59 protein-coding genes (1 of these 59 only partly in view) are annotated in these 54381 nt (G+C 63.3%); 23 read left to right on the top strand and 36 right to left on the bottom strand.

The window, feature by feature from the left end; genetic code table 11:
• Positions 1-656 carry the 5' portion of a sulfite exporter TauE/SafE family protein gene (locus J5M73_RS04950; RefSeq protein ID WP_102860676.1) on the bottom strand. The gene continues 163 nt to the left of window position 1, outside the view, so only the first 656 of its 819 coding nucleotides appear in the window; it begins with the start codon at positions 654-656; the stop codon falls past the left edge of the window.
• 113 nt (positions 657-769) lie between these two features.
• On the opposite strand from J5M73_RS04950, the gene J5M73_RS04955 reads away from it, so the two are divergent.
• Positions 770-1561 carry a helix-turn-helix transcriptional regulator gene (locus J5M73_RS04955; RefSeq protein WP_102860675.1) on the top strand — a complete coding sequence of 264 codons (792 nt, stop codon included), beginning with the start codon at positions 770-772 and terminating at the stop codon, positions 1559-1561.
• A gap of 106 nt (positions 1562-1667) precedes the next feature.
• The gene (locus J5M73_RS04960) at positions 1668-1985 is read left to right on the top strand and encodes a transcriptional regulator (protein WP_102860674.1); all 318 of its coding nucleotides are present in this window, start codon (positions 1668-1670) and stop codon (positions 1983-1985) included.
• Here J5M73_RS04960 and J5M73_RS04965 read toward each other — a convergent pair.
• Entirely contained in the window at positions 1967-2524 is a 558-nt protein-coding gene (locus tag J5M73_RS04965; protein WP_102860673.1) for an AAA family ATPase, read from the bottom strand. The genes J5M73_RS04960 and J5M73_RS04965 overlap by 19 nt on opposite strands.
• A gap of 87 nt (positions 2525-2611) precedes the next feature.
• Positions 2612-3670 (bottom strand): MBL fold metallo-hydrolase, encoded by a 1059-nt coding sequence (locus J5M73_RS04970; protein WP_207166402.1) that lies wholly within the window; start codon positions 3668-3670, stop codon positions 2612-2614.
• Between the two features lie 203 nt (positions 3671-3873).
• On the opposite strand from J5M73_RS04970, the gene J5M73_RS04975 reads away from it, so the two are divergent.
• The 4 genes from J5M73_RS04975 to J5M73_RS04990 all read left to right on the top strand — a co-directional run bounded on the left by J5M73_RS04975 (position 3874) and on the right by J5M73_RS04990 (position 8030).
• Positions 3874-4482: a TetR/AcrR family transcriptional regulator gene (locus tag J5M73_RS04975; RefSeq protein WP_102860671.1), complete on the top strand. Its 609-nt coding sequence runs from the start codon at positions 3874-3876 to the stop codon at positions 4480-4482.
• 172 nt (positions 4483-4654) lie between these two features.
• Positions 4655-5725, top strand: a complete 1071-nt coding sequence (locus J5M73_RS04980; RefSeq protein WP_102860670.1) for a diguanylate cyclase — start codon at positions 4655-4657, stop codon at positions 5723-5725.
• 357 nt (positions 5726-6082) lie between these two features.
• Positions 6083-7402: a PAS domain-containing methyl-accepting chemotaxis protein gene (locus J5M73_RS04985; protein ID WP_102860669.1), complete on the top strand. Its 1320-nt coding sequence runs from the start codon at positions 6083-6085 to the stop codon at positions 7400-7402.
• Between the two features lie 88 nt (positions 7403-7490).
• A complete protein-coding gene (locus J5M73_RS04990) occupies positions 7491-8030 on the top strand; it encodes a DUF1003 domain-containing protein (protein ID WP_102860668.1) in 540 nt (179 codons plus the stop codon).
• 7 nt (positions 8031-8037) lie between these two features.
• Here J5M73_RS04990 and J5M73_RS04995 read toward each other — a convergent pair whose 3' ends face one another.
• Positions 8038-8952, bottom strand: coding sequence for a LysR family transcriptional regulator (locus tag J5M73_RS04995; RefSeq protein ID WP_180988510.1), 915 nt, complete (start codon positions 8950-8952; stop codon positions 8038-8040).
• Positions 8953-8993: 41 nt separating this feature from the next.
• Between J5M73_RS04995 and J5M73_RS05000 the strand changes: the two genes are divergently transcribed.
• Together J5M73_RS05000 and J5M73_RS05005 are read left to right on the top strand one after the other, a co-directional pair.
• Complete coding sequence (locus J5M73_RS05000; protein ID WP_102860667.1) at positions 8994-9713, top strand: CTP synthase; 720 nt, start codon at positions 8994-8996, stop codon at positions 9711-9713.
• Positions 9710-10033: an antibiotic biosynthesis monooxygenase gene (locus tag J5M73_RS05005; RefSeq protein ID WP_102860666.1), complete on the top strand. Its 324-nt coding sequence runs from the start codon at positions 9710-9712 to the stop codon at positions 10031-10033. Before J5M73_RS05000 ends, J5M73_RS05005 begins: the two co-directional genes overlap by 4 nt.
• Positions 10034-10079: 46 nt before the next feature.
• Here the strand turns inward: J5M73_RS05005 and J5M73_RS05010 are convergent, their stop codons facing one another.
• Positions 10080-10415: a DUF2025 family protein gene (locus tag J5M73_RS05010; RefSeq protein WP_102860665.1), complete on the bottom strand. Its 336-nt coding sequence runs from the start codon at positions 10413-10415 to the stop codon at positions 10080-10082.
• Positions 10416-10660: 245 nt separating this feature from the next.
• Between J5M73_RS05010 and J5M73_RS05015 the strand changes: the two genes are divergently transcribed.
• Together J5M73_RS05015 and J5M73_RS05020 are read left to right on the top strand one after the other, a co-directional pair.
• Entirely contained in the window at positions 10661-11788 is a 1128-nt protein-coding gene (locus J5M73_RS05015; protein ID WP_102860664.1) for a glycerophosphodiester phosphodiesterase, read from the top strand.
• A complete protein-coding gene (locus J5M73_RS05020) occupies positions 11789-12469 on the top strand; it encodes a helix-turn-helix domain-containing protein (RefSeq protein WP_102860663.1) in 681 nt (226 codons plus the stop codon).
• Here the strand turns inward: J5M73_RS05020 and J5M73_RS05025 are convergent.
• Positions 12447-13358 carry a sterol desaturase family protein gene (locus tag J5M73_RS05025; RefSeq protein ID WP_102860662.1) on the bottom strand — a complete coding sequence of 304 codons (912 nt, stop codon included), beginning with the start codon at positions 13356-13358 and terminating at the stop codon, positions 12447-12449. The genes J5M73_RS05020 and J5M73_RS05025 overlap by 23 nt on opposite strands.
• Before the next feature lie 155 nt (positions 13359-13513).
• Here J5M73_RS05025 and J5M73_RS05030 point away from each other — a divergent pair, with 155 nt between their 5' ends.
• The gene (locus tag J5M73_RS05030; RefSeq protein WP_011062798.1) at positions 13514-13831 is read left to right on the top strand and encodes a PepSY domain-containing protein; all 318 of its coding nucleotides are present in this window, start codon (positions 13514-13516) and stop codon (positions 13829-13831) included.
• 81 nt (positions 13832-13912) lie between these two features.
• Here the strand turns inward: J5M73_RS05030 and J5M73_RS05035 are convergent, their stop codons facing one another.
• Positions 13913-15538 carry a HAMP domain-containing methyl-accepting chemotaxis protein gene (locus J5M73_RS05035; protein ID WP_207815066.1) on the bottom strand — a complete coding sequence of 542 codons (1626 nt, stop codon included), beginning with the start codon at positions 15536-15538 and terminating at the stop codon, positions 13913-13915.
• A gap of 272 nt (positions 15539-15810) precedes the next feature.
• Here J5M73_RS05035 and J5M73_RS05040 point away from each other — a divergent pair, with 272 nt between their 5' ends.
• Positions 15811-16833, top strand: coding sequence for a transporter (locus J5M73_RS05040; RefSeq protein ID WP_102860660.1), 1023 nt, complete (start codon positions 15811-15813; stop codon positions 16831-16833).
• Positions 16834-17074: 241 nt separating this feature from the next.
• A complete protein-coding gene (locus J5M73_RS05045) occupies positions 17075-18682 on the top strand; it encodes an inorganic phosphate transporter (RefSeq protein WP_102860659.1) in 1608 nt (535 codons plus the stop codon).
• 21 nt (positions 18683-18703) lie between these two features.
• Here J5M73_RS05045 and J5M73_RS05050 read toward each other — a convergent pair whose 3' ends face one another.
• From J5M73_RS05050 to J5M73_RS05075, 6 genes are all read right to left on the bottom strand, one after another.
• Positions 18704-20026 carry an allantoin permease gene (locus tag J5M73_RS05050; protein WP_102860658.1) on the bottom strand — a complete coding sequence of 441 codons (1323 nt, stop codon included), beginning with the start codon at positions 20024-20026 and terminating at the stop codon, positions 18704-18706.
• A 111-nt stretch (positions 20027-20137) separates the two neighbouring features.
• Positions 20138-21112: a biotin-dependent carboxyltransferase family protein gene (locus tag J5M73_RS05055; RefSeq protein ID WP_102860657.1), complete on the bottom strand. Its 975-nt coding sequence runs from the start codon at positions 21110-21112 to the stop codon at positions 20138-20140.
• Positions 21109-21981 (bottom strand): allophanate hydrolase subunit 1, encoded by an 873-nt coding sequence (locus J5M73_RS05060; RefSeq protein WP_102860656.1) that lies wholly within the window; start codon positions 21979-21981, stop codon positions 21109-21111. Before J5M73_RS05060 ends, J5M73_RS05055 begins: the two co-directional genes overlap by 4 nt.
• Positions 21978-23351, bottom strand: a complete 1374-nt coding sequence (locus J5M73_RS05065; protein WP_102860655.1) for an acetyl-CoA carboxylase biotin carboxylase subunit — start codon at positions 23349-23351, stop codon at positions 21978-21980. Before J5M73_RS05065 ends, J5M73_RS05060 begins: the two co-directional genes overlap by 4 nt.
• 10 nt (positions 23352-23361) lie before the next feature.
• Positions 23362-23604, bottom strand: a complete 243-nt coding sequence (locus J5M73_RS05070) for an acetyl-CoA carboxylase (protein WP_102860654.1) — start codon at positions 23602-23604, stop codon at positions 23362-23364.
• A gap of 94 nt (positions 23605-23698) precedes the next feature.
• Positions 23699-24457: a 5-oxoprolinase subunit PxpA gene (locus J5M73_RS05075; RefSeq protein WP_102860653.1), complete on the bottom strand. Its 759-nt coding sequence runs from the start codon at positions 24455-24457 to the stop codon at positions 23699-23701.
• 211 nt (positions 24458-24668) lie between these two features.
• Between J5M73_RS05075 and J5M73_RS05080 the strand changes: the two genes are divergently transcribed.
• On the top strand, positions 24669-25586 hold the full coding sequence (locus J5M73_RS05080) for a LysR family transcriptional regulator (protein WP_102860652.1): 918 nt from the start codon (positions 24669-24671) through the stop codon (positions 25584-25586).
• Positions 25587-25833: 247 nt separating this feature from the next.
• Here the strand turns inward: J5M73_RS05080 and J5M73_RS05085 are convergent, their stop codons facing one another.
• The 5 genes from J5M73_RS05085 to J5M73_RS05105 all read right to left on the bottom strand — a co-directional run bounded on the left by J5M73_RS05085 (position 25834) and on the right by J5M73_RS05105 (position 29939).
• A complete protein-coding gene (locus J5M73_RS05085) occupies positions 25834-26418 on the bottom strand; it encodes a PqiC family protein (protein ID WP_102860651.1) in 585 nt (194 codons plus the stop codon).
• Positions 26415-28106 (bottom strand): MlaD family protein, encoded by a 1692-nt coding sequence (locus J5M73_RS05090; RefSeq protein WP_102860650.1) that lies wholly within the window; start codon positions 28104-28106, stop codon positions 26415-26417. The genes J5M73_RS05085 and J5M73_RS05090 overlap by 4 nt, the downstream gene beginning before the upstream one ends.
• Positions 28099-28713 (bottom strand): paraquat-inducible protein A, encoded by a 615-nt coding sequence (locus J5M73_RS05095; RefSeq protein ID WP_102860649.1) that lies wholly within the window; start codon positions 28711-28713, stop codon positions 28099-28101. The genes J5M73_RS05090 and J5M73_RS05095 overlap by 8 nt, the downstream gene beginning before the upstream one ends.
• Positions 28713-29321 carry a paraquat-inducible protein A gene (locus J5M73_RS05100; RefSeq protein WP_102860648.1) on the bottom strand — a complete coding sequence of 203 codons (609 nt, stop codon included), beginning with the start codon at positions 29319-29321 and terminating at the stop codon, positions 28713-28715. The genes J5M73_RS05095 and J5M73_RS05100 overlap by 1 nt, the downstream gene beginning before the upstream one ends.
• A 183-nt stretch (positions 29322-29504) precedes the next feature.
• On the bottom strand, positions 29505-29939 hold the full coding sequence (locus J5M73_RS05105) for a multidrug/biocide efflux PACE transporter (RefSeq protein WP_102860647.1): 435 nt from the start codon (positions 29937-29939) through the stop codon (positions 29505-29507).
• An 89-nt stretch (positions 29940-30028) separates the two neighbouring features.
• On the opposite strand from J5M73_RS05105, the gene J5M73_RS05110 reads away from it, so the two are divergent.
• A complete protein-coding gene (locus tag J5M73_RS05110; RefSeq protein WP_102860646.1) occupies positions 30029-30883 on the top strand; it encodes a LysR family transcriptional regulator in 855 nt (284 codons plus the stop codon).
• 42 nt (positions 30884-30925) lie between these two features.
• Here the strand turns inward: J5M73_RS05110 and J5M73_RS05115 are convergent, their stop codons facing one another.
• The 4 genes from J5M73_RS05115 to J5M73_RS05130 all read right to left on the bottom strand — a co-directional run bounded on the left by J5M73_RS05115 (position 30926) and on the right by J5M73_RS05130 (position 33546).
• Positions 30926-32182 (bottom strand): RNA polymerase sigma factor, encoded by a 1257-nt coding sequence (locus tag J5M73_RS05115; RefSeq protein WP_102860645.1) that lies wholly within the window; start codon positions 32180-32182, stop codon positions 30926-30928.
• A complete protein-coding gene (locus J5M73_RS05120; RefSeq protein ID WP_102860644.1) occupies positions 32182-32673 on the bottom strand; it encodes an SRPBCC family protein in 492 nt (163 codons plus the stop codon). Before J5M73_RS05120 ends, J5M73_RS05115 begins: the two co-directional genes overlap by 1 nt.
• A 26-nt stretch (positions 32674-32699) precedes the next feature.
• On the bottom strand, positions 32700-33044 hold the full coding sequence (locus J5M73_RS05125) for a YciI family protein (protein ID WP_102860643.1): 345 nt from the start codon (positions 33042-33044) through the stop codon (positions 32700-32702).
• A 67-nt stretch (positions 33045-33111) separates the two neighbouring features.
• Positions 33112-33546, bottom strand: coding sequence for an SgcJ/EcaC family oxidoreductase (locus J5M73_RS05130; RefSeq protein WP_102860642.1), 435 nt, complete (start codon positions 33544-33546; stop codon positions 33112-33114).
• Positions 33547-33729: 183 nt separating this feature from the next.
• On the opposite strand from J5M73_RS05130, the gene J5M73_RS05135 reads away from it, so the two are divergent.
• Positions 33730-34215 carry a GNAT family N-acetyltransferase gene (locus tag J5M73_RS05135; protein WP_102860641.1) on the top strand — a complete coding sequence of 162 codons (486 nt, stop codon included), beginning with the start codon at positions 33730-33732 and terminating at the stop codon, positions 34213-34215.
• A 94-nt stretch (positions 34216-34309) separates the two neighbouring features.
• Here J5M73_RS05135 and J5M73_RS05140 read toward each other — a convergent pair whose 3' ends face one another.
• On the bottom strand, positions 34310-34807 hold the full coding sequence (locus tag J5M73_RS05140) for an N-acetyltransferase (protein WP_102860640.1): 498 nt from the start codon (positions 34805-34807) through the stop codon (positions 34310-34312).
• A 221-nt stretch (positions 34808-35028) separates the two neighbouring features.
• On the opposite strand from J5M73_RS05140, the gene J5M73_RS05145 reads away from it, so the two are divergent.
• Positions 35029-35181, top strand: coding sequence for a hypothetical protein (locus tag J5M73_RS05145; protein WP_162884081.1), 153 nt, complete (start codon positions 35029-35031; stop codon positions 35179-35181).
• Here J5M73_RS05145 and J5M73_RS05150 read toward each other — a convergent pair.
• From J5M73_RS05150 to J5M73_RS05190, 9 genes are all read right to left on the bottom strand, one after another.
• Positions 35160-35852 (bottom strand): response regulator, encoded by a 693-nt coding sequence (locus J5M73_RS05150; protein WP_102860639.1) that lies wholly within the window; start codon positions 35850-35852, stop codon positions 35160-35162. The two genes, J5M73_RS05145 and J5M73_RS05150, sit on opposite strands and share 22 nt — an antisense overlap.
• Positions 35849-38542, bottom strand: a complete 2694-nt coding sequence (locus tag J5M73_RS05155) for a sensor histidine kinase KdpD (protein ID WP_102860638.1) — start codon at positions 38540-38542, stop codon at positions 35849-35851. Before J5M73_RS05155 ends, J5M73_RS05150 begins: the two co-directional genes overlap by 4 nt.
• A gap of 60 nt (positions 38543-38602) precedes the next feature.
• Positions 38603-40675: a potassium-transporting ATPase subunit KdpB gene (gene kdpB / locus J5M73_RS05160; protein ID WP_102860637.1), complete on the bottom strand. Its 2073-nt coding sequence runs from the start codon at positions 40673-40675 to the stop codon at positions 38603-38605.
• A 12-nt stretch (positions 40676-40687) separates the two neighbouring features.
• Positions 40688-41371, bottom strand: a complete 684-nt coding sequence (kdpC, locus tag J5M73_RS05165) for a K(+)-transporting ATPase subunit C (RefSeq protein ID WP_102860636.1) — start codon at positions 41369-41371, stop codon at positions 40688-40690.
• Positions 41372-41380: 9 nt separating this feature from the next.
• On the bottom strand, positions 41381-43087 hold the full coding sequence (gene kdpA, locus J5M73_RS05170; protein WP_102860635.1) for a potassium-transporting ATPase subunit KdpA: 1707 nt from the start codon (positions 43085-43087) through the stop codon (positions 41381-41383).
• Positions 43088-43100: 13 nt separating this feature from the next.
• On the bottom strand, positions 43101-43271 hold the full coding sequence (locus J5M73_RS05175) for a hypothetical protein (protein WP_162884082.1): 171 nt from the start codon (positions 43269-43271) through the stop codon (positions 43101-43103).
• Entirely contained in the window at positions 43255-43353 is a 99-nt protein-coding gene (gene kdpF / locus J5M73_RS05180) for a K(+)-transporting ATPase subunit F (protein ID WP_016968152.1), read from the bottom strand. The genes J5M73_RS05175 and kdpF overlap by 17 nt, the downstream gene beginning before the upstream one ends.
• 253 nt (positions 43354-43606) lie before the next feature.
• Positions 43607-44095 (bottom strand): GyrI-like domain-containing protein, encoded by a 489-nt coding sequence (locus J5M73_RS05185; RefSeq protein ID WP_102860634.1) that lies wholly within the window; start codon positions 44093-44095, stop codon positions 43607-43609.
• Positions 44096-44164: 69 nt separating this feature from the next.
• A complete protein-coding gene (locus tag J5M73_RS05190; RefSeq protein WP_110594805.1) occupies positions 44165-44827 on the bottom strand; it encodes a LysE family translocator in 663 nt (220 codons plus the stop codon).
• Between the two features lie 279 nt (positions 44828-45106).
• Between J5M73_RS05190 and alaC the strand changes: the two genes are divergently transcribed.
• The gene (gene alaC / locus J5M73_RS05195; RefSeq protein WP_047305701.1) at positions 45107-46318 is read left to right on the top strand and encodes an alanine transaminase; all 1212 of its coding nucleotides are present in this window, start codon (positions 45107-45109) and stop codon (positions 46316-46318) included.
• A gap of 209 nt (positions 46319-46527) precedes the next feature.
• Here the strand turns inward: alaC and J5M73_RS05200 are convergent, their stop codons facing one another.
• On the bottom strand, positions 46528-47880 hold the full coding sequence (locus tag J5M73_RS05200) for a GntP family permease (protein ID WP_047305702.1): 1353 nt from the start codon (positions 47878-47880) through the stop codon (positions 46528-46530).
• 84 nt (positions 47881-47964) lie between these two features.
• Positions 47965-48498, bottom strand: coding sequence for a gluconokinase (locus tag J5M73_RS05205; protein WP_102860632.1), 534 nt, complete (start codon positions 48496-48498; stop codon positions 47965-47967).
• A gap of 215 nt (positions 48499-48713) precedes the next feature.
• Between J5M73_RS05205 and J5M73_RS05210 the strand changes: the two genes are divergently transcribed.
• A complete protein-coding gene (locus tag J5M73_RS05210) occupies positions 48714-49745 on the top strand; it encodes a LacI family DNA-binding transcriptional regulator (RefSeq protein ID WP_207815068.1) in 1032 nt (343 codons plus the stop codon).
• A gap of 6 nt (positions 49746-49751) precedes the next feature.
• Here the strand turns inward: J5M73_RS05210 and J5M73_RS05215 are convergent, their stop codons facing one another.
• Entirely contained in the window at positions 49752-50372 is a 621-nt protein-coding gene (locus J5M73_RS05215; protein ID WP_102860630.1) for a LysE family transporter, read from the bottom strand.
• 66 nt (positions 50373-50438) lie between these two features.
• On the opposite strand from J5M73_RS05215, the gene J5M73_RS05220 reads away from it, so the two are divergent.
• Positions 50439-51368: a LysR family transcriptional regulator gene (locus tag J5M73_RS05220; RefSeq protein WP_102860629.1), complete on the top strand. Its 930-nt coding sequence runs from the start codon at positions 50439-50441 to the stop codon at positions 51366-51368.
• Here J5M73_RS05220 and J5M73_RS05225 read toward each other — a convergent pair.
• The gene (locus J5M73_RS05225; RefSeq protein WP_102860628.1) at positions 51365-52282 is read right to left on the bottom strand and encodes a LysR family transcriptional regulator; all 918 of its coding nucleotides are present in this window, start codon (positions 52280-52282) and stop codon (positions 51365-51367) included. The genes J5M73_RS05220 and J5M73_RS05225 overlap by 4 nt on opposite strands.
• Positions 52283-52405: 123 nt before the next feature.
• On the opposite strand from J5M73_RS05225, the gene J5M73_RS05230 reads away from it, so the two are divergent.
• From J5M73_RS05230 to J5M73_RS05240, 3 genes are all read left to right on the top strand, one after another.
• Positions 52406-52837: a PACE efflux transporter gene (locus J5M73_RS05230; RefSeq protein WP_102860627.1), complete on the top strand. Its 432-nt coding sequence runs from the start codon at positions 52406-52408 to the stop codon at positions 52835-52837.
• A 100-nt stretch (positions 52838-52937) separates the two neighbouring features.
• A complete protein-coding gene (locus J5M73_RS05235; protein ID WP_102860626.1) occupies positions 52938-53570 on the top strand; it encodes a glutathione S-transferase in 633 nt (210 codons plus the stop codon).
• A gap of 32 nt (positions 53571-53602) precedes the next feature.
• Positions 53603-54346 carry an NAD(P)-dependent oxidoreductase gene (locus J5M73_RS05240; RefSeq protein WP_102860625.1) on the top strand — a complete coding sequence of 248 codons (744 nt, stop codon included), beginning with the start codon at positions 53603-53605 and terminating at the stop codon, positions 54344-54346.
• Positions 54347-54381: the final 35 nt, after the last annotated feature.

Below are 54381 nucleotides of genomic sequence, written 5' to 3' on the forward strand. Positions count from 1 at the left end.
ACAAACCAGGGGCCGAGATCGAACGAGCTGAAACGGGCCAGGGCCATGTAGGTGACCGTTCCCGCCAACGCCACAGGCACGCTCAGAGGATTGGCCATTGCGGTGGCCTGGGTCATGGACAAACCGCAACGGCGCAATAGGGGCACCGTCATGACACTGCCGCCTACGCCGAGAAAGGTGGCGACTACACCTATTCCTACACCGCCAAAGAGCGTTTCGCGGACTCCAAGAAGACGCGCCTCCTGCCCTTGAGACGGTTCAAGAAAACCACGTCGCAGCAGGCAGTCAGCAACGGTGATTCCCAGGTAGGCGATAAAGGCATAGCGAAGCACTTCGCCACTGACCCACATGGCCGCTGCCGCACCCAAGATAGCCCCCAGCCCTATATAGCCCCCCAGCGGCCACAGGTAGTGGCGAACAAGATTGCCCGCCTGATGGTGTCGACGGCTAGCGACCAGGGCATTGACGATCATCACGCAAGTCGAGGTAGCCACCGCGACATGCATCGCCGACTGCCCTGCTGCCGAGTCCGCCCCCTGGCTGCCCAGCAGCATCCAGTACAGCAGCGGCACCACTACAAATCCGCCGCCAAAGCCGAACAGCACGGCGCTGATACCCGTCATGCAACCAAAAAGTGCCAGCAGTAGATAGAACATCGGACCACGCTCGTCTTTGCACAAGAGCTGGACGATAGAGCTTCACCGCTTGGCCGACTTCAGCAAGTCAGCCAATAATATTTGCGTTTACGCCAAACACGGAACGACTCGGCATGCGCAATATCTCCATCGATCAACTGGATCAGACACCGCGTCCGGTACTGGCCATCGGCACCGACTATGCCGACGGCCAACGCCTGCCTCGTCACCGTCATCGGCGGGCACAACTGCTGTATGGCGCTACCGGAGTCATGCAGGTGGGCACCGATCAGGGCAACTGGGTAGTGCCACCGCAACATGCGGTGTGGATTCCACCCGAGGTGGAACATGAGGTGCTGATGCTCGGGGTCAGTACCCGCAGCCTGTATATCGAACCTGCCGCGGCGCCCCTGGATAACAGCGGCTGTCGAGTCGTCAGCGTCTCACCGCTGTTACGCCAACTGCTCCTGGAGGCCGTAGAGATTCCCCTGCAATACGATCAGGGCGGGCGTGACGGATTGCTGGTCGACCTGCTGCTGCATGAACTGCGACGCAGCACGGCGCTACCGCTGCATATCCCTCTGCCGGCTGATGGCCCGCTACTGGAGTTGTGCCAGGCCTTTCTCGGGCAACCCGATATTCACCAATCCCCGGAGCACTGGGCGGATCGGTTGCACGTCAGCCTGCGCACGTTTAATCGCGTCTTCCGCCAGCAAACGGGTATGAGCTTCATTCAATGGCGACAACGAGCCTGCGTGATCCTGGCCCTGGCGCGGTTGGCAGCCGCGGAGTCAGTGACACGCATCGCCCTGGATTTCGGCTATGACAGCCCCGGGGCATTCTCCACCATGTTCCGCCGGGTGCTGGGACAGTCCCCCAGTACCTACCTGAACAGGACGGACCCGATCCCGGGAAAAACCTTGTGACCAAAGGCGCGGGCAGAGAGCAAAAATCAGTTTGATCCGGGAATCAAACAACTGTACAAATAACCAGTACCAAGCCAACTTCCAGCCTAACCTCCCGGAGAAAACCATGGCCTCTCTAGCGATGAAAATCACCCTGGAACGTATCGCCCTTTATCAATTCACTCCGCAGCACTGTGCCCAGGCCCGGGACATGCTGGATTGGGACATGGATCAACTGTCCCGTGAATCCGCGGTCTCGGTGCAAGCTATCCAGCGCTTCGAAGCCGGCTACGAGGTGCGTGACGTGACCCGCCTGGCACTGGCGTTCTGCCTTGAAGCTCAAGGGTTGGTGTTCTTTCCCGGCTTCGCTCCGGGCCGCGGCATGAATATCAAGGGCGCGACTCCCAACCCCATGGAACGCCCTGACTACGCAATGATCGAGTGATCCAGTGCCTTGAGCAGTTGCCCGCACAAATCCGCTACTGAAAGCTGGGTCGAATCCAGGCGAACGAGCGGACAGTCGAGGTTTTTGATCCAGCTTTCATGGCGCCGCAGACTGCGGGTTCCGTGGCCACCCTCATCGTAGCCGGCGGCCCAGGCGAGAAAAGTCTGGGTCGCGACGTAGCGTTCGCCCCCCTCGAAAATCTGCTCGCCGTAGCGCTGGAATTCCCGGGCACGCAAGCGCTGCAAGCGAACCTCAGGGTCCAATTGCACGAAGACCGCCAGAGTGAAACTGGGGATCAGCACATCTCCCCAACCACAAAGGGAGCCGGACAGGACCCAGTCCGGCTCCGTCAACACCTGGGTTTGCAGCATATGGATACGTGCGTCACGGGGACGCCGACAACTAAAAGGCTTGGCGCCGGGTTGCCAGAAAAAATCATCGGAGTCGAAGTGTTTGCAGCACAAGCGCTCGGCCAGGGCCCGACCCAAAGTTGTAGTCCCGGAACCGGATGCGCCGAAGATATGAATTCTGTAAGCCATGACACTGCTCCCTCAGAGCGGACATCCAACAGGTTTCACAGCCTCGGCCTGTCTTTGCCGACCTGACACACATGGATCAAGGCAGGATTACGCAGACTCGACAGCCGCCTGTTCCGAGGCGCCTTCCACCTCCAGCCACCAGGCTCCGCCGCGCTGAGGTTGTGCGAGGTTGAAGGCCTCACCCATCTGCGGCGTAGTGATAGTGATGCTGCGCTCCCAAGCCAGGGCCAGGATACGGTCGAAGGGCTCATGCCAGGCATGCATGGCCAGGTCAAAGGTGCCGTTATGGATCGGCAGCAACCAGCGACCTTGCAGGTCGATGTGAGCTTGCAGGGTTTGCTCCGGCTGCATGTGTACATGGGGCCATTCGACGTTGTAGGCACCGGTTTCCATCAGCGTCAGGTCAAAGGGCCCGTATTGCTGGCCAATGCGCTTGAAGCCGTCGAAGTAGCCGGTATCGCCGCTGAAGAAGATCCGCGTCGCTGCGTCGATCATCACCCAGGACGCCCACAAGGTGTGATTGCCATCGAACAACCCGCGACCGGAAAAGTGCTGCGACGGCGTAGCGATAAAGCGGATGCCCTCGACTTCGCAGCCCTGCCACCAATCCAGCTGCCGGACCTTGGCCGCTGGTACCCCCCATTTGATCAGGGTGTCTCCCACTCCCAGCGGGGTGAGAAAGTGCCGGGTCTTGCCTGCCAGGGCCAGTACTGTCTGGTGGTCCAGGTGATCGTAATGGTCATGGGAGAGGATCACCGCCTCGATCTCGGGCAGCGCCTCCAGACTGATGGGGGGCTGGTGAAAACGCTTCGGACCAGCCCATTGCACCGGGGATGCACGTTCGGCAAACACCGGGTCAGTGATCCAGAACTTGTCGCGCATCTTCAACAGCACCGTGGAGTGCCCAAGACGAAACACACTGTGATTGGGAGCCGCCTGCAGTTGCTCACGGGTCAGCGGCTGGACGGGTATGGCACCGGCCGGACGGGTATTGCGCGGTTTGTGGAACAGCATGTTCCAGAAAATCTGCAGGGTTTTACCGAAACCGGCGCGACGTACCGGAGCATGGTTACGAAAGGCGCCCTGCTCCTGGCGGGAGGTTTCCTGGCGGGGAGCGCGGGTGACGCTGGACGAAACAGTGGCCATGATTGAAATGACTCCATTGGAACGCGGCAGGTTCCGACGTTGTTCTGCGGGACGATCTACTGGCCAAGGCACGCAAGCATCAGCCGCCAATCATCGTTTTCAAGAAAAGCTACACTACACAGTGTAGTTTCTGCATTGCAACAGAATTAAGACGAAGTAGACTGCCGACTGATTTCTACGCCGACCCTGACCGAACCCGACTTATGACAGCTCCGAAGCGCCTCACCGACCTTAAACGCGACGCCATCATCCAGGCAGCGATCAGCGAATTCCGCGCCAGCGGTTTCGAGATCACCAGCATGGACAAGATTGCCGCGACAGCCGGGGTTTCCAAGCGCACGGTGTACAACCACTTCCCCAGCAAGGAAGAGTTATTCGCCGAAATTCTGCATAAGCTCTGGAACAGCACCAGCGCCCAATCGGAAGTCAGCTACCGCAGCGACCAGCCATTGCGCGAGCAGTTGCAAAACGTTCTGCGCGCCAAGCTGCAACTGCTAGCCGACAACAACTTCCTCGACCTGGCCCGAGTCGCCATCGCCGCAACCATTCACTCCCCCGAGCGGGCACAGAACATGGTGGAACGACTCGGCGAACGGGAAGAAGGCCTGACCCTGTGGATCCGCGGGGCCCTGGCGGATGGCCGTCTCAAGCCCCTGGACCCGGAGTTCGCCGCGCAACAGATGCACGGGCTGATCAAGAGCTTTGCCTTCTGGCCGCAGATCACCATGGGCCAGCCGCCCCTGACAGCAGACATGCAGACCCGGGTCATCGAATCGGCACTGGACATGTTCCTGGCCCACTACCAAGCCTGAGCCAGCTTGCGCTCCCGTCGTGCAACGTTCCCGGCCACTGTTAAATGGCTTCGAAGGACACTGATTATTCCCACTGGAATAAATGACAATATTCACCAGACTGATCCGATAAACGGCCAAGCCGCAAAAAACACCACAAAGTGTTTCAGTACAGAATCCGGTGCACGAATTTATGGAAAACCAACGCGGCAAGGGGCTGTCATTTGCCCGGCGCATCTATTGGCCAAGGATCATCGGCCTGAGTATCGGCGGCATCAGTGTCCTGGCTGCAATTTACCCCCTGGCCCCGCCTGACTGGGTATGGGCCCTACTGCTGTTCAATGGCCTGATCTGGCCCCATCTGGCGTATCAGCTCTCGACCCGTTCTGGTTTTCCCTACCGGGCAGAACGCCGCAACCTGTTATATGACTCGCTGCTGGGGGGATTCTGGGCGGCAACCATGCAATTCAATCCCCTGCCGGCAGTCACCATCCTCTCGATGATGTGCATGAACAATGTCGCCGCAGGTGGCTTGCGCCTGTTCATTCGTGGCGGCCTGGCCCAATGTGCAGGGATACTGCTGTCCTGGGCGCTGTTCGGGGCCGCCTTCAGTACCCAGATCAGCCCGCTGCAAATCTATGCCTGCCTGCCCATGCTGACCCTCTACCCCCTCGCAGTGGGCATGGTCTGCTATCGACTGGCGATCAAACTGTCCGAACACAAGCGTGCCCTCAGCGCCCTGAGCCGCACCGACAGCCTCACTGGCCTGCTCAACCACGGCTCGTGGAAAGACCTGTTGCACATCAAGTTCCACAAGTGCCAGCAACAGCAGATGGAAGCCAGCATCGCCCTGATCGACATCGACCACTTCAAAGCGATCAACGACACCTACGGGCATATTGTCGGCGATACGGTGCTGCGCCATTTGAGCAATGAACTGCGGCGCAACCTGCGCCATGACGATCTCGCCGGCCGCTACGGTGGCGACGAGTTCTGCGTGATCCTGCCACGCATGAGCCGGCAACAGGCCCTGGATGTAATGGAGCGCCTGCGCCAGGTGTTCAACCAGTACCAGCATCCAGAGGTACAGGAGCTGAAAGTCAGCCTGAGTATCGGTCTGGCGGCTTTCAACTCAAGTTTCCCCGACCCTGCCAGCTGGCTCGATGCGGCGGACAAGGCCCTGTATCTGGCCAAGAACAACGGGCGCAACCGCACCGCCAGCAATGACAGCGAAGCCCATTTCTCGCACGCGCAAATGGCATAAAAACCGTTAAAACTTATACAAAAAGAAAGTAAAAAATACTTTTGTATAAGTTTATTTGGATTTTTCTTCGTGGTTGACATCATAATGCCGCCACTTTGCAGCAGCGGATAACGCCTTCGGCACCGCTGCCAGCAAAGTCATCCAACCCAACTAAATCGATTCGCAGCCGTTACGTCTCCTCTTGATGCGGCCAGCGACGTTCGCCCGAAATGTCGCCCGCTTCACCGCTGCGAAATTATCTGTCAGTCATGGAACGCTGACATTGAGCAGATAATGCCGATCGCCGGGGAGCTTTCGGCATACCGGCGCACTCCATAGGGATCGACGCGACGTTTCTCCCACAGAGCACCTGCCAACATGCTATTCAACCGTCACAACAAGACCATCGATTCCCTGAACCAGACCATCGTCGAACAATCCCGTCTGCTGGAGGCCATCGACCGCTCCATGGCGGTGATCGAGTTTGACCTGCAGGGCACGGTGCTCCGAGCCAACGACAACTTCCTGAAGACCCTGGGCTATCGGCAAGACCAGGTGATCGGCCAGTCTCACCGACTGTTCTGCCTCCCGGAATACGCTCGCAGCGCCGATTACCAGCAATTGTGGACCCGCCTGAACAACGGCCAGTTCGAGTCCGGCACCTTTGAGCGGGTCGGCGCCACCGGCCAGAGCCTGTGGCTGGAGGCCAGCTACAACCCGATCCGCGATGCCTCCGGTACGGTGTACAAAGTGGTCAAATATGCCCTTGACGTCACCGCCAGGGTGCAAGAGGAAGTCGAGGCCCGGAACAAACTGGAGGCCATCGACCGGGCCATGGCGGTCATCGGGTTCAACCTGGACGGCAGCATCATCGGTGCCAATGCCAACTTCCTCAGCCGCATGGGCTACAGCCTGGCCCAGATCCAGGGCAAGCATCACCGGATGTTCTGCAAACCCGAGCTGGTCAACAGCAGCGCCTACCAGGACTTCTGGAATCGCCTGAACAGGGGGGAGTTCTTCAACGGCCGCTTCGAGCGGATCGACAAGCACGGGCGCACGCTGTGGCTGGAAGCCAACTACAACCCGGTCTATGACGCCAGCGGACGCCTGTGCAAGGTGGTCAAGTACGCCGCCGACGTGACTCTGCAGGTGGAGAAGCACGAGCAGGATGCCCAGAGTGCGAGCCAGGCTTATCACATCTCGGTGCAGACCCGGAAAGTCGCCGAACAAGGAACAGAAGTGATCCAGCAGGCGGCCAGCGAAATGCGCCAGATCGCCCATAACATCGAGGACTCCTCCTCGCTGATTGCCCACCTCGGCGAACGTTCCGAGCAGATCACCGCCATCGTCAATACCATTCGCGCGATTGCCGATCAGACCAACCTGCTAGCCCTCAACGCGGCCATCGAAGCCGCCCGTGCCGGGGAGCAGGGACGAGGTTTTGCCGTGGTGGCCGACGAGGTCCGGCAACTGGCGGCGCGCACCAGCGGCTCGACGGCGGAAATCTCCAGCATGATCGACATGATCCAGAACGAAACGCAGCAAGCGATCAAGAGCATGGACGGCACTCGTGAACGAGCTGCCAAGGGCGTGCAACTGGCGGATCAGGCCGGGACGGTGATCCTGCAGATTCGCGATGGCGCCAGTGACGCGGTACAAGCCGTCAGCATGTTTGCCAACGAGCGCAACGTGCTCTGAGGGTGGTTTTCCCGGCGTCGATAACGACGTCGGGCCCGGCCAGGGTGGCTATAGTGGCCTGACGTTCCAGCGCTTGGCGGAGGCCATCATGAGTTCCAGCGACACCCCGGAAAAAACCACCCCAATCGTCGACCACCTGCGCTTTCACCGCGCCCACGCCCACCTGGCACCAACCTTTGGCAACGACGCCTTTGCCCTGAAGGCCGAAGCCTTTGCCCGGTTCTTTGGTACCCCGACCTTTCTCGGTGCACAGACCCTGATCGTAGTGATCTGGATTGCCCTCAACCTCACTGGCGTGACCCAGTTCGACGTCTACCCCTTCATCCTTCTGAACCTGGCTTTCAGCCTGCAGGCAGCCTACGCCGCACCGCTGATCCTCCTGGCCCAGACCCGCCAGGCCGCGCGGGACAAGGCCCAATCGGACGCCGACGCCCAACACCGCGAAGCCCTGGCCATCGCCAACAGCGAACGCCAGGCCCAGGCCGCGCAGACCGCCCGCCAACTGCTGGAGTTGCTGGAGCAGAACACCCGTCTCACGGAGATGACCAAGCAACTGACCGAACGCATCGAGAACCTCACCAGCGAGATGCACGCACACTTTGTGCGCAAGGATCAGCCCCACCCTTGAGCCTTGCTCATGGCCAGCGCAGATGGCGCGCCAGTTCATCGAACAGGGTCACCACCGAACGCAGGGCCCGGCAATCCGGACGGGTCAGCAGCCACAGCGCCGTGTCATGCCCCAGAGGTTCACTCAACGCCTCCAGACCACCAGCGCCCATGAGAAAATCCGGCAAGGCTGCAACGCCGAGGCCGGCCCTTACCAGTTCGCTCACCGCGAGCATGCTGTTGCAGCGGTAGCTGGGCTGCACGCCAGGCCAGCGCTGACGGCGCCAGACTACGGTGGGATGGTCGGGGAGAAAATCATCCGGGGCGATCCAGGCCACCTTCGACAGGTCGCTGCAATCCACCCGTAGCTTGTACTCCGGGCTTGCGCACAGCCGATACGACACCGCCCCCAGGCAGCGCCCCACCAGATGTTCCGGCGGTGTCGCGGTCAGACGCAGGGCAATGTCCGCATCACGCCGGTTGAGGTTGGCGAAATCATTGGACGTACAGAGTTCGATCACCAGCGCCGGGTAGTTCGGCATGAATTGCGCCAGGGCCGGCAGCAGCAGGCCCTGCAACACCGAATCGGTGCAGGTCAGGCGCACTGTGCCGCTGATCACCTCTCCTCCCTGGGCCACGCCGATCCGCGCGGCCTCCAGGGCCTGCTCCGCCTGTTCGGCCTGCTGTGCCAGAGCCTGGGCCAGGCTGGTGGGCAGATAGCCGGCGCGGCTCTTGTCGAACAGTTGCTGCCCGAGCCCGGCCTCCAGCCGGCGCACGGCACGAAACACCGTGGAAACATCCACCTTGAGCAGAGCCGCGGCGCGAGCCAGGGAGCCGCCACGGACCAGGGCGAGAATCAGTGACAGGTCGGGATAGTCCAGCTGATAGTGCGCGGCTGCATTGATCACTTGGGCAAACGCCAATATTGATTGCGTGATCGCCAATCTATAGTGGCTCCAGGCAGTCGACAAGTCAGAGAGGCCACATGCACACAGCCCGATCTACCGTCACCATCCGCATCGCCCTGGTGGGGGATCACGACCCACAGATCACCGCACACCAGGCCATTCCCCTGGCCCTGGAACGCGCCGCGACCGATAGCGGGGTCAGGGTGGACTACCAGTGGCTGGCCACGCCGGGACTGATCCACGAGCAACAGCTCAAAGGCTTCGACGGAATCTGGTGCGTGCCTGGCAGTCCCTACCGCCACATCGACGGTGCCCTCTTGGCGATACGCGTCGCCCGGGAACAGCAACGGCCCTTCCTCGGCACCTGCGGCGGCTTTCAGCACGCGGTGCTGGAATATGCCCGCAACGTACTGGGCTGGAACGACGCCGAGCACGGCGAGATCAACCCCCATGCCCAGCGCGCGGTGCTCACTCCCTTGAATTGCGCCCTGGTGGAAGCCCGCGACCGAATCCAGCTGCACAGCGGCAGCCGGATCGCCCAGGCCTACGGCACCCAGAGCATCGAGGAAGGTTATCGCTGCCGCTATGGGGTCAATCCGGACTTTGCCGGCCCCTTGCTCAGCGGCGCCTTGCGCCCTGCTGGCCACGACAGTGACGGCGACTTGCGCGCCGTGGAACTGGACGGCCATCCATTCTTCGTCGCCACACTGTTCCAGCCCGAGCGCGCGGCCCTCCAAGGCCGCACACCGCCCCTGGTCACAGCCCTGCTCAACGCCTGCCTGGAGGCACAAGGATGATCGACCAGACGCCCGCCCTACCCTATTACGCAGTGATCTTCAGTTCCCAGCGCCGCCAAACCGATCCCGCCTACGACCGGGCGGCCGAACGCATGGTCGAGCTGGCTCGCCAACAACCGGGATTCCTTGGGGTCGAATCAGCCCGGGGCGAGGATGGCTTCGGTATCACCGTGTCCTACTGGAGCTGCGAGGCGGCGATCCTGGCCTGGAAACAACAGGCCGAACACCGCGCCATCCGCGAGCGTGGTCGCAACGACTGGTACCGCTACTTTCATACCCGGGTGAGCAAGGTGGAGCGGGCCTACAGCTTCGGCATTTGAAGCAAGGCCCTGAACCGCTCCGGATGCGGTTCAGGGCAAGCGCGGATCATCCCTGGGCGGTCGACAGCAGGCTGCGCACCGCCTGGATTTCCGGTAGATCGCTGCGACGCATGTAGACCCGCAGCGGTTCGCTGATGTTGATCCGGTCGTCGATGTTCTGATCCAGCAGCAACTGGATCTGCTCGCGCTTGAGGCTCATGGCCTGATCGGAAACCGGTGCCCAGACAAATTCATTGGCCGGCACTATGGCGTCATCCGCCACATCCATGCCGAAGGAGTCTTCGCTGAAACGCACGATGTAGCGACCGGTCTTGCGATTGAAGCCGACAAAGCCCTTGAGCTGATCGGCAGCCTGACAGATGAGTTCGGAGGTGATGCTCATGGTAAACCTCACTGTAAGTCCCATGGGACGGGTGATCGATGGTCTACACGCGAGGCAAGGAAGGAGCTGTTTTCAGGCTTCCCTCTGATGGGGAAACTGCAGCGCCCAAGAGTACTGCAAAGCACCGGAAAAAACCGCGAAAGATGCGCATGAGAAGGATTTATGTCGCTCTGGAGATAGCACAAGCGTCATTGTGTTGCTAAAAGATAGGTCCTTGCCCCCGCCTCCACGAAAGGATTTCGAGCATGCCAGCGACCTTCCCCCCTTGTGCCCTGATGTTGGCCCTGATGCTCGGTTGCGGCCTGGCCCAGGCCGCTGAACAGCCTGATCCGAATGCACTTGCCGCTCGCCAGGGCATTCCGCACCCGGCAGTAATCGCCCACCGTGGAGCCTCTTTCGATGCCCCCGAGTCCACCGCGGCGTCCTACAGGTTGGCCCGGGACCTGGGGGCCGACTACCTGGAGATGGACCTGCAGCGCAGCAAGGATGGTGTGCTCTTCGCCCTGCACGACAACAACCTGCAACGTACCACCGACGTGGCGCAGAAATTCCCCGAACGCAAGGACAGTCCGGCCAACGCCTTCACCATGGCCGAACTGAAAACCCTCGACGCCGGCAGCTGGTTCAACCAGGCCCATCCGGACCGCGCCCGTCCGGGTTTCGTCGGCCTGAAGATCCTTACCCTGGACGAGATCATCGACATCGCCCAGGGCAATCCACAGCACAAACCCGGGCTCTACATCGAGACCAAGGAGCCCCAGCTGTTTCCCGGGATCGAGCACGATCTCAAGGAAAAACTCCAGGACCGCGGCTGGCTGAGCCCGGCGGGCTCCAAGCTGGCGAAAAGCGAACTGGCCGTGGGCCAGGGCAAAGGCAAGGTCGTGCTGCAGACCTTCGACAAACACAGCCTGGAGCTGCTGCACAAGGCAATGCCCAAGGTGCCGAAAGTCCTGTTGCTGTGGGTGGCTCCCGGCAGCATCGAGCCAGCCTCCGGGCAGACGTTCGCCAGCAGCGGCGAGACCGACAAAGCCGCTTTTTATGCCAAGCAGCAACCCAAGGACCAGGCCGAGTTCAAGCGCTGGGTCGACTTCGCCAAGACCCAGGGAGCCATCGGTACCGGTCCCTCGGCAGCACTGACGGCTGGCGGCGATCAGAGCTATGCGGATCTGGTGCAACCCTGGATGAATCAGTACACCCACGACCAGGGCCTGCTGGTGCACGTCTACACCGTCGATGAACCGGTGGACTTCAAGAAGGTCATGGCGGCCGGGGTCGATGGCATCTTCACCAACCGCAGCGCCGATCTGCTCAAGTATTTCAAGCGGCCGGCCAGCGCCAGCGTGGCCCAACTGCTGGAGGCCAGCGGTTACTGAATGTCCGCCTCACACTGGAGCGGCGAACTCTGGCTGGGTCATGACTTTGGTCTGATCCACGGGGCGATGGGGCGCACCACGCCCCATGCCCACTACGCCCATCAACTGATCATTGCCCCCGAACAGCCGGTCACCGTGGAACTGGACGGAGTCCGACTCAGTGGCCGCTTCCTGCTGATCCAGGCGCTGCGTCGCCACGCCATTATCCAGGCCCCCGACCGGGCCTTCACGGTCTTCGCCGAGCCACTGCGAATCACGGCTCAGGACCTGCAGCTCAGCGTCAGCCGTGTCGAGCCCTCACTGCCCGGCCTGGAAGCGGCGCTGCGCAGTTGTCCGCGCCAGCCCATTGCCGACCGTCGCGTGGCACGGGCGCTGCTGGCTCTGGACGCTGCCCTGGAGGGCAAGGTGGCAGCGACGCAACTGGCAGCCCAGGCCCATCTGTCCCTGAGCCAGCTGGAACGGCTGTTCGCCCGTGATGTCGGCCTGCCCGTCCGGCGCCTGGTGCTGTGGCGACGGCTGCGCCTGGCCATGGCCCTGTTGCTGGAGGGGCAGGCCATGGCCCTGGCGGCCCATGGCGCCGGGTTCGCCGACACCGCGCACTTCTCCCGGACCTTGAAGGCGCTGTTCGGCGTCACCGCCGGCCAGGCCCTGAAATCCCTCAGGCCCCGCCTGCTGGATTGACCGGGCGCCGCAACGCCTCGGGCACCTTGGGCTCGGCGGCATAGTGTTGGGCCTTGAATGGCTCCAGTAACTGCGGCCAGTAATCCACCGGATAGTCCGGACGGCTACCGATGCCCAGGTCGCCCTGGCGCATCGCGTAGTCATGCCGATAGAACGCGGTTCCCAACAGCCAGTCCCATACATTGAAGAACAGACCGAAATTCACATCACCGGCACGGCCGTACTTCATATGGTGAAAGCGATGCACCGGCGCCCAGGCAAACACCAGGCGCAGCAACCCCAGGCGCATATCGACATTGGAATGCTGCAACAGCAATTGAATGGCAATGGCCAGGGCCAGCAACTGTGCCACCGGCAGCGGGATGCCCAGCACCAACAACGGCAGCAACCCCGCCGTCGCTTCCAGCAGTTGGTGCAGGGGATGCTTGAGCAGACCGTTGAAACCGTACATGCGCAGCACACTGTGGTGCACCGCATGCAGGCGCCAGAGCCAGGCCCAGCGATGGCTGGCGTAATGAGCCAGGGTGATCCCGCAATCGGCGATCACGATCGCCAGCAGCAATTGGCCCCAGAGCGGCCAGTCCCGAGGCCACAGACCGTCATGGGCCAGCAGCGCCACCAGTCCCGGCAATGCGAGCAGGCCCAGGGCATTCAGGCCCTCATTGACCAGAGCATGCAGACTGTCCCGCAGGCGGTCACCCTGGGAGCGATTCCATGCCGGCTCATAAGGCAGGACCCACTCCACCAGGAACGACACCAGGAGCGCGGCCGCAAACAACACCAGCAACCCGCTCGCAGACGCCTCTGCCGCGCTCATCCAGCACAATGCACCACCGATGAATCCACCAAAGAACAAGGGGGCATACAACCACGCAAGCCATCGTTTCATTCACTGAGTCTCCTAGAAGGGAGACACCAGCTTGGGCCCCGCCCCAGCCCCCTGGCTTGAACAAACGGCGCAACCACTGACCTGAATTAAGGGTGAGTTAAGTTGCACTGGCTAACCTGTGTCCATCGAAACCCATCACCCCAAGGAATCAACCCATGACCAAGTTCTCCGCTCTGTTCGCCGCTGCCGCCCTGACCCTGACCGCCGGCCTGGCCCAGGCCGATGTCCGTCCGGACCTGATCCCGGGCCTGCTCAAATCCGGCGCCATCATGGACCTGGAAAAACTCAACCAGGCAGCCTTGGCCCAGCACCCGGGCACCACCGCCGCCAGCATCACCGACACCGAGCTGGAGCAGACCGCGACAGGCGCCTACGTCTACCAGGTAGAACTGCGTGACAGCAAAGGCATCGAGTGGGACGTGGACCTGGACGCCAAGACCGGCAAGGTCCTGAGCAACAAGCAAGACAAGTAAGCCCCGCACACAGCACAAGGCCGCGCCCCGTTACCGGAGCGCGGCCTTGTGCTTTTGGGCCCGCATAGAGGGTCAGCGGTATCAGGCGCCCAGACGCGCCGTGACTGCGTTCAACTGTCCCGACAGACCGTGCAAGTTGCGGCTCGCCGCTTCGGTGCGCTGGACGTTATCGAGGTTGGTACTGGCAATCGAAGTGATCTCGGTCAGGTTGCGCGAGATGTCTTCGGCCACCGATGTCTGCTCCTCGGCGGCGGTGGCGATCTGCCGATTCATGTCGCGAATCGCTTCCACCGCTTCGGTGATGCGCTCCAGCATTGCACCGGCCTCGGTCACCTGCTGCACACTCTGCTCGCTGCGCGACTGACCGCTCTCGATGGCCTGGGCCGCATCCACCGCACCGGTCTGCACGCTCTGGATGATCTGGTTGATCTCGATGATGGACGCCGCAGTACGCTGGGCCAGGCTGCGCACCTCATCGGCGACCACGGCAAACCCGCGCCCCGCCTCACCGGCCCGGGCCGCTTCGATGGCGGCGTTGAGCGCCAGCAGGTTGGTCTGCTCGGCGATCCCCTGGATCACTTCCAGGACCTTGCCGATACGCCCGCTGTCAGCCTCCAGGCGGCGGATCACTGTTGCGGTGTTGGCGATCTCGCCACGCATCTGGGTGATGCTGTGGATCGTGCTCTGCATCACTTGCTCGCCCTGCTGCGCCGACTGGTCGGCATCATCTGCGGCGCGGGCAGCATCGGCAGCGTGGCGCGCCACTTCCTGGGCAGTGGCGGACATCTCGTTCATCGCCGTCGCCACCTGATCGGTGCGGTTGAACTGCTCGTTGGTGCCCTGGGACATGAGGGTAGCAATGGAATTGAGCTCGCCGCTGGAGCTGTCCAGGTCCGCGGCACTGCGCTGCAGGCTGCTGAAGGTCTGGGCCAGGAAGTCACGCAGGGTGTTGGCGGCCCCCGCCAGCCTGCCCAGTTCGTCCTGACGATCGCTGGCCACCCGGTCGGCGAACTGGCCACGGCTGAGCTGGGCGACGTAGTCGATCAACTGGCGGATCGGCTGCACCAGGCTGCGGTTCACCAGCCACAGGCTGAGCAGGCCGATCAGCAAACCGGAAACCAGCATCACCAGGATGCCCAGCCACACCGTACGATCAGCCGCCGAGCTGATGTCCCGGGACTGCTGGTCACTGTGCTTGCGCAACTCGGTCACCAACTCGCTCATCTGTTCGCTGGTGGCACGGTCCACGCCCTTGACCGCCGCGTCACCGGCACTCGGATCGGCGCCTGCGGCCACATAGGCGTCACGGCCCTTCTGATAGGCCGCCCCCAGCGCACGGTGCTCCTCGGCCAGGCGCTGCACCCGGCTCTTGAAGCCCGAGTCCAGGCCCGGCTTCTGGGCCAACTGGCCGAGGATGTTCTGCACATCCCGCTGACGATCTTCGAACTGCTGCCAGTACTTTTTCAGCTCCTGGGGCTGCTTGCCCCGCAGCAACACGTTCTTCCACTCCTGCACCTGGCTCTTGAACTGCAGGTTGGCCTCGTCGATCAGCTGCGAACTGCGCAGCGGACCTTCGATCAGCTCGCGGTAGCTCTGCACGCCACCGGACAGCAAGTGAAAACACGCCAGGGCGATCAACAACACCGCAAACAGGCTACCGCTCAGCAGGGCAAGAATTTGCGCTCTCAGGGATTTTTGCAAAAACATCGAGAAGATCTCATGGCAGGGATGGAGCAAGCCACTAAAGGCATGCGTAGGTCCGAACTTCCCTGTCAGGAGCATTCGAGGAAAATCGAATGCGCATTGCATGTGAGCGTGATCGGCATCCGCGATCCATTCTTGAGCGCTGCCGACCACTGGTATGGCAACGCGTACTGTGCACTTTGAAACGTCACAAAACTGTCAAAAAGCCTTGCCATGATGAGGCCCAAGTGAACCTGTAACGCCCGCGCCAGGCACTGTCCCTCCTGCGAGACCCCATGAACCACAGCATCGACCAGAGTCACCGCGATTCCGATCTGTTTGGCCTGCTCTACAGTTTCAACTTTCGGCCCGGCGAACGGGGTCATGAACTGGACTCAGCCAAGGCCCTGCAAGCCCTGCAACAGCCGCACAACGACGACCAATTCCTCTGGTTGCACCTGAACCTGGCCCACGCCGCCTGCGAGCGCTGGATGAAAGCCCACCTGCAATTGCCCGAGGAGTTCTTCGAAGCCCTGCACGAAGGCTCGCGCTCGACTCGCATCGAACACGTGGACTCGGCGCTGCTGGCGGTGGTCAACGATGTGGTGTTCAACTTCAGCAGCATGGTGTCCTCGGACATTTCCACCCTGTGGGTCTGCGTGCGCAGCAACCTGATCATCAGCGCCCGCCTGCAGCCCCTGCATTCGGTGGACAAGCTGCGCTCCTCGGTCAAGGCCGGCGAACGCTTTCGCTCGCCCCTGGAACTGCTGGTGCACCTGCTGCGCGACCAGGGTGAAGTGCTGACCCAGATCGTGCGCAAGACCAGCCTCAGCGTCGACCAGATCGAGGACCAGCTCCTGGCCGCCCGGGTCTCCAGTAACCGTGCCGAACTGGGGGCCATGCGCCGGGTGCTGGTGCGCCTGCAACGCCTGCTGGCCCTGGAGCCGGGCTCCCTGCTGCGCCTGCTCAATCGGCCGCCGCAATGGCTGCAGAAGGAAGACGTCAAGGAACTGCGCAAGTCCACCGAAGAGTTCGCCCTGATCATCAACGACCTCACCGCACTGGGCGAACGGATCAAACTGCTGCAGGAAGAGATTGCCGCCAACCTCAATGAACAGACCAACCGCACCCTGTTCACCCTGACCGTGGTCACGGTGCTGGCGCTGCCGATCAACATCATTGCCGGCTTCTTCGGCATGAACGTCGGCGGTATTCCCTTTTCCGGCGACCCGGAGGGCTTCTGGATTCTGGTGGCGCTGGTGGCCACCTTCACCGTGATCGCCGGGCGCTGGGCCTTCCGCAAGCGCCAGGACTACTGACCCCACCTTGTAGGAGCCGGCTTGCCGGCGAAGGCTCCCCCAAGGCAGGTGCCAGGCTTGAGGGTCTCTTCGCCGGCAAACCGGCTCCTATGCGATAAGCGGGATAACGGGATGGCCACGCGGGCTTGATTTGATCAACGGAACGGCTCAATCGCCTAAACCATGACCTGAGGCAGTCTCCCTGTAATATTTGGCAACGATCATGGACACCATTCCTTTCCAGCAACAGGATTGTCCAGCAATGGCCACCCCGTCCCTGACTGCCGCCTCCAGCCTCGATCACCAACCGCAACTGGATAAAAAACCCGGCCCCTTCACCCTGGTGGTGTTTTTCGCGGTGCTGGCCATGGGCTTGCTGTTCACCGCCTACAGCCTGGTGCACGACATGCACGAACTGGGCACCACGGTCACCACCTGGACGCCCTTCCTGTTGCTGGGCGTGGCCCTGCTGATCGCCCTGGGCTTCGAGTTCGTCAACGGCTTCCACGACACCGCCAACGCCGTGGCCACCGTGATCTACACCCACTCGCTGCCGCCGCAGTTCGCGGTGGTCTGGTCCGGCCTGTTCAACTTCCTCGGGGTGCTGCTGTCCAGCGGCGCGGTGGCGTTCGGCATCATCGCCCTGCTGCCGGTGGAGTTGATCCTGCAAGTGGGCTCCTCCGCCGGCTTTGCGATGATCTTTGCCCTTTTGATTGCCGCCATCCTGTGGAACCTCGGCACCTGGTGGCTGGGGCTGCCGGCCTCTTCGTCCCACACCCTGATCGGCTCGATCATCGGCGTCGGCGTGGCCAACGCACTGATGCACGGCCGCGACGGCACCAGCGGCGTGGACTGGAGCCAGGCCACCAAGGTCGGCTACGCCCTGCTGTTCTCGCCATTGATCGGTTTCGTGTTTGCCGCCCTGCTGCTGTTGGCCCTGCGCCTGTTCGTCAAGAATCGCGCGCTGTACAAGGCGCCCAAGGGCGACGCCCCGCCGCCGTGGTGGATTCGCGGCTTGCTGATCCTGACCTGTACCGGGGTGTCCTTCGCCCACGGCTCCAACGACGGCCAGAAAGGCATGGGCCTGATCATGCTGATCCTGGTGGGCACCCTGCCCATGGCCTATGCCCTGAACCGCACCATGCCCGCCGACCAGTCACTGCAATTTGCCGCAGTGGCCGAGGTCACCCAGCAAGCCCTGGTGAAAAGCGCCCCGCAAGTGGCCCCCGCCGATCCTCGCGCGGTGCTCTCGGACTACATGCGCAGCAAGGAGGCAACGCCTGAACTGATCCCTGCCCTGGCGGCCCTGACCGGTGCCATCGGTGCCGAGGTCAAGGGCTACGGCTCGCTGGCCAAGGTGCCCGCCGAAGCCATGAGCAACGTACGCAACGACATGTACCTGACCAGCGAAACCATCCGCCTGATGGACAAGAACCAAGTGGGTCACTTCGATCAGGACACCCGGGACAAGTTGCAACTGTTCAAACAGCAGATCGACAACGCCACGCGCTTTATCCCGTTGTGGGTGAAGATCGCCGTGGCCATCGCCCTCGGCCTGGGCACCATGGTGGGCTGGAAGCGCATCGTGGTGACCGTCGGCGAGAAAATCGGCAAGACCCACCTGACCTATGCCCAGGGCGCCTCGGCGGAGACCGTGGCCATGCTGACCATCGGCGCGGCGGACATGTTCGGCCTGCCGGTATCCACCACTCACGTCCTGTCCTCGGGGGTGGCCGGGACCATGGTGGCCAATGGCGGCGGGTTGCAGATGCGCACCATCCGCAACCTGGCCATGGCCTGGGTCCTGACCTTGCCGGCGGCGATCCTGCTGTCGGGCAGCCTGTACTGGCTGTTCACCCAACTGTTCTGAACCGCCGCTGGCCCCGCCCCGTCAGCCGGCGGCGGGCAAGCGGCTGTGCAAACGACTGGCCAGCCCGGCCTGCAAGGCAAACGCCAGGACCCCGGTCAGTGGTGCCGAAAAACTGGCCAAGCCACCCCCCGCCCACATCAGCATCAGGCCCAGGGCCGTGCCGCCGAACCAGGCCGTCAGCCCCACCGGGTTGAAGGCCGCCACGCGCTCAATCGCCGCCACGTCGGTACGCCCCAGCAGAATCTGCGCCAGGGCCACACCGACCCAGGCCACCACGAAGATCCCCTGATAGGCCAGGGCCTTGAGCAGGTAGGCGAACACATCCGCCAGCATCAGGCCGTAGACGATGATCCCCACGGCCACCGCCCACATCAGGTAGGAACCGCGCAGGCCGAAGCGGCCGAAGAACGCCTGCATGTTCAAGGTCGCCAGGTAGTAGTTGGCGGTGTTGATCCGGGTTTGCGTGGCCCAGACGAACAACAGCCCCCACAGCCCCATCAATTGCAGGATCGCCATCACCACCGAAACTTCGTTGAGTGCACCGTCATGGGGAATGCTGCTCACCAGATAGATCCCTGCCGCACCGTTGAGCAAGAACGTCACCGCGTAGAACGGCATGCCGAAGTTCCAGCGACCGTGATAGCCGGCGTCTTCGGGTTTGCCGAAGCGTGCATAGTCGAAGGTGAACAGCATCAGGATCCACACCCCCATGTAGGCCACAAAGCAATCCCACCAGCCCGTGCTACTGGGATTGGCCGGGCCGAAATCCAGCCATTGCGGCTGGTAGCCATAACGGCTGATGGACAGGCCCACGGCGAACAGCAAGCCCCCCAGGTACACCGGCAACAGCACACCGTTGAGCTTGTCCAGCCAGTGCTGCACGCTGCCCAGAATCAACGGCACGCTGTACAGCACCACCACCAGCGCCGCCAGCGGGTACAGCAGTTGCGGGTACAGGTGGTTGAGCGCCACGGCGATCACCGAACCCTCGAACACCGCGTAGTAGATGGCCGTGGAGAAGAAGATCAGGGTCGCCAGGCAAGCCCCGGTGCTGCCGAACAACAACCGTGAAAACAGCGCCACCGAGAGCCCGCTGCGCATGGCGAAGCGGCTGAGGACGCTGTTCACCAGGCCATAGCTGAGCACCGACAAGAGCATGCCGATCAAGGCATTGCGGGTGCCGTAGGACAGGGCCAGGGAAGCGCCGACGACGATGTAGAACATCGCGCTGCACACCGCCCACCAGGCCATGGTCAGGGACAGTCGGCCCATGCGTGCATCGCTGGGAAGGGCCACATCGGCCGGGGTCTGCCCGGTTTGATTCGCTTGCGATAAAGCTGCCATGTGCGTGAACTCCAGAACCGATCAAGGGTTGAAGCGCGGGCAGCCGTCACCGCACCGAAGTGCGGCGTTGGCCTACCGTTTGGCATGGCCCGCGCGATGCGGCGGGCAGAATCAGGAAGGAAACAGTTTGCTCAGACAGCTGAGCTTTTTCTTGTAGGAGCGCCGGGCCTCCAGCGCTTCTTCGAGGGTCACCGCAACAAAGCGGGCCTTCTGGTTGGGCTGCATCTGGCCGATCAGGTCAAGGTCGGCGCTGATCACTGTGCCGATCATGGCGTAGCCGCCACCGGACACCGCGTCCCGGTGCAGGACGATGGGTTCCAGCCCCGCCGGCACCTGGATCGAGCCAATCGGGTAGCAGCTGTCGACGATGTTCGACGGATCGGAACCGGCGCCGAATGGCTGCTCCCGGGGCTGGAAGCTCAAGGCGCTGCCGCCCTTGAAGCGATAGCCGATGCGGTCCGCCTCCGAGCCCACGGTCCAGGGTTCGGCGAAGAAGCTGGCCTTGGCCGCCTCGCTCAAGCGTTCGTAGTACAGCCCCGGCACCACCCGCAGAGTGATTTCGCCGCCCAGGGATTGGCGCAGCGCCATGGGCAAGCTGGCACCGGGACGGCTCTTGCCGCTGGCGACACCCACCGGCAGCTCATCCCCGGCCGCCAGGCGCCGGCCCTGGAAACCACCCAGGGCGCCCAGGGCGTAGGTCGAACGACTGCCCAGCACCAGCGGCACATCGATGCCACCGGCCACCGCCAGATAGGCCCGGGCCCCGGCCTTGGGAAAGTCGAAACGCAGCACTTGCCCGGCCTTGACCGCAAAGGCGGTGTCCAGGTGCATGTCCACGCCATCGAGCTTGGGCGTCATGTGCGCGCCGCAAACCGCCACCAGGGCGTCGGCGCTGAACTCAAGCTCCGGCCCGAGCAGCGTGCACTCCAGCCCCGCCGCGCCTGCCGGGTTGCCCACCAGCTGGTTGGCCGCGCTCAGGGCGTACTGGTCCAGGGCCCCGGACGGCGGAATCCCCAGGTGATAGAAACCTTCGCGACCCAGGTCCTGCACCGATGTGGCCAGGCCCGGTTTGATGACCTTGATCATGCCAGCACCTCCTGCAGCGACTTGGGATAGCCGACCGGGTCGGCAAGAAAGGCATCCAGGGAAAACTCCACCTCGCGGATACGCAGGTCGAAGCGCCCGGCCTCGACTTCGGCCACCGCCTGGTCATAAGCCTCACGATCGATGGGCTTGAACTGCACGATGTCCCCCGGACGGAAGAACACCATGTGCGCCTTGAGGTAAGCCAGTTGCTGCTGCGGGTCGTAGATGGGGGCCGGGGTGACGCCGAACATCTGGTAGCCGCCGGCACCGCGCACCGAGTAGATGCAGCCGAAACAGCCGCCATGACCCAGGGTCAGTTTTGGCGTATCGGTGCGTGGTCGCAGGTACTTGGGCACCTGCAACTGCCGTTCACGTTCGACCATCTGGAACATGAACGGCAACCCGGCGACGAAGCCCACCATGGAGACAAACCAGGGCGCACCGCTGTGGGCGGCGATGAACGCCTCGACGTCCGCCAGGCCATTGATCCGCGCCGCGTACTCCAGGTCCGTGGCGCTGGGGTCCTGGTGCCGGTCGCGAAAGCGCATCAGGGTTTCGTGGGTCCAGGGATCGTTGTAGAGCACGGGGATCTCGATGATCCGAGTGTGCAGGCTGCGCTCGGCCACCGCCCCGGCCTCGGCCTGCTGCACCGCCTCCAGCAGAACCTGCGGAGCGATGCGATCCGGGTCGAAACGAATCTGGAACGAGGCATTGGCCAGGCACACATCCAGCACCCCATCCAACTCCAGGCGCTCTACGGCACGGGTCACCGCCATGCCCTTGAAGAAGGCTTCCAGGGACATGCTGTCGCTGACTTCGGCGAACAGGTGCTCGTCGGCACCAAAGCTGTAGCGGATCGGCTGGTTCATGCGACACCTCCGGCGCGGCGCTCGGCCAGCCAGGTTTCCAGGGTTGCGGTGTGAAAATCGGCCTGCTGCAACCAGGGCTCGGCCAGCAGTTCACGGTGCAGCGCCAAGGTGCTGGCCATGCCGGTCAAGGTGGTGTGTTCCACGGCCAGCCGCGCCCGGGCCAGGGCCTCGCCACGGTCACGCCCGTGGACGATCAGTTTGGCCAGCAGCGAGTCGTAATAAGGCGGCACAGCATAGCCCGGGTACAAGTGACTATCGACCCGCACCCCCGCCCCTTGCGGCCAGATCAGTTGCTCGACCTTGCCCGGACTGGGGAAGAAATCCCGCGCCGGGTCTTCGGCATTCAGGCGCATCTGCAAGGCCGCGCCATTGAGCTGGATATCGCTCTGGCGCAACCCCAGGGGCTCGCCCCCGGCGATGCGCAACATGGCCTGGACCAGATCGATGCCGGTGATCAGTTCACTGATGGGGTGCTCCACCTGAATCCGCGTGTTCATCTCGATAAAGAAGAACTCGCCGGTGCTGTCGTCGTAGAGGTATTCCAGAGTGCCAGCACCTTGGTAACCCAAGGCTTCGGTTAGGCGCACGGCGCTGCTGCACAACTGCTCACGCTGCTCGGTACTGAGCACCGGCGACGGCGCTTCTTCGAAGATCTTCTGCCGCCGCCGTTGCAGCGAGCACTCGCGTTCAAACAGATGCACCGCGTGTTGGCCATCGCCCAAGACCTGGACTTCGATGTGCCGCGCACGGCCAATGAAACGCTCCAGGTACAGCGCACCATTGCCGAAGGCGGTCTGGGCTTCGCGTTGCGCCCGAGGGAACTCCTCGGCCAATTGCGCCGCATCCTGAGCCAGGCGAATCCCGCGTCCGCCACCGCCGGCACTGGCCTTGATCAACAGCGGAAAGCCCACGCTTTCAGCGGCCTTGAGCGCCGCGTCCAGGTCGAAGAGCTCACCTGGGGAGCCCGGTACCACCGGCACTCCCGCCGCCTGCGCCGTGCGCCGGGCTTCGGCCTTGTCGCCCATGCGGCGGATGGTTTCGGCGCTGGGACCGACGAAGATCGCCCCGGCCTCGACCACCGCCTCGGCGAAGTCGGCATTCTCGGAAAGAAAGCCATAGCCCGGATGCACCGCATTGGCACCACTGGCCTGCAAGGCACCGAGCAGGGCCTGGACATTCAGGTAGCTCTTGTCGGCCCGCGCCGGGCCGATGATCTGCACTTCATCGGCCATACGTGCAGCCATGGAGTCGGCATCCGCCTCACTGCAGGCGGCAACGGTGGGAATCCCCAGGGCCTTGGCCGCACGGATGATGCGCACGGCGATCTCGCCGCGGTTGGCCACCAGCAACTTCTTGATTGCTTGAGTCATGCCCTGGCCCTCACTGTTCGAGCGTCGCGACGACCTGACCCGGTTCCACCGGATCACCGTCTTGCACCACAAAGGCGCTGACTTGACCCGCGCTCCCGGCGGTCAGTTCGGAAAACTGCTTCATGACTTCGATCAGGCCGATCACGGTATCGGCGCTGACGCTGTCGCCGACCTCGACGAAAGGCGCCGACTCCGGGGTGGCCTTGCGATAGAAAGTGCCCGGCAAGGGGGTGATAACACTGTATTCGGCCATGTCTGTTCCTTTTGGAATAGTTGTAGAAAGGCAGGCAAAAAATCAAAACCAGATGAACCCCGCGTCTGTGCGCGGTGCTTCGTATCGATGCGCCTCAGCGCGGTGCGCGCACCTCGATGCCGGCCTGATCCAGCGCCGTGCGGGTGGCCTCCACCAGATCCAGGGCGCCGGGGGTGTCGCTGTGCAGGCAGATGGAATCGAACTCGATGGCCAGGTCCTCGCCTTCAACCGTACGTACCAGGCCGGTCTGGCAAGCGCGTAACACCTTGGCGGCGACGGCAGCCGGGTCCAGGGCGCGCACCTGGCGGGTGAAGACGATGGAGCCGCTGAGGTCGTAATCGCGGTCGGCGTAGAACTCGCGGATCACCGGCTGGCCCAGCTCCTGGGCGACGTGCCAGATCACCGAATTGGGCATGCAATACAGCAGCAGCTCGGGCTCCAGCTTGCGCAGGTTTTGCACCAGCAGCCGCGCCGCTTCCTCGTCCCGGGCCAAGTGCATGTAGAGCGCGCCGTGGGGCTTGATGTGTTGCAACTTCACGCCTTGCACCCGGGCCATTTCCCGCAGGGCGCCGAGCTGATAAAGCATGTCGTCCACCAGCTCCTGGGCCGGTGCGTTGATGTGCCGGCGGCCGAAGCCCACCAGGTCGCGGAACCCCGGATGCGCACCGATAGCCACCCCCAGGCGCTTGGCCTGTTCGATGGTGCGGCGCATGGTGCCGGGGTCGCCGGCGTGAAAGCCGGTGGCGATATTGGCCGAACTGATAAAGCCCATGAGCTCGTTGTCGACGCCGTCGCCAATGGTCCAGGGGCCGAAGCTTTCGCCCATGTCCGAATTGAAATCCACTGCCTGCATCACTGTTGCTCCAACTCTTGTGACTTCGTGCAGTGAAAATTAGAGCGGCCTTGACCCCTTGGGAAGATCTATTATCAGATAGAGCATCTTCTGAAAAACAGATAAAGCTCTGCTAGGAGTAGGCAGGCGGTGATCCACGTATCGGCGAAGACCGGCGTGAGATGGCTTTGGCCGACAAACCGGCTCCTGCAGAGGTGATGGGGAATGGAACATGTCGTTGACCTTGCGCCAGGTGCGCTACTTCGTGGCGACCGCAGAGATCGGGCAGATCTCCCAGGCGGCGATCCACTTGAATATCTCCCAATCGGCGGTGACCACGGCGATCAAGGAGCTTGAAGCCATGCTCGCCGTGCAGTTGTTCGTGCGCTCGGCCCAGGGCATGAACCTGACCGACGCCGGGCGGCATTTTCTCAACCGCGCCTATGTGATCTTGCGCAGTGTCGAGGATGCGCTGAACAGTCCGCTGCCGGACTATCGGGCCAGTGGTGTGCTGCACCTGGCGGCCAGCTACACGGTGATCGGCTACTTCTTGCCGCACCACCTGCAACGCCTAGAGCACTGGCACCCGGACGTCACCATCGAACTCCACGAGCAGGAGCGCCAGGCCATCGAGCAAGGGTTGCTGGAGGGGCGTTTCGACATGGCGGTGGTGCTCACCGCCAACCTGACCCACCCGGACATCGTTTCGGAAACCCTGTTCAACTCCGAGCGCCGGCTATGGCTGCCGGCCCACCATCGGCTCTGCGAACGAGCCAGCGTCAGCCTGGCGGACGTGGCCCAGGAGCCGTTCATCCTGCTCACCGTCGACGAAGCCGAGCAGAGTGCCATGCGCTACTGGGAACAGGCCGGCCAGCAGCCCAATGTCCGGGTGCGCACCAGCTCGGTGGAGGCGGTGCGCAGCATGGTGGCCAACGGCAGCGGCGTGGCGATTCTTTCGGACCTGGTGCATCGACCCTGGTCCCTGGAGGGCAAGCGCATCGAGACCCTGAGCCTGAGCGACGCAGTGACCCCGATGAGCGTAGGCCTGGCCTGGCACCGCGAACGGACTTTCACCCCGGCGATGCAGGCCTTGCGCGACTACTTCCACGACGCCTTCCTCGCGCCCCAGCAACTCAGCGCCCGGCGCTGAACACCTTGCTTGGCGATCTCTTGCCGAACCTCCAGCGACCTCAAGATCCACGCGTCTCCTACGGAGCCGTTCGCAGCCTGCGGCAGCGGCTACAACCCGACACCTGTAGCCGCTGCCGAGCCCGCTAGGCTGCGAAAAGGCCCGCAGGGCCTTGCCTGGCGATCCTGAGCCAAACCTGTGGCGGCCGGAAAAACCTGCGTCTCCTGCGCAGCCGTTCGCAGCCTGCGGCAGCGGCTACAGGGCTGATTCAGGGGCAGGTCCAGCGCTGTGCGGTGCTGGCGATCTGTGCGGCCAACTGGGCAATGGCCTGTTGATGAGCCTGCACCAGGCTGCTCAGTTCAACACCCGCCGGCTGGCGGATCTGGCTGCTGCAGGTCAAGCTGCGGGCCGGGCCGCCCTCGCCCCGCAAGCGCAGGCTCCAGACCACATCGATCAGCGCGTAACGCCCGGGCAGGGATTCGAAACGCCGTACATCGGTCTGCAACGACAGCACCGGGAGCCCGGGCTGCTTGGGCAAGCCTTCAAGGTTGCGGGTGCCGAGCTTGTGCTCCATCTGGCTGGCCAGGGCGTCGTGGAACTCATCCACCAAGGGCGCGCTCCAGCGCTGGGTTTCCAGGATCGCCAGGGTGCCGCTGTCCTGGCGCACCACCAGTTGCGGCTGATCCACCTGGACCGGGATGCGCACCGTGGACATCTCGAACTGTAGATTCGCGTTGCGGGCCGCAGCGCTGCCTTCAGTCACCGGCGGCATCAGGGTGTAGTAACGGGTCGGCGCAGAGCTGCAAGCGGCAAGTCCCAGGGTCAGGCTCAACAACAAGGCGATTTTTTTCATGGCTGGGCTTCCGGTGCGGATTCGCGGACAGAGGAGGATGGCGACTGGTAGGCATCCGGTTGGTTGTCTTTGAGACGACCGCGAATCAACGCTTCAGGATGACGACCGAGGAAGTCGCTGAGCACCCGTACCGAACGGGCGGTGCGCTGCACTTCCTCCATGGCCTGGCTGAGTTTCTGTCGCTGCGGCGAATCCTCGGAGAAGCTCTCGTTGGCGCTGGCCAGGGTCTTCTTCGACTGCTCCAGGGTGTCGCGCATCTGCGGCAGCACTTGGCCGTTGACCTGTTTCAGGGTCTTCTGCATCTCCGCCAGGCTGCCATCGAGGTTGGCGGCGATGGAGTCGATCGGCAGCTTGCTGATCTTGTCCACCACGGCCTGCAGTTGTTCCTGCAACTTGTCCATGCTGCCCGGGATGGTGGGGATCTCCAGCGGCCGTGCGGCGGGGTTGTAGGCCACCGGCTTGGCATTGGCGACAAAATCCAGGGAGATGTACAGCTGGCCGGTCAGCAGGTTGCCGCTGCGGGGCTGGGCCCGCAGGCCGTTCTTGACGAAGGCGCCGATCAGTTGCGCGGAGCGGGCGTCGTCTTCGCCGCCGGTCTGCTTCACCAGTTTTTCATGGGCCTTGCCCAGGCGTTCGGGATAGATCACCGCCCCTACCAGGGTGGGGAAATACTTGCGCTGTTCGTCGTAGTCCAGGTCCATGGACACCACCTTGCCGATGTTCACCCCGAGGAACTCCACCGGGGCATTGAGCGACAGGCCGCGCAGGGCCTGGTCAAAGCGCATGCGGATGTAATACGGCGCGCCGTCCGGCGGAGCCAGCGCCGTATCCTGATCGCCGAACAGTGTGTATTCGGCATTCTCCTCGGCCGGCTTGGCGTTGGGGCTGTACTTGGGTTCGACGAAGGCGATGCCGCCGGCAAGGATCGAGGACACCGACTCGGTGTTGACCTTCAAGCCGTTGGCGCCCAGGGTCACATCCACACCGCTGGCGTTCCAGAATCGGCTGTCGGTGGTGACGTACTTATCATTGGGCGCGTTGACGAAGATCTTCACGTCCACCCCCTTGCCGCTGTTGGCCAACTGATAGGACACCACCTGCCCCACTTCGATGCGCCGGTAGTAGACCGGCGAACCGATGTCCAGGGAGCCCAGGTCGTCAGTGTGCAGGGTGAAGCGCTTGCCCTTCTGCCCGTAGGTAATGAGCGGCGGGGTTTCCAGGCCCTTGAAGCTGTTCTTGCGCTTCTCCGACTTGCCGGCATCGGCGCCGATAAAGGCCCCGGAGAGCAAGGTATCGACCCCGGAAACGCCGTTGGCGCCAATCCGCGGGCGCACCACCCAGAACATCGAGTCGTCGGCGGTGAACGGTTCGGCGGACTGATCCAGCTCGACCTTGGCCAGCACCTTGCGGCGATCGTCGCTCAAGGCAATGGAGGTCACCTTGCCGATCACCACGTTCTTGTACTTGACCTGGGTCTTATTGGCTTCCAGGCCCTCGGCAGTCTGGAAACTGATGGTGATTTCCGGCCCGGCCGACAGCGAGTTGTGGACCACCATCGACAGCCCCACCAAGGCCGCGACAATGGGCACCAACCACACCAGCGAGACATTGAAACGCCGCGTACGCAGCGCCGGAGCGCCGGGAGCCGGCTGGGAACCTGCCGCCTTGGAACCTGGATGATCAGACATCTTCAACCTCTACATCCCAGATAAGCCGGGGATCGAAACTCATGGCCGCCAACATCGTCAGCACCACCACCAAACCAAAAAACAGTATGCCCATCCGCGGATCGATGGAACTCAGGGCCCGAAACTGCACCAGGGCCGCCACCAGGGCCACCACCAGCACATCGAGCATCGACCAATAGCCGATCACCTCGATAAAACGGTACAGCCTGGCACGCTCGCGCTGGGCCCAGAGGCTGCGGCGCTGGCAGGTCACCAGCAAGGTGCCAAGGACAAAGAACTTGATGCAGGGCACCACCACGCTGGCGATGAAGATCAACAGGGCGATGTCCCAGGAGCCGTGTCTCCAGAACTCCACCACGCCGCTCATGATGGTGTTTTCACTGGCGCTGCCAAAAATACTGGTGTGCATCACCGGCAGCAGGTTGGCCGGAATGTAGAAGATCAGGCTGGCCACGAGAAAGGCCCAGGTCCGCGCCAGGCTGTTGGGCTTGCGCGCATGGACCACGGAGTCGCATCGGGGGCACTGGTGCTCGGATTGCTCGCAGACCTGGCCGCAGGTGTGGCAGAGCATCAGTTGATAGTCCCGGGCGTAAGGGGGCGTACTCATCAGTAGCGACCCTCCAGGTCATCCCACAGATAGCGGATGTCCTTGCCGGAAATCAGGATGATCAGCACCGTCAGCATGGCCAGGGCCCAGAGCCCGAGGCCGGGGTGCACATCGAGCATGCCAGCGAGCTTGACGATGGCCACCAGAATGCCCAGCAGGCACACCTCCAGCATGCTCCACGGCCGCAGGTGCTCCAGGGCCCGCATGCAGGCCTTGAAACCTGGCGCGGCACGATCGAAATTGGCGAACCCCAGCACCCAGCACAGCAGGATGATCTGCAGGCAGGGCGCCAGAATGATGGTCAGGCCGGTGATCGCCGCAATCAGGCTGATGCGGCCCTGGGCCAGGGCTTCTACCGATTGCCAGAGCGTGGCTTCGTTGCTCAGGCCTTCGAGGCTGATCTTGATCACCGGAAACAGATTGGCGAAGACGAACAACAACCCGGCGGTAATCGACAAGGCGAACAGCTGCTGCACGTTCATGTAGCGGGCACGGGCCAGCAACGCGCCACAGCGCGAGCACTGAGCGGCCTGGCCTTTGCCGAGCGGCACGGATTCGTACAGCGAATCGCAGTGTTCGCAGATGATCCAGTTGCGGGAAATAGTCATGGTCTTCAGATAGTCGGGAGGGCTGCTGGTTCAGTGACGGCCTCCAGCGGACGCACATTTTCAGAAAAACCCGAGGACGGTGTCCAGTTCTGTCTGAAATCAGCTCGCAGACCTCTACGCCATAATAGGCCCCCCGTGGGTTTTCGCCGGCCGAAACCGGCGACTATCACAAAGGCCTGCGGCTCAATGAGCCAGACGCTGTTGCAACCACTTGTCCCGCAGTACGTCGTAGGCCCAGTGGTAGAGGTAGGTGTAGGGCAGAAAGAACAACAGCACGCCGATATCGAGGATGAACGCCTGCAACAGGCTGACATTCAACCACCAGGCAATCAGCGGTACCCCCATCGCCACCAGACCGCCTTCGAACAGCAGGGCATGCAGGACCCGGGTCCAACCATTGCGTGCAAGTTGCAGGCGCTTGAGCAGACGATCGAACAGACCGTTGAACACCACGTTCCAGATCAGCGCCAAAAGGCCGATGCCGATGGTTACCAGGCCCATGTCAGCCATGGGTTTATCCATGATCCAGGACAGCAGCGGCGTGCAGATCAGCACGGCCAGCAGCTCAAAACCTACAGCCTGGAAAATACGTTCGGTAAGGGATTTTTGCAGGCTCATTGCCGTGCTCCTTGAGTGAATGTGTTGGCGATCTTCCAGGATCAGGTCGATACTTAATAATCAATAACCATCGACCAAGGCGATAGTTCATAGCCTCACACGAAGTGCTGCTGGCGTTCGTCCAGGCAGCGACCCAGGGTTCCTTTTCCGCCGCCGCCCGCAAACTGGGCAAGAGCCAGTCCACCATCAGCGCGGCAGTGGCCAGCCTGGAAATCGACCTCAATGTGCAATTGTTCGATCGGGCCAGCCGCAAGCCCGGCCTGACCCCCGCCGGGCAGGTGATGCTGCAGCACGCGGAGGAAATCCTCGCGGCCACCAGCCGCCTGCAAATGGCCGCCAGCCAACTGTCCCAGGGAGTCGAGGCGAAACTCACCGTTGCCCTGTCCGACACCTATCAGTCGGATCGCTTTGAAAGCTGCCTGAGCGCCTTCGAGCAGCGTTACCCGGACCTGGAACTGGAATGCCTGATTGCCGAATGCGAAGACCTGATTGCCCTGGTGCAAAGTGGCCGGGCGCACATCGCCTTCGCCGAGATGCAGGCCGATTACCCGGCGGACCTGGATCACCAGACCCTGGATGAACAGGGTGAAATGTCCCTGTACGTCTCCCGCAAGCATCCGCTGGCCCGGCTCGAGCACGTCGATCAGGAAGCCCTGCGCCAGCACCGGGAACTGCGCTTGGCGACAGTGCTCAACCCCTACGACAGCCGTCCCCAGGGACGGGTCTGGTCGGCGCCCAGCTACCTGATGCTGCTGGAAATGGCCCAGGGCGGTTTTGGCTGGGCGCCGTTGCCGAGCTGGCTGGTGGAAGGCTTCGGCGCCGGCAAATTGCAGGAACTGAACGTACGCGGCTGGCCGCGCAAGGTGGTGGTGGATGCCCTCTGGTCGCGCCTGCACCCGCCCGGGCCGGCCGGGAGCTGGCTGTTGGGGCGAATGCTGGAGTGAGGCAGCTCGGGTATCCGCCCCTGTAGAGCGCGTCCTGTAAAGCTACGCAGAGCTGGAGACCAGTTGGGCCAGGCGCGCTTCGAGAAAACGCCGTTCCGGAGCTTGCCGGGTCAGGGCCAAGGCTCTTTGGTAGGACTCCCGCGCCGCCTCGACTCGCCCCAACTGCCGGCAGAAGTCGGCACGGGCAGCGTGGATCAGGTGGTAATCCTGCAAGTCGCCGCGCTGCAGGATGGCCTCCACCTGCTCCAGGCCGGCCGCGGGGCCGTCACGCTTGGCCAGGGCCACGGCACGGTTGAGCTCGATCACCGGCGAAGGCTGCAGCCGCAGCAACACCTCATACAGGCCGACGATCTGCGGCCAATCGGTCTGTTCGGCGCTGGGAGCCTCGGCATGCACCGCGGCAATCGCCGCCTGCAGGCAATAGGCTCCGCCGCGTCCGCTGCGCAACCCGCGCTCCACCAGGGCACAACCTTCGTCCATCAAGGCCCGCTGCCACAGGGAACGGTCCTGCTCATCCAGCAGGATCAACTCGCCCGTGCTGGAGAGTCGCGCCCCACGTCGCGACTCGTGCAACAGCATCAGGGCCAGCAGGCCCAATACCTCCGCTTCCGGTAACAGCTCCAGCAGCAGGCGCCCCAGGCGTATCGCTTCACGGGTCAGGTCCTCACGGGTCAACTCGGCCCCCATGGACGCCGAATAACCTTCGTTGAACACCAGGTAGATCACTCGCAAGACACTGTCCAAGCGCTCGGGCAACTCGTCCAGCGTCGGCACCTGATAGGGAATTCCGGCGTCGCGGATCTTCGCCTTGGCCCGCACGATACGCTGAGCGATGGTGGCCGGAGAGACAAGAAAGGCCCGGGCGATTTCCTCGGTGCTCAGGTCGCAGATTTCCCGCAGGGTCAGTGGCACCTGGGCGTCTGCCGCCAGCGCCGGGTGGCAACAGGTGAAGATCAACCGCAGGCGATCGTCCTGCACGTCCTCACCCTCCCAGTCATGCTGTTCCAGGTGCTCCAGCTGGCTGACCAGCGCCGCCTGGGAAGCGGCGAAGCGCGCCCGCCGGCGCAAGGCATCGATGGCCTTGAAGCGTCCAACGGACACCAGCCAGGCCCGAGGATTGTCCGGGACGCCGTCCTTTTGCCAACGCTCCACGGCGACAAAGAAGGCCTCGTGCAAGGCCTCTTCAGCCAGGTCGAAATCCCCCAGCAGGCGGATCAGGGTGGCGAGAATGCGCCGCGATTGCTCGCGGTAGACCCGCGCCACCAGGACCTGTAGGGCCTCACCGGATTGACCCGGCATCAGTCCGCCATGCCTTGGGTGACCAGGGCCACCAGACGCTCCAGGCTCTCTCCCCACCCCTGGTGAAATCCCATGGCTTCGTGGGCTTGCCGATCGGCTTCGCTCCAATGCATGGCGCGGGCGGTGTAGAGCGTCTTGCCGTCCTGCTCCTCGAAGGTCACTTCAGCGGTCATGAACGGCTTGCCCGAAGGAATCCAGCCCGGCACATAGGCATCGGTGAACACCAGGCGCGACGGCGCGTGGATCTCCAGAAACACCCCCATGGTCGGGTATTCGGCACCGTCCGCAGCCCGCATCAACGTGCGAAATTGACCACCGACCCACAGATCCATTTCACACTCCGGGGTGGTCATGCCGTGCGGCCCCCACCATTGCGCCAGCAACGCCGGCTCGGTCCAGGCGCGAAACACCCTGGCCCGCGGCGCATCGATCAAGCGGCTGATGGACAGTTCATGCTCGGCGGCCTGGCGGCCGACTGTTGAAAAGGTCATTGGCAAACTCCTGCTTATGCTTGTTATCAGGGATTGAGTTCACGCACAGGACGCACTTCGACACTGCCGACCCGGGCCGCCGGAATGTTCCCCGCCACCTGGATCGCTTCATTCAAATCCCTGGCCTCGATCAGGTAGAAACCGGCCAGTTGCTCCTTGGTTTCGGCGAACGGACCATCGGTGATGGAGAGCTTGCCGCCACGCATGCGCACCGTGGTGGCGGTCTGTATCGATTGCAACGCCTCGGCGGCAAGCATCCGTCCGCTGCCCTGGACCGACTCGGCATAGGCCTGGCACTCGGCGTCCTTGGGGCTCTCGGGCAAGCTGTGCAACAACTGTTCATCGCTGTAGACCAGACAGAGGTATTTCATGGGTGTCTCCGGGTTCGGGCTGATCAACTATGGTTGCTGTTTTGTCCTTTGGCGAACCACCCGCTCATCAAGGTTGCAGATCGAACTGAGTGGTCCCGGTCTGCATGTCGAACGGCGCCGACCAGTGCTCATGCACCACTTGCCACTGCCCGTCGCGCAGCTCATAGGCGGCGCTCACCCGCATCCAGCAGGCCTTGGTCTGCCCTTGGGCATCGGTGCCCCCGCAATGGGCCAGCCAATGGGCGAACGCCAGTTCCTCGGCGGCCCGCACCCGCAGCTGGTGGAACTCGAAGATGCCCGGCCCCGGGCACTCCTGCATGCAGGCCTGCCAATGTTCACGGTAGGCCGCCTTGCCCGAATACTGCAGGGCGCCGACGGCGTCGAAAGAGACGATGTCATCGGCGTAAAAGCTGACGATACGCTCGATGTCCCTGGCGACCACCGCCTGCTGCCAATGGCCGATCAGGCTGCGGATCTGTGCTTCGCTGGATGGGTTGTGCATGGCAAAACTCCTCAAGAGTGGAATCAACCGGCACCGGGCAGCCCCTGCAAGAGCGCACTTGAATGCTCGGTTCACCCTTAGTCGTCTGGCCAGCCAGACAATCGACAACCTCGATAAAAAATTTTACCGCTCGGGCAAAATCGCTAGAATCCGCCCCCTTCCCTCCCCTGGACAGTCCCGCCAGTGACCACTCGTCTCGTGCCTTATGAACAGCTCGACAGCCATCAGCGTGCCCAACTGCTGAGCCTTGAAGTACGGCCTGAACAGAGAGCGTTTTCCGGGGATATCCATGGCGCGCTGTACACCCTGGGCAATGCACCGGCCGGCGCCATCAAGGGCTTTGCCCTGCTCAGCGACGAACGGCCGGTGGCGTTCCTGCTGCTCAAGCACGCGCCTTGCCTGCCAGCCTGGGCCGAGGCCGACCACGCCACCCTGCACGCCCTGCAAGTGGACCTGCCATTCCAGGGCCAGGGACTGGGCACCGCCTGCCTGCAAGCCCTGCCCGGCGCCGCGCTCCAGGAATGGCCGCAGCTCAAGGGCCTGATGCTGGCGGTGGATGCCGACAACCACGCCGCACTCCAGCTCTATCTCAAGCTGGGCTGGGTCGAGAATGGCGAAGCCTGCAAAGGCCGGATGGGTTATGAACGCAGGATGGTCCTGGCGTTTTGAGTTCAGCACTTCAACTCAAGGGCACTCCTGCTGAGCAGCCCCCTGAAAAGTCCCTACGCCGGCGCCCCTTGTGCATCAGGGGCATGCCTGGGACTTACAACCCCCGCACCATCTCATGCCAGGCCATGCCGCCGTGGTCCGACGCCGACGCCTTGACATAGACGAAGCCAAAGCGCTCGTAGAGCGGTACATGGCGTTCCTTGCACATCAAGTGGATGCGCGCTTTGCCCAGCTCGGTCATGCGTGCAATGAAGGCTTGCAACAGTTGCCGGGACAGACCCTGGCCCTGGAAATCCGGATGCACCACCACCGACATGATCACCACTTCGGAACCGGCCGGGTCGTGGCCGATCAGTTCCTTGAAGGCTTCGTCGGCCATCTGCACCTCGAAGGTGGCGCCGGAGTTGATGAAGCCAGCCACTGCCCCCTCCACCTCGGCGACGATAAAGCCCTCGGGCCAGGTAGCGATGCGGGTAGCGATCTTTTCCCGAGTCGCGGCTTCGTCGCCTTCGTAGGCCAGGGTCTCGATGGCAAAGCAGGCATCCAGGTCGGTGGGCAGGACGGTACGGATCAGCGGGGTCGAAGCAGTCATGGGCGGCAACCTGAAGACGGTGAAGGATGGCCGATTCTAGCAAGAGTGGCGTTGCCGGGAGCCTGGCGTATGCAGGGCATAGGGATAGTCGGGGCCGCCGTAAAGCTTTCATATAAACCCTGGCAAGGGCGGCGCCCAGGGATTATCTATCTGATCCCCGACGCCTCCTGGCCGGCCCCATCAAGCCGGCCCTGCCGCGTCTTGCCCACAGGACTTTCCCCATGAGCAACATCCAGATCGGCCTTCTTGTGCTGTTCAGCATCACCGCCTTCGGCTGCATCACCTTGTACATCGATTTTGTACATGAGCGGCGTCGCGGCAAAAAAGCCCTGAGCGGCGCCACCAGGCAGGATCAGAGCCCCACCAGGCGATAACCCACCTGCAACTCGGTGATCAGGTGCTGGGGCTGAGCCGGATCAGCCTCCAGCTTCTGCCGCAGATGGGCCATGTGCACCCGCAAGTAATGGGCGCGGTCGACATAGTCCAGGCCCCAGACCTCCAGCAGCAGTTGGCGATGGGTCAGGACCCGGCTCTGGCCGCGGATCAGGGCGCAGAGCAGACGGTATTCGATGGGAGTCAGGTGCACCAACTGCCCTTCGCGGCGCACCTCATGGGTGGCCAGGTCGACCTCGATGGCACCGAAGGCCACCTTGCTGGTGGCCGCCACCGCGCCGCTCTGGCCGTGGCGCCGCAGTTGCGCACGAATGCGCGCCAGCAACTCCGGCACACCGAAGGGTTTGACCAGATAATCATCAGCGCCGGCATCCAGGGCGGCGACTTTCTCGTCTTCGCGGTCCCTGGCCGACAGCACCAGGATCGGCACCGCCAGCCAGCCGCGCAGCTCGCTGATCAATTGCTTGCCGTCGCCATCCGGCAGGCCCAGGTCGACGATCACCAGATCCGGCTGGCGGCTGGCGGCATGGATCAGGGCGCGCTTGACGCTGTCGGCCTCGAACACCTGGAAACCTTCGTCCTCCAGGGCAATGCCGACAAAACGCCGGATGTTGGCTTCGTCCTCGACAATCAGGATGCGTGGGTTGCTCATAGGGCTTCCATGGATGGCGGTTGTCCCGCCGGCAAGGTGATGACAAAACTCAGCCCGGCGTCGGCGTGAGGCTGGGCCTCGATACGCCCGCCATGGGCTTCGACAATCCGTTTGGCCAGGGCCAGCCCCAGGCCGATCCCGGCCACCGCGGACTCCTGCTGGCCACGGCTGAAGGCCTCGAACAGGCTGTCCGGGGAACTGCCCTTGGGACAGCCGGGGCCGGAGTCGCTGACCTGCAGGATGATCTGCTGGTCCACCTGGCGGGCCGTGATCTGCACCAGGGTGCCGGCAGGGGTGTACTTGGCGGCGTTGTCCAGCAGGTTCACCAGCACCCGTTCCAGCAGCAGCGCATCCACCTCCACCAGGGGCAGATGGGGCGCCATGGTCACCCGCAGTTCATGTCTGGCCAGGGGCTCGCGCAACTGGCGCAGGGCGCTGCCGACAATCTCCTCCAGGGAATTCCACTGACGCTTGAGGCGCACCCCGCGCTCCTGCATGCGCGCCATGTCCAACAGGTTCTCGATCAGGCGCTGCATCGACGTGGCTTGATCATGGATGCCATGCAACAGCTCGGGCAGCGGGCCACTGGGGGCATGGGGCAACGCGGCATCGGCAGCCCCGATGATGGTGGTCAGCGGAGTGCGCAAGTCATGGGAAATAGCGGCGAGCAAAGTGTTGCGCATGCGCTCGCCTTCCATCTGCACCACGGTGCTCTGCGCCACTTCGACGTAATGCACCCGCTCCAGGGCGATTGCCAGCTGGCTCATGCAGGCCTCCAGCAGGCGCTGCTCCTCGGGTTCGTTGAGGCGTTCGGCGTCCGTCAGCTCCAGCACCAGCACCCCACGCACGCGCATCGGTGCCTTGAGCGGCAGGTAGCAGCCCTTGGCCGCCGCCAGGGTGTCGGTGCCGCTGCCTGCCGGCTGGTCGTGGTCATAGGCCCACTGGGCAATGCTTTCATCGACCGCCAGGGTATTGGCATTCAAGGCTCGCACGCGATTGTCCGCATCCGGCAGCGCCAATCCGACCCGGGCCTCGAACACCCCGCTGAAGGTGCGCAGGGCCACGGCGCAGATCTGCTCCTCGGTCAGTGCCGCCGACAACTCCCGAGCCAGCCCGGCCAGGGAGGTGGCGCGGCGTTCGCCTTCGGCGGCGGTGCGGGCCTGGTGGCGCAGCCGCGCGGTGAGCTGGCCGGTGATCAGGGCAATGCCAAGCATCAAGGCGAAGGTGAAGAAATACTGGGTGTCGTTGACGGTGAACGACAACACCGGCTGAACGAAGAAGAAGTCGAAACACAGCACCGCCAGCATGGCCGCCCAGACACCCGGCCCCCGCCCGAAACGCAAGGCCACCAGAACCACAGTGAGCAGGAACAACATCACCACGTTCGCCGGGTCGAACACCTTCAGCAGCAGCGCCGCCACTGCAGTGGCGGCAAAACAGGCCAGGCTGGCCCACAGATAGGCCGGCGCTCGACTCGGCGACAATCCGGCCTCTGGCTTGTCCGCAGCGGCCGGGCGCCGGCTCAAGGGCCCGTTGGCGATCACGATCTGATCGATTTCCGGATGCTGGCGGCTGATGCGATCACTCACCGACTGATGCCAGAACTGCCAGACCTTGCGCGGGTAATGGCCCAGCACCAGGCGATTGGCATTGTGCTCACGGGCACAGGCCACCAGCGCCTCGGCCACGTCCAGGCCGGGCAGGGTCGCGGTCTCGGCACCGAACTCGGCGGCCAGGGCCAGGGTCTTCATCGCTGCTGCATAACGGCTGGCACCGTGGCCACGACGTTGCGCCGAGGCCACGTGCACGACGATCCAGTCGGCTTCGAGTTTCTGCGCCAGGCGCGCGGCCTCGCGCACCAGGCGTTCGTCCGCCGGGTCGCCGGCGATCCCCACCAGCAAGCGCTCCCGGGCCGGCCACAGGGCATTGATCGAGCGCTCGCGGCGATAGTCGCGCATTTGCGCATCGACCCGGTCGGCGGTACGGCGCAGGGTCAGCTCGCGCAGGGCCAACAGGTTGCCCTTGCGGAAAAAATTGCGTGAAGCGCGCTCGGCCTGGGGCCCCATGTAGACCTTGCCGTCCTTGAGTCGACGCAGCAGGTCGTCCGGTGGCAGGTCGATCACCAGCACTTCGTGGGCCTCATCAAACAGGTGATCAGGCACCGTCTCGCGCACGCGGATGCCGATGATGCCGCTGACGATGTCGTTGAGGCTTTCCAGGTGCTGGACGTTGAGGGTGGTCCAGACATCGATCCCGGCCCGCAGCAGTTCTTCCACATCCTGCCAGCGTTTGGGATGCCGGGAACCGGGGACGTTGCTGTGGGCCAACTCGTCCACCAGCAACACCGAGGGACGTCGCGCCAGGGCCGCGTCCAGGTCGAATTCGGGCAAGGCATAGTCGCGGTGCATCAGGCTGTGACGCTCCAGCACCTCCAGGCCTTGCAGCAGCTCGGCGGTTTCCCGCCGGCCGTGGGTTTCCACCACCCCGGCCACCACGTCGCGGCCCAGGGCCACTTCGTTGCGGGCGGCGGTGAGCATGGCGCAGGTCTTGCCGACCCCGGCGTTGGAACCGAAATAGATCCGCAGCTTGCCGCGCTGGGCGGCTTGTTCGTCCTGTTGCAGCTTTTCCAGCAGCGCATCGGGATCGGGGCGCCCGTCGCGGGGCGCAGGACTTGCATCAAGCACAGTCATGAGCTTCCTTAAATGAACAATGCGGCGCCCCCAGGGAGCGCCGCATTGCCTGTCCTTGCGTCAAACCAGGCCAAGCCCGGCCAGCAGCATGTCAATCAGCTTGATCCCGGCAAAGGGTACCAGCACCCCGCCCAGTCCGTAGATCAGCAGGTTGCGGTTAAGCAAGGCCGCCGCGCCGATGGACCGATACTTCACCCCCTTGAGCGCCAGGGGGATGAGGAACACGATGATCAGCGCGTTGAAGATCACCGCACTGAGAATCGCCGAGTTCGGGCTGGTCAATTGCATCACGTTCAACGCGCCCAACTGCGGGTAAGTGGCGACGAACGCGGCCGGTACGATAGCAAAATACTTGGCCACGTCGTTGGCCACGCTGAAGGTGGTCAGGGCGCCGCGGGTCATGAGCATCTGCTTGCCGACTTCCACCACTTCGATCAGCTTGGTCGGGTTGCTGTCCAGGTCGACCATGTTGCCGGCTTCCTTTGCCGCCTGGGTGCCGCTGTTCATCGCCACCGCAACGTCGGCCTGGGCCAGGGCCGGGGCGTCGTTGGTGCCGTCGCCGGTCATGGCCACCAGCTTGCCCTTGGCCTGGTAGTCGCGGATCAGTTGCAGCTTGTCCTCGGGGCGGGCCTCGGCGAGGAAGTCATCGACCCCGGCCTCCACGGCAATCGCCGCCGCGGTCAGGCGGTTGTCGCCGGTGATCATCACGGTCTTGATGCCCATGCGCCGCAGTTCGGCAAAGCGCTCCTTCATCCCGCCCTTGACCACGTCCTTGAGTTCCACCACGCCCAGGGCCTGGGCGCCGTCGCTGACCACCAGCGGCGTACTGCCGCGCCGCGAGACTTCATCCACCTTGGCCTGCAAGGCCGGCGGGAAGCTGCCACCCAGGGCTTCGATGTGCCGGCGAATGGCATCGGCCGCGCCCTTGCGGATGCTGCGCCCCTCCGGCAGGTCGACGCCGCTCATGCGGGTCTGCGCGCTGAACTGCACGAAGCTGGCGCCCAGGGCCTCGATGTCGCGGCCACGGATGTCGAACTTCTGCTTGGCCAGCACTACGATGCTGCGGCCTTCCGGGGTTTCGTCGGCCAGGGAAGCCAGTTGCGCGGCGTCCGCCAGCTCGCTGTCCTTGATCCCCGGGGCCGGCAGGAAGGCGCTGGCCTGACGGTTGCCCAGGGTGATGGTGCCGGTCTTGTCCAGCAGCAGCACGTCGACGTCACCAGCGGCTTCCACAGCGCGCCCGGAAGTGGCGATGACGTTGGCCGACATCATCCGGCTCATGCCTGCCACGCCGATGGCCGAGAGCAGGCCGCCGATGGTGGTGGGGATCAGGCACACCAGCAACGCCACCATCACCGTGGCGCTGATCACGCTGCCGGTGCCGCTCATGGCCACGGCGAAGATCGAGTACGGGCTCAGGGTCACGATCACCAGCAGGAACAGCAGGGTCAGCCCCACCAGGAGAATGGTCAGGGCCACCTCGTTGGGGGTTTTCTGGCGCTTGGCCGATTCCACCATGGAGATCATGCGGTCCAGGAACGACTCGCCGGGGTTGACGCTGATGCGCACCACCAGCCAGTCGGACAGCACCTTGGTGCCGCCGGTGACCGAGGAAAAGTCGCCCCCGGCCTCGCGGATCACCGGCGCCGATTCACCGGTAATGGCGCTCTCGTCCACCGTGGCCACGCCTTCGATGACCTCGCCATCCAAAGGCACCAGGTCGCCGGCCTCGATCAGCACCACCATGTCCTTGCGCAGCTCGCTGGCGGCCATCGGCAGCCAGGCGGCGCCATGCCTGGGCTGCTGCAACAGCTTGGCCAGGGTCTGGCGCTTCATGCCCTTGAGGCTCGCAGCCTGGGCCCGGCTGCGGCCCTCGGCCAGGGCCTCGGCGAAGTTGGCGAACAGCACGGTGAACCACAGCCACAGGGTGATGCTGAGGATGAAGCCGCTGGAGGCCTCGCCTTCACCGCCCAGGGACTGGAACCACAGCAGAGTGGTGAGAATGCTGCCCAGATAGACCACGAACATCACCGGGTTCTTCCACTGCGCCTGTGGCAGCAGCTTCTTCACCGCATCCAGGCACGCCGTGAACAGCAGCCCACGGTCGAACAACGCTATACGAGGGTTATTACTCATGATCGGTATCTCTTACTCACTGACCGCAAGGGGCGAGGCATGCACGGGTGCCAGGGCATCCAGCGCGAGATTGAGTTGCAGCACATTGACCCGGGGCTCGCCCAGCAGGCCGAAGGTGCGGCTTTCGCTGTGGTCCTGCAGCAGCGCCTGCAGATCGGCCAGCGGCAGGTTGCGCAGGCGGGCCACCCGGTTCAATTGCAGCTGGGCGTTGGCCAGGGAGATGTGCGGGTCCAGGCCGGAAGCCGAAGCGGTCACCGCGTCCACCGGTACCGGCATGTCCGCCGCCAGGCCGTTGAGCTGGCGATAGGCGCTGACCCGCGCCGCCACGCTGTCCATCAGTTTCTGGTTGGTGGGGCCCAGGTTGCTGGCACCACTGGCCCCGGCGTTGTAGGGCTGGGGCACGCTCTTGCTCGGGTCCAGCGGATCGCTGCCCAGGGTCATGCTCGGGCGGCCCTGGAAATACTCCGGGCGACTGAAGGACTGACCGATCAGTGCCGAGCCCACCACCACCCCGTCACGCTGCACCAGGCTGCCCTGGGCCTGAAACGGGAACAGCAGGTTGGCCAGCACGGTGGTCGCCAACGGATAGGCCAGCCCGGTCAGCAGCATGAAGAACACCGCCGCCACCAGCACCGGGCGCAACAGGCCCTTGAACAGCACCGCAGTGGTGCCTTGGGTTTGCATTTGCGTCGTCATCACAACCCCTTACTTGTAAGTCTGGCCGGCCAGCAACTGCAGTTGCTCCACCAGCGGGCCGAGCGCGAGGGCCGGCAGGAAAGTCAGGCCACCAACCACCAGCACCACGAACACCACCAGGAACATGAACAGCGGCGTGGCAGTGGGAATGGTGCCGGCACCGGCCGGGATGTTCTTTTTCGCCGCCAGCGAACCGGCCACGGCCAGCATCGGCAGCATGGTGAAGAAACGCCCCATGAGCATCGCCAGACCGATGGTGGTGTTGAAGAACGGCGTGTTGGCATTGAGCCCGGCAAACGCCGAACCGTTGTTGGCGGTACCCGAGGCGTAGGCGTAGAGCACTTCGCTGAAACCATGGGGGCCAAGGTTGTTGAGGCTGTTCAAGGTGTCCGGCCACAACGCTGCCAGGGCGGTGAAACCGAGGATGCAGATCGGGTGCGCGAGCACCGAGAGCATCACCAGCTTGATCTCCCGGGCCTCGATCTTCTTGCCGAGGAATTCCGGGCTGCGGCCGATCATCATGCCCACCAGGAACACCGTCAGCAGGGCGTACTGGATCAGGTTGATAAAGCCCACGCCGTCACCGCCAAACACGCAGTTGAGCATCATCTGCGCCAGGGGCACGAAACCGCCCATGGGGGTCAGCGAGTCATGCATGGCGTTCACCGAACCGGTGGTGGCGCCCGTGGTGGTGGTGACGAACAGCGCGGTGTCGGCGATGCCGAAGCGCAGTTCCTTGCCTTCCATGTTGCCGCCACTCTGGGTTGCCGACAGTTGCTGGTCGGCACCGACCTGGGTCAGCAGCGGATTACCGCCCTGCTCCGCGGTGAAGACAATGGCCAGGAAGCCGACGAACATCACCAGGAAGGTGCCGAAGAACACCCAGCCCTGACGCCGCCGCAGCAGCATGCTGCCGAAGGTGTAGGTCAGCGCCGAAGGGATCAGCAACATGCTGAGGATGTGCAGCACGTTGGTCAGCGGAGTCGGGTTCTCGAACGGGTGGGCGGCGTTCATGCTGAAGAAGCCGCCACCGTTGGTGCCGATGTGCTTGATCGACTCGAAGCTGGCCACGGCGCCGACGATCAGCTGCTGCTGGGCGCCTTCCAAGGTGGTGGCCAGGGCCTGGGAGTCGAGGGTCTGGGGCATGCCCTGCCAGACATAGACCAGGGCCATGACCAGGCACAAAGGCAGCATCACCCGGTACAGGGTGCGGGTGAAGTCGACCCAGTAGTTGCCGATATCGGCGGAGCTGGAGCGGCTCAGGCCACGAATGAAACCGGCCGCTGCCACCACACCGGCGGTGGAGCCGACGAACATCAGGAAGGTGATCACCGCCATCTGGCTGAAGTTCGACAGGCTGCTTTCACCTGAGTACGCCTGCCAGTTGGTGTTGGTGATAAAGGACGCGGCGGTGTTGAACGCCAGGTCCGGGGTCTGCGCCGCCAACCCCAGGGGGTTGAGGGGCATGACGGTTTGCAGGCGCAGCACCAGGTAGCCCAGGAGCATCATCGCTGCGTTGGACAGCAACAGCGCCGAGCCATAGCGCGCCCAGCCCATGGTTTCGCCGGGGTCGATCCCCAGCAGGCGGTAGGTGGCCCGCTCGGGCAAGGCGTGGCCGCGGCCGCTGAAGACCCGGGCCAGCCATTTGCCCATGAGTACGGCGAGCCCGGTCATTACCCCGAGGATCACCGCGTATTCCAGCACAGTACTCAACATGTCGATGCTCCGTTCAAATCTTGCCCATGGCGACGATGACCAGGGCCGTCAGTACAAAGAACCCCAGGGACAGGCCCACGAAGATCAGGTCGTACATGGCTGGTTTCCTTTCTCGAGAATGCCCGGACGGGCGAATGAAAATGCCGGGGTAGCGTTGGGTGCGGTCATCAGAATTTCTCGGCACGGATCAGCGCGTAACCCAGGTAGACAAACAGCAGCACGGCGCAAAAACCGCTGGCGCCGTAGATGAATTCCAGTGTCAGCAAGGCTTTTCCCCTTAATCCATTGAGGCGGCGCCGCAACCGCAGACAGCGGCCCGGGGCGCAACCGGTCAGGCACCCGGCAACGGGCACCGGCAGGGAGTCGGGAACGAGCCGTCCGCCGCTCTCCTCTGCGCCACGCAGGTTAGGTGAGGGCGTATCAAGGTCGGACACTGATTGCGGGGGGCGGTATTAAGACGGCGTATAGATTGCGGCCAAGGCCGGGGGAATCGGGGGCCGGCCAGCGCCCCCGAGGGGATCATTCACTTTTCAGCGGTAGCCAGACCTCCACCACGCCGCTGCCGGTATCGGGGTTGAAGTCGGCGCTGTAGCGCTCGAATTCCGGGGCATCGGCTGCCTCGCGACCGGACTGGGGCAGCCAGGTCTTCCAGATGTAGTTGAAGGTCTGTGGCAGTTCCTGCAAGGAGCCACCGTGCTCGAACACCGCATAGTTCTGCGGCTGCACCTCGATCCAGCGATAGCGCTCGGGCAAATCGTCGAGCTTGCTGATCTCGACCCCGGCCAGGTATTCGAAGCCACCCTGGCCATCGGGGTTGCAACAGATGCCGTAGGTCACCTCATCCACTTGCCCCGGCACCTTGCCGATGTGGGGGATGAAGCGCTGCCAGAGCTGCCCGATGTCCTGGCTGGCGCCAGGGGTAAACCGCTCGCTGAAGCCGGCGATCAGCAGAAAACGCTCTCTTTCGAAGCGCGGTTCTGGACCTGCGCCCTGTTTTTGCTCATCCATGAATGCCACTCCTGCCGCAGAAAAGATGGGTACGGCAGCAAGTATAGAAGCCAATCGCCAGGGCCAGGATCAGAGCGCCGGAAGGTCGACCACCCCAGCGCCGACGATGAACTCCTGATAACCGGATAGGATCACGTACACCGCGAAATAGCAGAAGATCGCCGCAGATGCCAGGTAGGAGTAGCGCAACAGCTTGTCGCCCAGCAACTTGCCGCCCTGGGTCGCGGCCAGGCACAGGCCCATGGTCCAGACCAGCCCGGCGCAAAAGAAGCCGGCCAGGAACAACCCGGAGTCGGCAATCGTGCCGCCACCGGATCGGGCAATCAGGGTGCCCCCCACGGCAGCAAACCAGAGGATCGCGCTGGGGGAAGACATGGCCAGGAAGATCCCGCGCAGGAACTCCTTGCGCGGCGAACCGCGGTCCGCCTCCCCCGCCGTGGCCAGCAGCGCACTGTGATGAATGGCGGCGTAGATCATCTTCGCCGCGAAATACACCAGCAGCGCCGAACCGCCGATCCACAGCACCCAACGCACAGTTTCGTACTGCAACAGTACGGTCATCCCGGCCAGGGCCAACAGCGCGTAGATCAGGTCACCCACGCAAGTTCCGAGGCCCAGGCAGAAGCCCTGGAAATAGCCGCGCTGCATGGCCAGGGTGATCATCGCGATATTGGCCACGCCGATGTCCAGGCACAGCGAAAGGCTCAGCAAAAAGCCGCTGGTAAACTCCATCATTCATCCCGTTTGACGCTGTTGTTCGAAGAGCTGCCGAGCGGCATCAGATCCGCCCGAACGGATCAGGCACAGGCCGGGCGCCGTCCTTGCAGGCAAAAAGCGTGCACGTTATAGCGGCAAACCCGCCAGCCGGGCAAACCGCCGGCAGCGCAAAAATAATTTTCCGCTGCTCTGGACAAGCCGGCGCCAGCGCCTTTATCGTCTGCCCTCGCAGGCCACCGCAGTGGCCAACGTCGCTCGGACGGTTCCGGGCGCTTACGTCTTTTCGAGGCAACAATGGCCGAACAAGGTTCGCCGCGCCGCTTTGCGCGCATCGATCGTCTCCCCCCTTACGTTTTCAATATCACTGCCGAGCTGAAGATGGCTGCGCGTCGGCGCGGCGAAGACATCATCGACTTGAGCATGGGCAACCCCGACGGCGCGACTCCGCCGCACATCGTCGAAAAACTGGTGACCGTTGCCCAGCGTGAGGACACCCACGGCTACTCCACCTCCAAAGGCATTCCACGGCTGCGCCGGGCGATTTCCCGCTGGTACAAGGATCGCTACGAGGTCGATATCGACCCGGAAAGCGAAGCCATCGTCACCATCGGTTCCAAGGAAGGCCTGGCGCACCTGATGCTGGCCACTCTGGACCAGGGCGACACGGTGCTGGTGCCCAACCCCAGCTACCCGATCCACATCTACGGCGCGGTGATCGCCGGCGCCCAGGTGCGCTCGGTGCCACTGGTGCCCGGCGTGGACTTCTTTGCCGAGCTGGAGCGGGCCATTCGCGGTTCGATCCCCAAGCCGAAAATGATGATCCTGGGCTTCCCCTCCAACCCCACCGCGCAGTGCGTGGAGCTGGATTTCTTCGAGCGGGTGATCGCCCTGGCCAAGCAGTACGACGTGCTGGTGATCCACGACCTGGCCTACGCCGACATCGTCTACGACGGCTGGAAAGCCCCGTCGATCATGCAGGTGCCCGGAGCCAAGGACATCGCGGTGGAGTTCTTCACCCTGTCCAAGAGCTACAACATGGCCGGCTGGCGCATCGGCTTCATGGTCGGCAACCCGGAGCTGGTCAACGCCCTGGCGCGAATCAAGAGCTACCACGACTACGGCACCTTCACCCCGCTGCAAGTGGCCGCGATTGCCGCCCTGGAAGGCGACCAGCAGTGCGTGAAAGACATTGCCGAGCAATACCGGCAACGGCGCAATGTGCTGGTCAAGGGCCTGCATGAGCTGGGCTGGATGGTGGAGAACCCCAAGGCCTCGATGTACGTCTGGGCCAAGATTCCCGAAGCCTATGCGCACCTGGGCTCCCTGGAATTCGCCAAGAAGCTGCTGGCCGAGGCCAAGGTCTGCGTGTCGCCGGGAGTGGGTTTCGGTGAATACGGCGACGATCACGTGCGCTTCGCCCTGATCGAGAACCAGGACCGGATTCGCCAGGCGGTGCGCGGCATTCGCGGGATGTTCCGCGCCGATGGCCTGGTGCAGAAAAGCTGAGACTCCTTCAGCCACAAAAAAACCGCAGCGATGCGGTTTTTTTGTGCCTGTACTGTAGCCGCTGCCGCAGGCTGCGAACGAGTGCGTAGCACTCGCGGCGATTCAGATGCCTATCAAGGGCTGACGTTAGATCACCGGGCAAGGCCCTTCGGGCCTTTGCCCAGCCTCGCCCCAGGCTCGACAGCAGCTACAGGGGTCAGCCCCTCCGTTTAAACCACCAACGACAACAACAGGATGAAGATCAGGCCCACCACCGAGAGGATGGTTTCCATCGCCGTCCAGGTCTTGAAGGTCTCGGCCACGGTCATGTTGAAGTACTGCTTGACCAGCCAGAAGCCCGCGTCGTTGACGTGAGACAGGATCAAGGAGCCGGCACCGGTGGCCAGCACCAGCAGTTCGCGGTTGACCCCGGGGATCATCCCTACCACCGGCACCACGATGCCCGCGCCGGTGATGGTGGCCACGGTGGCCGAACCGGTGGCGATACGAATCACCGCCGCCACCAGCCAGGCCAGGAGGATCGGCGAGATCTGCGCATTGACCGCCATGTGGCCGATCACATCACCCACGCCGCTGGTCACCAGCATCTGCTTGAAACCACCGCCGGCACCAATGATCAGGATGATCGCCGCGGTAGGCGCCAGGCTGGCGTCGAGCAAACCGAGGATCTGCTTGGAGCCGATGCCCTGCTTGTAGCCAAAGGTGTAGAGCGACAGCAGCAGGGCCAGCAGCAAGGCACTGATCGGGTGGCCGATCATGTCCATCCAGATGCGGAAGAAGTGCCCATCCGGCAACGCCACGTCGGCGAAGGTCTTGAGCAGCATCAGGAACACCGGCAGCAGCACAGTCAGCAAAGTCACGCTGAAGCTGGGCAGGTTCTGCGAGGTGTTTTCACGGGCCAGCTGGTCCACCAGCTCCTGGGACGGGTGACCCGGGATGTATTTGGCGATGAAGGTGCCGTAGATCGGACCGGCAATGATGGCCGTCGGCAGAGCAACGATCAGGCCGTAGAGAATGGTCTTGCCAATGTCGGCACCAAACACCCCGATGGCCAGCAGCGGCCCCGGATGCGGCGGCACCAGGCCGTGCACCGCCGACAGGCCAGCCAGCAGTGGAATGCCGATCTTGATCAGCGACACCCCGGTGCGCCGGGCGACGATGAACACCAGCGGGATCAGCAGCACGAAGCCGATCTCGAAGAACAGCGGGATGCCCACCAGGAACGCGGCGAACATCATCGCCCACTGCACCCGCTCCTTGCCGAACGAACGGATCAGGGTCTGGGCAATCTGATCGGCGCCGCCGGACTCGGCCATCATTTTTCCGAGCATGGTGCCCAGGGCCAGGATGATGCCGACAAAACCGAGCACGCCACCAAACCCGTCCTGGAACGCCTTGATGATCTTGTCTACCGGCATGCCCGAGGTCAGGCCGAGGAACCCCGCGGCAATGGTCAGAGCAATAAAGGGATGCAGCTTGAATCGGGTGATCAAGACGATCAGGCCGATGATAGTGACCACTGCATCAACCAGCAGATAGGTCTCTTGGGACATGCCAAACATGGGATTGCCTCCGGTTTGTTGTTTTTATTTAAGCGTTAAAAACAAGGGCCGAGTGGGATAGCGCTACCTATTTCGAGCCAGCACTTAATGTGAAGGTTCAAGGCCATGCTCCAGCCACCATTGGTTGGCCAGTTCGGCCAGGCGCTGGACGCTCAGGGTGCTGGCATCCAGGGCCAGGGTGAGCGGCTCCCCCACGGGGGATTCGAGGGTGGCGAACTGACTGTCGATCAGGGTCGAAGGCATGAAATGCCCTGGCCGGTGTGCCACGCGATCGGCGGCCACTGCCGGTGTCAGTTCGAGGAAGATAAAGCCCAGGCCGGGGGTCGCTGCGCGCAGGCGTTCACGGTATTTGCGCTTCAAGGCCGAGCAGGTCAGTACCGGACGCTGACCGGCGGCCAGGGTCCGACGCAATTCATCGCAGAGGCTGTCGAGCCAGCCGGCACGGTCGTCGTCGTCGAGGGGAATGCCGGCGCTCATCTTGGCGATATTGGCGGCAGGGTGGAACGTATCGCCTTCAATGGCCGTGGCGCCGCTGCGTTGGCACAGCGCCTGGCTGACGCTGGATTTGCCACAGCCGGCAACACCCATGATGACCAGGGCGGTAATAGATTGACTCATGTAACACCTCAGCGCGCAGACAGCGCTACCTTCGCTAGTTCTAGTTCTAGTACAAAAACAGTGTCTGCCGACGCCTTCTTGTCATTTTTGTGGGTTGCCGCGTATATAGTCCGCCAAACCAAAGAGCGAGGGTCAGGCACACCTCGCTCACGCATTGCAGCTGTTTCAGGACAGCGCTACCTTAGTGACTTGAATTTTGTTTGGCAAGCCGTCTGATGACCCCTCATAAAAACGATAAAAGCTCCCGTACCACGGGGCGCCCTACCCTCAACGAAGTGGCGCGACTGGCCGGTGTCAGTCCGATCACCGCCTCTCGGGCCCTGCGCGGCGTCAGCAGCGTGGCCACCGAGCTGGTGGAAAAGGTGCAGAAGGCCGCGCAGGAGCTGAACTACGTGGTCAACTCCGCCGCCCGTGCCCTGGCCTCGGCCCAGAGCCAGTCGGTGGTGGTGCTGGTGCCGTCGCTGTCCAACCTGCTGTTCATCGAAACCCTGGAAGCCATTCATCAGGTCCTGCGGCCCAAGGGCTTCGAAGTGCTGATCGGCAACTACCACTACTCCCGGGACGAAGAAGAGAACCTGCTGCGCAACTACATGACCTACCAGCCCCGGGGTCTGTTGCTGACCGGTTTTGACCGTACCGAAAGCGCCCGGCGGATGATCGAGGCCAACAACATCCCCTGCGTCTACATGATGGACCTGGACCCCGGCGCCGGACTCAACTGCGTGGGTTTCTCCCAGTTGAACGCGGGCGAGACCGCCGCCCGGCACCTGATTTCCCGTGGGCGCAAGCACCTGGCCTACGTCGGCGCACAACTGGATCAACGCACTCTGCTACGGGGCGAAGGTTTCCGTCGCGCCCTGCAAGAGGCCGGGCTGTACAACCCCGATCTGGAACTGCTGACCCCACGCCCATCCTCCGTGGGCCTGGGCGGCGAACTGTTCCTGCAACTGATGCAGAGCCAGCCACAAGTCGACGCCATCTTCTTCGGCAACGACGACCTGGCCCAGGGCGCACTGCTGGAAGCCATGCGCTGCGGGATCAAGGTTCCGGAGCAAGTGGCGGTGCTGGGTTTCAACGACCTGCCCTCCTCGGAACACATGGTGCCGCGCCTGAGCAGTATCAGCACCCCAAGGGAAGCCATCGGCCGCCGTGCAGCCGAGCAGATGCTGACCCTGCTGGCCGGCAACAGCGTGACCGAGCCCGTGGTGGACATGGGCTTCGAGCTGCGGGTGCGGGAAAGCACCTGAGGTGTTTCAGGGCTGCAGGCTCAGCACGCTGAGCAGCAGCCCGAACCCCACCAGCACCAGACCAAATACCTGATCGATACGGCGCTTGTACCCCTGCAGTCGACTGGCAATCGCCGGTGCCGAGAAAAACAGCGCCACCGCCACGAACCACAACACGTGAGCCAGGACAATGATCCCCCCGTAGCCGATCTGCACCGCCAATGCCGTGCCCGGCTGGATCACCTGCATAAACAGGCTGAGAACGAAAATCATCGTCTTGGGGTTCAGCGCATTGGTCAGAAAGCCGCTGCGCAGAGCCGCCCATGACGAAGTCTCGACATTCGCCGCCGCCTCCTCGTGCGGCCCCTGGTCCGAACCGCGCAACAGCTTGATCCCCAGATAGATCAGATAAAGCGCCCCGGCAATCTTCAGCCCGGTGAACCACAGCAGCGACTGCTGCAACAGCACCCCCACCCCCAGCAGGCTGTAGCCGATATGCAGCATGACCCCGAGCCCGATACCCAGGGCAGTGAACACACCGTGGCGGCGCGAGAGCATCAGGCTATTGCGCGTTACCAAGGCAAAATCGGCTCCGGGGCTGAGTACAGCAAGAATGGTAATGGTGATTACGACTAACAGTTCAGTCACGTTACATACGCCTTGGATATAGAATCAGGCGCTACTGTATGGGGATCGGCACGGGGACAGCCAACGATGAAAACTGACACTCTCAGTGATAAAAACTCACAGACATTACGCCGACGCCTGCCGCCCCTCGGCGCCTTGCGCTGCTTCGAGGCAGCGGCACGCCTGGAAAGCTTCACCCAGGCCGGCGCCGCCCTGCACCTGACCCACGGCGCCATCAGCCGCGCCGTGCGCGCCCTGGAAGAGGACCTGGGCACGGCGCTGTTCGAACGCCGCAGCCACCGGGTATTTCTGACGCCGGCCGGAGCCGAACTGCTGCACAGCGTGACCCAGGCCCTGGACCTGATCGAGAACACCGCCAGCCGCCTGCGGGCACCGGACCCCGAGGCGCCGCTGGTGCTGTCCTGTGAACCGACCCTGCTGATGCGCTGGCTGATTCCACGCCTGCCGGCGTTCCAGGCCGCTCACCCGAAAATATCGATCCAGTTGCTGGCCGGCGGCGGGCCTTTCTCGTTCAACGCCGGCATCGACCTGGCGATCCGCCGCAACGATTTCGCCTGGAACGATGAAACTCAGGCCCACTGGCTGTTCGACGAAGCCATTGGCCCCGTGTGCCGGCCGGACAAACAGGCTGACTGGACCCCTTCGCCAGACGGCCAGCCGACCCTGGCGGAACACGCCCCGCGCTTGCACAGTGCTACCCGGCCGCAAGCCTGGGAGCACTGGCTGCAACAGCAGCAGCTGCCCGCCTCCCTGGCTCTACAGGAGCAAGTCTTCGAGCATTTCTACTTCAGCCTGCAAGCGGCGGTGGCGGGACTCGGGCTGGCCATCGCCCCCCGGCAACTGGTGCGCGATGATCTGGCTGGAGGATTGCTTTGCGCCCCTTTCGGCTTCGTCGCCGACGGCAGCGCCTATTACCTGTTGTCCGCCCAGGCGATCAGCGACGCTTCGGCGGCCGGTCATTTGCTGCGCTGGTTGCGTGAACAGGCCCTGGGCTAAACCCCGGGGGCGGGCAGCGGCCCCAGCGCCGGATCTTCGCCACTGAGCAACTGCACCAGGGCCAGGGCGCCCTTCTGCAGTGGCCGGTTCTTCAGCCACACCGCATGCACCGGCAACGACAAGCCGTTGTCGAGGTTCTTGAACTTCAGCCTCTGCAAGCGCCCTGCCACCAGCAGCGGCTGGATCACCGACAAGGGGAAATTGCCCCAGCCGATGCCGGCTTCCACCATGTGCAGGGCCATGGCCAGGCTGTCGGTGCGCCACAACGACTCGCCCACCAAGGGCCGCGTATCGCTGATGGGCAAGTCGCGGCTGGCCACCACGACCTGGCGGAACCGGATCAGCTCCTCCAGGTACAACGAGCCATCGCTGGCCACAAACACCGGATGTCGCGGCGAGATACAGGCAATCACCCGCTCACTGCCGATGTACTGGAAATACTCCAGGGCATTCACGCTCAAGCCGGCAAAGGCCACGCCCACACTCACTCGCCCACTGTGCAGCAGTTGCAGCACATCATCCTGGGGGGCACTGAGCACCTCCACCTCCAGCAGCGGATAGCGCTCGGCAATCAGCTTGATGGCGGCCAGCACTCGCTGCTTGTCGATGTCATCCACCACGGCAATCGACAGCTTGCTCTCCAGGCCCAGGGACAGCTCGATGGCGTGCACCTGCAACTGCTTGAGCTGGTCGGCGATCAACCGCGCATGGGGCGCCAGGGACAGGGCCAGGGGCGTCGGCACCGGCTCGCGATGGCGGCGATCGAACAGGGCGTAACCCAGTTCAGCCTCAAGGTTGGCAATGCCCATGCTGACCGCCGAGGGCACCTTGCCCAGGAAGCGGGCCGCCGCAGAAAAGGAACCGCGCTCGAGCACGGCGAGAAACAACTGGATGCTGTCACTGGAGAAATTCATGGAGGGCAACCTATCAATAAAACTGAAAGCTTCCGACTTTTTCTGTCACCACTATTGAAGCTACCTTTCGCGCCCTGCGCCAGTCCAGCTCTGGCCATTGCCATTCAATACCGAGGAATTTCCATGCAAGGCGTGAAACGCAAACTGGTCTACGTATCCCTGTTCGAGGTGTTCGGCATGACGTTCTCGGCCCTCGGCCTGGCCCTGCTGTCCGGCACGTCCCCCAGCAGCACCGGGCCGCTGGCCGTGGTCATCACCAGCATCGCGGTGACCTGGAACTTCATCTACACCACGCTGTTCGAGCGCTGGGAAAGCCGTCAGCCCTCGCGCACCCGCACCGTCAAGCGGCGCATCGCCCATGCCGTGGGCTTCCAGTTGACCCTGATCGTGTTCCTGATCCCGCTCATCGCCTGGTGGATGAACATCAGCCTGGTGCAGGCCTTCCTCCTGGACCTGGCGCTGATCCTGTTCATCCCCTGCTACACCTTCGCCTTCAACTGGCTGTTCGACCGGGTCTTCGGTCTGCCGGCTTCGGCCCTGCCCGATCCGGCCTGAAGCTGGGCAAAACACCCCTGGAGGCAATTTGGCCGTCGCCGAGAACCTGGCTCGCTGATAGATTCCCATCGCCAACCTGTGCCACGAACAAGGAAGCGTCATGGGAACCCCCTGCAGAATTCTCGGTAAAGCCTCGTCCATCAACGTCAGGAAAGTCTTGTGGACCTGTGAAGAGCTGGACCTTTCCTACCAGCAGGAAGATTGGGGCAGCGGCTTCCAGTCGACCCACAGTCCCGAATTTCTCGCCCTCAACCCCAACGCCCAGGTCCCGGTGCTGATCGATGATGCCGGGGCCCTGTGGGAGTCCAACAGCATCTGCCGCTACCTGGCCAACCTGCACCCCGGCAGCGGCCTGCTGCCCATCGCCCCGCGAGCCCGGGCCCTGGTGGAACAGTGGATGGACTGGCAGGCCACCGAACTCAATCCGGCCTGGAGCTACGCCTTCATGGGCCTGGTGCGCCAGCATCCGGATTGCCAGGACAGCCGGCGCATCGGCGCCAGCCTGCTGGCCTGGAACGGCAAGATGGCGATCCTTGAACGGCAGCTTGAGAGCACCGGGAACTATGTGCTCGGTGAAGACTTCAGCCTGGCGGATATCGTCCTTGGCCTCTCGGTCAATCGCTGGAAGATGACCCCGATGGAACACCCGGACTTCCCCGCCGTGGCCGCCTACTACGAACGCCTCAGCCTGCGTCCGGGCTTTGTGCTGCATGGACGTAACGGCACGCCCTAGCCTGCCCCTTCTCAGCCCACCGGAGATTCGACATGGATGGACTCAACGTACTACTGACCGGCGCCTGCGGCAGGATCGGCAAAGTGTTTTTCCAGGGCTCCCAGGAGCGCCATCGCTTCACCCTCACCGACCGCGTCGAACCGGACTTCGACATCCCGGCGCCCCACCGTTTCGTGCGCCTGGACCTTGATGACCCGCAAGCCATCAGCCGCCTGCTGCCGGGGATCGACGTCATCGTGCACCTGGCCGGCATCCCCCACGCCACTGCCGGCTTCGACGAACTGCTGCCCAACAACATCCTCGCCACCACCTACCTGTTCGAGGCCGCAGTGAACGCCGGTTGCCGGCGCCTGGTGTTCGCCAGCAGCGCCCAGACCATCGAAGGCTACCCGGTGGACCGGCAGATCACCCCGGGCATGCCGGTGATGCCAGCCAACCTGTACGGTGTGAGCAAATGCTATGGCGAAGCCCTGTGTGCCTTTTATGCAGCCCGGCGCGGGCTGTCCTGCATCGCCCTGCGCATCGGGGCATTCGAGGACCCGCAACACCACGAACTGACCACCACCCGCGACCTGAGCGCCTGGCTCAGCCCTCGGGACGCTGTGCAACTGCTGCAGCGAGCGGTCGAAACCCCTGGGGTGCAGTTCCTGATCGGCCATGGCATATCCAACAACCGCTTCAAGCGCCTGGATCTCAGCGAAACCACCAAGGTTCTGGGGTACGAGCCTGTGGACGATGCCTTCCAGGAGCATTTCGGCATTCCCATCACTTACTGAGACGCTGATCGCCGCCCCTCGGCAAACAGGCGGGC

The sequence above is a fragment of the Pseudomonas sp. 50_B genome (assembly GCF_017491625.1).
Classification (GTDB): Bacteria; Pseudomonadota; Gammaproteobacteria; order Pseudomonadales; family Pseudomonadaceae; genus Aquipseudomonas; species Aquipseudomonas danubii.

What these genes read in the sequence shown, in the direction of transcription:
- J5M73_RS04955 (WP_102860675.1), top strand. Translation starts at nt 770, where the DNA reads ATGCGCAATATCTCCATCGATCAACTGGATCAGACACCGCGTCCGGTA.
- J5M73_RS04960 (WP_102860674.1), top strand. Translation starts at nt 1,668, where the DNA reads ATGGCCTCTCTAGCGATGAAAATCACCCTGGAACGTATCGCCCTTTAT.
- J5M73_RS04965 (WP_102860673.1), bottom strand. Translation starts at nt 2,524, where the DNA reads ATGGCTTACAGAATTCATATCTTCGGCGCATCCGGTTCCGGGACTACA.
- J5M73_RS04970 (WP_207166402.1), bottom strand. Translation starts at nt 3,670, where the DNA reads ATGGCCACTGTTTCGTCCAGCGTCACCCGCGCTCCCCGCCAGGAAACC.
- J5M73_RS04975 (WP_102860671.1), top strand. Translation starts at nt 3,874, where the DNA reads ATGACAGCTCCGAAGCGCCTCACCGACCTTAAACGCGACGCCATCATC.
- J5M73_RS04980 (WP_102860670.1), top strand. Translation starts at nt 4,655, where the DNA reads ATGGAAAACCAACGCGGCAAGGGGCTGTCATTTGCCCGGCGCATCTAT.
- J5M73_RS04985 (WP_102860669.1), top strand. Translation starts at nt 6,083, where the DNA reads ATGCTATTCAACCGTCACAACAAGACCATCGATTCCCTGAACCAGACC.
- J5M73_RS04990 (WP_102860668.1), top strand. Translation starts at nt 7,491, where the DNA reads ATGAGTTCCAGCGACACCCCGGAAAAAACCACCCCAATCGTCGACCAC.
- J5M73_RS05000 (WP_102860667.1), top strand. Translation starts at nt 8,994, where the DNA reads ATGCACACAGCCCGATCTACCGTCACCATCCGCATCGCCCTGGTGGGG.
- J5M73_RS05005 (WP_102860666.1), top strand. Translation starts at nt 9,710, where the DNA reads ATGATCGACCAGACGCCCGCCCTACCCTATTACGCAGTGATCTTCAGT.
- J5M73_RS05010 (WP_102860665.1), bottom strand. Translation starts at nt 10,415, where the DNA reads ATGAGCATCACCTCCGAACTCATCTGTCAGGCTGCCGATCAGCTCAAG.
- J5M73_RS05015 (WP_102860664.1), top strand. Translation starts at nt 10,661, where the DNA reads ATGCCAGCGACCTTCCCCCCTTGTGCCCTGATGTTGGCCCTGATGCTC.
- J5M73_RS05020 (WP_102860663.1), top strand. Translation starts at nt 11,789, where the DNA reads ATGTCCGCCTCACACTGGAGCGGCGAACTCTGGCTGGGTCATGACTTT.
- J5M73_RS05025 (WP_102860662.1), bottom strand. Translation starts at nt 13,358, where the DNA reads ATGAAACGATGGCTTGCGTGGTTGTATGCCCCCTTGTTCTTTGGTGGA.
- J5M73_RS05030 (WP_011062798.1), top strand. Translation starts at nt 13,514, where the DNA reads ATGACCAAGTTCTCCGCTCTGTTCGCCGCTGCCGCCCTGACCCTGACC.
- J5M73_RS05035 (WP_207815066.1), bottom strand. Translation starts at nt 15,538, where the DNA reads ATGTTTTTGCAAAAATCCCTGAGAGCGCAAATTCTTGCCCTGCTGAGC.
- J5M73_RS05040 (WP_102860660.1), top strand. Translation starts at nt 15,811, where the DNA reads ATGAACCACAGCATCGACCAGAGTCACCGCGATTCCGATCTGTTTGGC.
- J5M73_RS05045 (WP_102860659.1), top strand. Translation starts at nt 17,075, where the DNA reads ATGGCCACCCCGTCCCTGACTGCCGCCTCCAGCCTCGATCACCAACCG.
- J5M73_RS05050 (WP_102860658.1), bottom strand. Translation starts at nt 20,026, where the DNA reads ATGGCAGCTTTATCGCAAGCGAATCAAACCGGGCAGACCCCGGCCGAT.
- J5M73_RS05055 (WP_102860657.1), bottom strand. Translation starts at nt 21,112, where the DNA reads ATGATCAAGGTCATCAAACCGGGCCTGGCCACATCGGTGCAGGACCTG.
- J5M73_RS05060 (WP_102860656.1), bottom strand. Translation starts at nt 21,981, where the DNA reads ATGAACCAGCCGATCCGCTACAGCTTTGGTGCCGACGAGCACCTGTTC.
- J5M73_RS05065 (WP_102860655.1), bottom strand. Translation starts at nt 23,351, where the DNA reads ATGACTCAAGCAATCAAGAAGTTGCTGGTGGCCAACCGCGGCGAGATC.
- J5M73_RS05070 (WP_102860654.1), bottom strand. Translation starts at nt 23,604, where the DNA reads ATGGCCGAATACAGTGTTATCACCCCCTTGCCGGGCACTTTCTATCGC.
- J5M73_RS05075 (WP_102860653.1), bottom strand. Translation starts at nt 24,457, where the DNA reads ATGCAGGCAGTGGATTTCAATTCGGACATGGGCGAAAGCTTCGGCCCC.
- J5M73_RS05080 (WP_102860652.1), top strand. Translation starts at nt 24,669, where the DNA reads ATGTCGTTGACCTTGCGCCAGGTGCGCTACTTCGTGGCGACCGCAGAG.
- J5M73_RS05085 (WP_102860651.1), bottom strand. Translation starts at nt 26,418, where the DNA reads ATGAAAAAAATCGCCTTGTTGTTGAGCCTGACCCTGGGACTTGCCGCT.
- J5M73_RS05090 (WP_102860650.1), bottom strand. Translation starts at nt 28,106, where the DNA reads ATGTCTGATCATCCAGGTTCCAAGGCGGCAGGTTCCCAGCCGGCTCCC.
- J5M73_RS05095 (WP_102860649.1), bottom strand. Translation starts at nt 28,713, where the DNA reads ATGAGTACGCCCCCTTACGCCCGGGACTATCAACTGATGCTCTGCCAC.
- J5M73_RS05100 (WP_102860648.1), bottom strand. Translation starts at nt 29,321, where the DNA reads ATGACTATTTCCCGCAACTGGATCATCTGCGAACACTGCGATTCGCTG.
- J5M73_RS05105 (WP_102860647.1), bottom strand. Translation starts at nt 29,939, where the DNA reads ATGAGCCTGCAAAAATCCCTTACCGAACGTATTTTCCAGGCTGTAGGT.
- J5M73_RS05115 (WP_102860645.1), bottom strand. Translation starts at nt 32,182, where the DNA reads ATGCCGGGTCAATCCGGTGAGGCCCTACAGGTCCTGGTGGCGCGGGTC.
- J5M73_RS05120 (WP_102860644.1), bottom strand. Translation starts at nt 32,673, where the DNA reads ATGACCTTTTCAACAGTCGGCCGCCAGGCCGCCGAGCATGAACTGTCC.
- J5M73_RS05125 (WP_102860643.1), bottom strand. Translation starts at nt 33,044, where the DNA reads ATGAAATACCTCTGTCTGGTCTACAGCGATGAACAGTTGTTGCACAGC.
- J5M73_RS05130 (WP_102860642.1), bottom strand. Translation starts at nt 33,546, where the DNA reads ATGCACAACCCATCCAGCGAAGCACAGATCCGCAGCCTGATCGGCCAT.
- J5M73_RS05140 (WP_102860640.1), bottom strand. Translation starts at nt 34,807, where the DNA reads ATGACTGCTTCGACCCCGCTGATCCGTACCGTCCTGCCCACCGACCTG.
- J5M73_RS05145 (WP_162884081.1), top strand. Translation starts at nt 35,029, where the DNA reads ATGAGCAACATCCAGATCGGCCTTCTTGTGCTGTTCAGCATCACCGCC.
- J5M73_RS05150 (WP_102860639.1), bottom strand. Translation starts at nt 35,852, where the DNA reads ATGAGCAACCCACGCATCCTGATTGTCGAGGACGAAGCCAACATCCGG.
- J5M73_RS05155 (WP_102860638.1), bottom strand. Translation starts at nt 38,542, where the DNA reads ATGACTGTGCTTGATGCAAGTCCTGCGCCCCGCGACGGGCGCCCCGAT.
- kdpB (WP_102860637.1), bottom strand. Translation starts at nt 40,675, where the DNA reads ATGAGTAATAACCCTCGTATAGCGTTGTTCGACCGTGGGCTGCTGTTC.
- kdpC (WP_102860636.1), bottom strand. Translation starts at nt 41,371, where the DNA reads ATGACGACGCAAATGCAAACCCAAGGCACCACTGCGGTGCTGTTCAAG.
- kdpA (WP_102860635.1), bottom strand. Translation starts at nt 43,087, where the DNA reads ATGTTGAGTACTGTGCTGGAATACGCGGTGATCCTCGGGGTAATGACC.
- J5M73_RS05185 (WP_102860634.1), bottom strand. Translation starts at nt 44,095, where the DNA reads ATGGATGAGCAAAAACAGGGCGCAGGTCCAGAACCGCGCTTCGAAAGA.
- J5M73_RS05190 (WP_110594805.1), bottom strand. Translation starts at nt 44,827, where the DNA reads ATGGAGTTTACCAGCGGCTTTTTGCTGAGCCTTTCGCTGTGCCTGGAC.
- alaC (WP_047305701.1), top strand. Translation starts at nt 45,107, where the DNA reads ATGGCCGAACAAGGTTCGCCGCGCCGCTTTGCGCGCATCGATCGTCTC.
- J5M73_RS05200 (WP_047305702.1), bottom strand. Translation starts at nt 47,880, where the DNA reads ATGTTTGGCATGTCCCAAGAGACCTATCTGCTGGTTGATGCAGTGGTC.
- J5M73_RS05205 (WP_102860632.1), bottom strand. Translation starts at nt 48,498, where the DNA reads ATGAGTCAATCTATTACCGCCCTGGTCATCATGGGTGTTGCCGGCTGT.
- J5M73_RS05210 (WP_207815068.1), top strand. Translation starts at nt 48,714, where the DNA reads ATGACCCCTCATAAAAACGATAAAAGCTCCCGTACCACGGGGCGCCCT.
- J5M73_RS05220 (WP_102860629.1), top strand. Translation starts at nt 50,439, where the DNA reads ATGAAAACTGACACTCTCAGTGATAAAAACTCACAGACATTACGCCGA.
- J5M73_RS05225 (WP_102860628.1), bottom strand. Translation starts at nt 52,282, where the DNA reads ATGAATTTCTCCAGTGACAGCATCCAGTTGTTTCTCGCCGTGCTCGAG.
- J5M73_RS05230 (WP_102860627.1), top strand. Translation starts at nt 52,406, where the DNA reads ATGCAAGGCGTGAAACGCAAACTGGTCTACGTATCCCTGTTCGAGGTG.
- J5M73_RS05235 (WP_102860626.1), top strand. Translation starts at nt 52,938, where the DNA reads ATGGGAACCCCCTGCAGAATTCTCGGTAAAGCCTCGTCCATCAACGTC.
- J5M73_RS05240 (WP_102860625.1), top strand. Translation starts at nt 53,603, where the DNA reads ATGGATGGACTCAACGTACTACTGACCGGCGCCTGCGGCAGGATCGGC.